Here is a 53950-nt window from a genome sequence, read left to right on the forward strand (position 1 = left end):
GGCATGATGAGCGACATGATGGGCTGCCCCATGATGGAAGGCGGAATGATGGGCGGCGGCATGGGCATGATGGGCGGTGGGACGGCCCCCGATGCCGCGACGAACCGGATGAACATGATGGAAAAACGCATGGATATGATGCAAATGATGATGGAGCAGATGACGAAATCGCAAGTCCAGCCTAAGCAAGAAAAATAGCTTAATAGCGCTTTTTCGGACTCGAAGGTTAGCTCCTTTGAATGGAAGGAGGCCATGAGGTGGACAGACTCAACCCTTGGGCGGCAGGGTCCGCCCTGGCGTTAACACTTGCCATTGTTTACACCCTCTGCGCCGCGGCCTTTGCCCTATGGCCGGTCGCCACGCTGGAATTTTTCAACGCCTGGTTTCACGGCGTGGACCTTCGCGTCCTGCAGCCCACCGCGAGGGTATTCACACTGGGCGTATTCCTCTACGGCTTATCCGGCATCGTGCTGACAGGTTTCGTGACAGGCGCTATTTACGCCGTCATGTACAACTTGGTCAGGCGATGCCCGGGCTGTCGATAACAAGACGCAAATCCATGAAAGCCGATGTGCCCTTTCCAACAGCAAGCCATCTTCCGATAAGTGATTTGCGGCGTCTCACCGATATTCTCCGCGTCGCGGCGGAAAAGGGATGGGGACATTATGTCGACCGCCTGCGCCTGAAAGGTTACCTCCCTAAAGAAACCGTGGAACAAGCCCCGGCGGCATTGGGCGATGCCCGGCGTTTGCGGGCGGCACTGGAAGAACTCGGCCCCACTTTCGTCAAATTCGGTCAAATGCTCAGCATGCGGCGGGACCTGTTCCCGCAAGACATCATCAGCGAACTGCAGAAGCTGCAGGATGCGGTGCCGCCTTTCCCCGGGGAGGAGGCCCGCCGGATCATCGAGGAGCAATTGGGCCAGCCCGTGGCGGAGCTCTTTGCCGCCTTTGACGAGTCGCCGCTCGCCGCAGCTTCCATCGCCCAAGTCCATACGGCAACCCTGCACGACGGCACGTCGGTCATCGTCAAAGTACAGCGCCCCGGCATCGAACAGGTGATCCAGGCCGACCTGGAAATTCTGTTTTGCTTTGCCAGATTGTTCAACAGCCATGTGCCGGAGAGCCTGCCCTATGATCCACTGGGCTTGGTGGACGAATTTGCGGAAACCATACTGCGCGAACTTGATTTTCACCGCGAAGGTCGCAACACGGACCGCTTTCGCGACAACTTCAAGGATGATCCATCGGTTTACGTGCCGCAGATATTCTGGGAGCTATCCGGCAAACGCGTCCTGACCATGGAGCGTAGCCAGGGACACAAGATCAGCGCGGACCACCCGGCGGACCCGGCGGAGCGGCGCCGCCTGGCGGAGGCTCTGGTGCGTCTCTATTTAACCCAACTGTTCGAACACGGCTTCTTCCACGGCGACCCCCACCCCGGGAATGTGTTCATCATGGGCGACGGCCGCCTGGGTTTTCACGATTTCGGCATCGTGGGCCGCCTCTCCCCGCGCGATCAAGACAATCTGAGACAGCTCTTTCTGGCTCTCATCGTGCGGGATGCGGAGTGGATGGCCGGCGTCTATCTGGACCTGTGCGGCGCGACAGCGGACGTGGATCTGGCCGTATTTACGCGGGATCTGGAGGATGCCCTGGAGGAGTATTATGCCGCGTCCACCCAGGGCTCTTCCTTTGCCGAAGTTCTGCACCAGTTCATCCACTTGGGACGGCGCCACCATATCCGGGTGCTGAGGGAGTTCCTGCTACTGAGCAAGGCGTTGATGACCATGGAAGCCGTAGTGCGCACGCTGGACCCTGCCTTTAATATGGACGTAGCCTTGCAAGGCTATGTCCCGCGCATGATAGGGCGGCAAATGGTGCCGGGTCTGAGCCCAACGGGCGGACTGGTCAGGGGATACCGCGCCGCAACCGCGCTGCGGATGGCCATGTTTGGCTTTCCCGATATGCTGACCAAAGGAATGCGCCAGCTGCAAAAAGGCGAAGCAACCCTGCGCGTCCGCCACGAGCAGTTGGAAGGCATGGAGCAGCACATCGACCGCGCCAGCAATCGGCTGAGCTTCAGCCTGATCATCGCCGCCGTGGTGGTCGGTTCTTCCATCGTGATGTCGTTTCATACCGGCCCCCATTACCAAGGCATCCCCATACTGGGATTATTGGGCTACCTGTTGGCGAGCTTTCTCGGCCTGTGGTGGGCGGTGGCGATCCTGCGGTCCGGAAAATTGTAGGGAGCGCCCCATGGAACTGGCACAACCCGGAATCATTACCGCTCCGCCGCAGGGGGAAAAGCGCTGCCATGTCTGCAGCGCTCCCATCGCCAGCCCGCCATTCATCCGGGAGGGCGAGGAATACTGCTGCGAAGGGTGTTTTCTGGGACGCAAGGAATACCGGGGCATCGAGGCGGAGCGGGATAGCGCCTATCTCGCCCTGGCGGAAGCGCTAGCGGCAGCCCTGGACGCGCGCGAGCACGAAACCGGACTGCATTCCAAGCGGGTGGCCTGCCATACCATGGTGTTGGCGCGGCATTTCACCAGCGACCCGCAGCGTCTGCACCAGGTCTATTGGGGCGCCCTGCTCCACGACTTGGGCAAGATCGGCATCCCTGACGCCATACTCCTCAAGTCGGGGCCACTGACCAAGGACGAATGGGCCGTCATGCGCACCCATCCGGAGATCGGCCAGCGCATCCTGGCAACCGTGCCCTTCATGGCCGAGGCGGCCGAGATCGTGCTGAGCCACGAGGAGCGCTTCGATGGATCAGGCTACCCGCGCGGGCTGGCGGGTGACGCCATCCCCCTCTGGGCGAGGCTGTTCGCGGTGATCGATACCCTGGACGCGATCACCTCCGATCGGCCTTACCGCAAAGGATTGCCCTTCGACGCGGCAATGGCGGAGATTCAGCGCTTAGCCAGGACGCAGTTCGATCCGCTGGCGGTGGAGGCGTTCAGCGCCGAGGAAAAAACCTTGCGTGAGATGGTGGCAATGAAATGCGGGATGGCACCTATCGCGATGGAGGCAGGCTAAAAGAAGCAGACTAAGGTTTGAACAGGAGAAAAACATGAAAACCGTCGGCCCCGGTTTCACCTTGGCCCAGGACACGCACAGAAATATTAAAGAGATCGATGTAAGCGTCCAGGGTGTGGCCTTGGATTACGCCGCCGCTCACATCCTCGCCTGCGCCCTTGCCGAGAAAGCCGCCGGGGAGACGATGCTGGTCGCTTGGCTCGACGGTAAAAACAACGTGGGATACCCAGAAGTGCAAGAGTGCACCGGCGACAAGCCCGGTTGGTTTGCTTATGCTGAAAATCACGGTGGTAACTTGGGAGTGAATATCAACGGTGGCGAATTTATTTTCGTCTTCGCGACAGGACTGGAAAATCAAGGAGGCTGAGATGGCGATCGACCCGGTGTGCGGCATGACAGTGGACGAAAAAAATGCGGTAGATACCGCCAGCTACGGCGGACAGACGTACCACTTCTGCTCCGCTCGCTGCCTCAGCCAGTTTCAGGCCGATCCTGCACAGTTCGCCGGCGGGACCAAGCGGGCCGCCACTGCGCATGCCCATGCCCACGGCCAAACGATGGCCGCGCCCGCGCAACCGGAAAAAGCCGGCAAGGAAATGGCCAAGGACCCGATCTGCGGCATGGTGGTGGACAAGACCACCGCGCTCAAAACCGAGCGCGCCGGAAGGGCTTATTACTTCTGCAGCGTGGGCTGTCAGCGCACCTTCGAGTCGCCTGAAGCCGAACTCAAGTCCATGCGCACGCGGGTCGCGATCGCCCTCACCGGCGTGCTGTTCCTGGCCATCCTGCGCGCCGCCGCCTTCATCGCCTTGGCGGCGGGCGCCACCATCGTCACCTGGGCGCCGATCCCCGCCCTTCCCTGGTTCACCTGGGGGATGTGGCTGTTCCTGCTGGTGACCCCGGTGCAGTTCATCGGCGGCTGGGGGTTCTACAAGGGCGCGTGGAACGCCGTCCGCACCCGCACCATCAACATGGATTTCCTGATCGCGCTGGGCACGTCGGTGGCGTATTTCTACAGCGTCGCCGTGATCTTTTTTCCCGAGGTTTTGCCGGTGAAAGTCGAGGAGCGCGATGTCTATTTCGAGGTTTCCGCCGTGATCATCGCCTTCGTGCTGCTGGGCAAGTACATGGAGGAGATGATCAAAAAACGCTCCTCCGCCGCGGTGCGCAAGCTGCTCGACCTGAAGCCCGCCAGCGCGCACGTGATGCGCGAGGGAAACGAGATGGAAGTACCGGCGGAATCCGTGATGGTGGACGAAACCGTGGTGGTGCGCCCCGGCGAGAAAATCCCCACCGACGGCGTGGTGCTGGAAGGCGCCTCCTCGGTGGACGAATCCATGCTTACCGGGGAATCGATGCCGGTGGAAAAGGCGCCGGGGGCGCAGGTGATTGGAGGCACCCTGAACCGCACCGGGCTGTTCCGCTTCAAGGCGACGCGGGTCGGCGCGGAAACGGCGCTGGCGCAGATCATCAAGATGGTGGAAGAGGCGCAGGCATCGAGTGCGCCGATCCAGCGCATCGCCGACCAGGTCACCGGTTATTTCGTTCCCGCCGTGGTGGGGATCGCCGTTCTTTCCTTCACCGGCTGGTGGCTGGCGGGCAACTTTCCGCAAGGGCTGCTCGCTTTCATTGCCGTGCTCATCATCGCCTGCCCGTGCGCGCTGGGCATCGCCACGCCGGCAGCGCTGATGGTGGGTGTCGGCAAGGGCGCGGAAAACGGCATCCTGATCCGTGGCGCGGAAATCCTGGAGCGCGCGCAAAAACTCACGGCGGTGGTGTTCGACAAAACCGGCACGCTCACCCGCGGCGAGCCCAACGTAACCGACGTGATTCCACTGGGCGCGCTCGACGAGGCAGAAGTGCTGCGCTTCGCCGCCGCCGTGGAAGCGGGCTCGGAGCACCCGCTGGGCGAGGCTGTCGTGCGCGCAGCCCGGCACCGCGGGCTGGATCTGCCCAAGGTGGCAGGATTCGAGGCTATTCCGGGGCATGGCATTCGCGGCGAAACCGAGGGGCATCCGGTGCTGCTCGGCAACCGCCGCCTGTTTCAGCGCGAAGGGATCAGCACCACCGCGGCCGAGGAACACATGACGCGGCTGGAAGCGGAAGGCAAGACCGCCATGCTGCTGGGGTGCGACGGCCAACTGGCTGGCGTGATCGCCGTCGCCGACACGCTCAAGCCGGAATCCAAGGAAGCCGTCGCCGCCTTGCTACGCGAGGGCGTGGAAGTGATTCTGCTCACCGGCGACAACCCGCGCACTGCCCAAGCTATCGCCAAGGAACTCGGGATAGAACGAGTCATCGCGGAAGTCTTGCCCGCCGACAAAGCCGCGGTAATCCAGGATATGCAAAAGCAGGGCCGGGTGGTGGCGATGGTGGGCGACGGCGTCAATGATGCGCCCGCGCTGGCGGCGGCGGATATCGGCATCGCCATCGGCTCCGGCTCCGACGTGGCCAAGGAAACCGGCGGCATCATCCTGGTCAGGAACGACGTGCGCGACGTGGTAGCCAGCATCCGGCTTTCCCGTGCCACCATGCGCAAGATCAAGCAGAACCTGTTCTGGGCCTTCTTCTACAACTCGGTGGCGATTCCGGTGGCGGCGCTGGGCTTTCTCAACCCGGTGATCGCCGCCGCCGCCATGGCGCTAAGCTCGCTTTCAGTGATCGTCAATTCGGCGCTGCTCAAGCAGCTCAAACTGTCTGTCGATTAGGTGCCTTTCCAAGGGAAGAAGCCCTCCCATGAACCTGTTTTCCCTCATGCTGTTGCGCGGCCTGCTCACCGTTTCCATGGCCCTGGCCGCACTCACGGCCGCGGCGGCAGCCGATACCGACCGCTATCAGGTCGTCGACGGCGTTGCCATCTACCTCGGCCTGATGCCGGCCGAGATGGTCCTGGGCCACCCCAGGCAGTTTCCGGAAAAAGAGATGCACGGCGGTATTCCCCAGGGCAAGGACCGCTACCACGTGGTGATCGCGCTATTCGACGATGCCACCGGCAAGCGCATTAGTAGCGCCCAGGTCATTGCCACCGTGTCGGAGGCCGGCTCGGCCGGCCAGCGGAAAGCGCTGGAGCGGATGAACATCCACAATACCAAGACCTACGGCAACTGGTTCATCCTGTCCGGCCACGGCCCCTACCGGGTCCACCTGGAGATTGCCGGTATCCGCGGCAAGGGCAGGATCGAAACCGAGTTCGAATACAAACCTTGAGCCGACGGGCGCAGGAGAGCAGGATCATGGACGACCCGCATCAACATCATTCCCACGATCAACCCGGCCGCCGGGCAAACTGGGCGTTGCTGGGGTTTATCGCCGTCATCAGCTTTTTCCTGTTTACCGAACACCGCGCTCACCTGTTCGGCATACTGCCCTACCTTTTGCTTCTCGCCTGTCCGCTGATGCACTTGTTTCACCACGGACACGGCGGAGGGCATGACCACGGCGAACAGTCGAAGGAGGACCGGCCATGACTTCCGCTGCGCCTGCCTACGGCTTGTGGTCCCTGGCTGTCATCAATTCGCTGGTGTTCATCGTCTTCGCCTTCAGTTTCAGCAAACCGAAAACCAGGCGTGAATGGCGCTCCTTCGGGGCCTTCTCCGCATTTATCGTGGCGCTTTTCGCGGAGATGTACGGCTTTCCGCTGACCATCTACCTGCTGTCGGGCTGGCTGCAAAGCCGCTATCCCGGTCTCGATCCTTTTTCCCACGATGCGGGCCATTTGCTGGAACTCCTGTTCGGCTGGCGCGCCAACCCCCATTTCGGCCCGTTTCATCTGCTCAGCACTATCCTGATCTTCGGCGGATTCATCCTGCTGGCGAACGCCTGGAAGGTGCTCTACAGGGCGCAGCAGACCTACACCCTGGCGGTGACCGGGCCTTATGCGCGCATACGCCATCCCCAGTACGCCGGGTTCGTGCTGATCATGCTGGGCTTCCTGTTGCAGTGGCCAACCGTGCTGACCGTGCCGATGTTTCCGGTGCTGGTGGCCATGTATATCCGTTTGGCGCGGGCCGAAGAGCGCGAGGTGTCGGCCGAGTTTGGCGACGCTTATGCGCGTTACGCCGCCGGCACCCCGGCGTTCTTTCCGCGCTTCGGCGCAGCCACGGGCCAAACCGGATGATTGGCGAATTTCTGATGAAACGACGGACGATGAGAAAACAATGCGATTTGGTTCAAGACCCGGTTTGCAGCTGAGCGGTTTCCATTGCCCCGCAATATGAGGAGAAGCAGATGGAACGGAACTTGACTGAAAGCACCGTCGCGAAACAGGCGTGGAGTATCGCGCGGCGGGTGTTCCGAGATTATCCGGGCAAGCTGGCGGTACGTTTGTGGGATGGGCAAACGCTGGCCATTGGCGAAGGCACGCCTGACTTCACGCTGGTTTTTCATCATTCGGCCCCCTTTCGCGACCTGATCCTGTTTCGTGATCCCCTGCGCTTGGCCGAGGCCTATTTCAAGGGTTCGCTGGATGTGGAGGGAGACCTTTATGCGGTTTTCGGCCTGAAGGATCATCTGCAATCCTTTACCTTATCCGTCCCCGAGAAGGCTGCCTTTCTGGCGGCGGCCCTGCTTTTGACGGATGGCCCCGGCACGGAAGCGAACGCCGGAACGCCGGTAAGGCGGTCGCAACCTTTGCGCTCTCGCTTTTTCCGCCCGCATTCCAGAAACACAAACCGGAAAGCCATCGCCTTCCATTACGACGTTTCCAACGAATTCTACCGGCTGTGGCTGGACCGGCAGATGGTCTATTCCTGTGCCTACTTCCAAACCCCTGAAGAAGATCTGGATCAAGCCCAGCAAAACAAACTGGAACATATTTGCCGGAAGCTGCGCCTCAAGCCGGGAGAGCGGCTGCTGGACATCGGCTGCGGCTGGGGCGCACTGGTCTGCTGGGCCGCCAGGCACTATGGGGTGCGCGCCCACGGTGTCACCCTCAGCCGCAACCAGTATGAATACGGGCTGCTCAAGGTGCGCGAGCACGGCCTGGAAGGCATGGTAACCCTGGAACTCAAGGACTACCGGGACCTGGAAGGCGAGGGGGTGTTCGACAAGATCGCCAGCGTGGGCATGTTCGAGCATGTGGGGCTAAAGAACCTGCCGGTCTATTTCGGAACCGCCCACCGGCTGCTCAAGCCCGACGGGCTGTTCCTCAACCACGGCATCACTTACGATGGCGAGGGCTGGCGCAGGACGGTGTCTACGGAGTTCATCAACCGTTACGTCTTCCCCGATGGGGAGCTCGACAGCGTGAGCAATGTGCAGCGTGCCATGGAGCAATCACGCTTCGAAATACTGGACGTGGAATCGTTGCGGCCCCACTACGCCCTCACCCTGCGGCATTGGGTGGATCGCCTCGAAGCACACAGGGAGGAAGCGCTACGGCATATCAGCGAAGCGGTGTACCGGGTTTGGCGCCTATACATGGCGGCCTGCGCACTTCAGTTCGAAGAAGGCGGAGCAGGCGTCTACCAAATACTTGCATCGAAGAAAGGGAAAGGGCTTGGCCCCGCTCCTCTGACACGCCGGGATCTTTATGCTGATTAGTCGACTCGGAACTTTGCCATTGGAAGAGATCGAAATGGACAGATGAAGGATTTTGCATAATGAACAAATGGTCATGGTGGTGTCCCTGGACTGCGCTGGGGCTTGCGGCAGGCGTTCTCATGCTTTGGGGTGTTTCCTTATGGACTGCCATTCTGGCTGCATTGCTGCTGGTCTGCCCGGCTCTGATCCTGTGGGGACTGTTCGAAACATCGAGCCTTCCGGATCCAGCCCAAGAGACTATCCCCAAAACCCGGGGAATGACGCTTAACTGGCTGGCGCCATTTTATGAAGCCGGCTGCCGCCTCTGCGGATTGGGCCAGGGCTTCAGGGATGAAACGCTGCGTCATGCTGCGCTGAAACCAGGCGAACGCTTCCTGGATGTGGGTTGCGGCACCGGCGTTCTGACGCGCCTGGCGGCGGAAATCGTCGGCGCTTCCGGGCTGGCGGTGGGCATCGACCCCGCGCCCCGCATGATCGCTGTTGCCCGGAAAAACGCCGTGGGCAGCAGTCAAGCCGAGTTCAGGCTCGCTGCCATTGAGCATTTGCCGTTCGAGAGCGGCAGCTTCGACGTCGCCGTGGCAAGCCTTATGCTTCACCATCTTCCGCCGGATCTCAAGCGGGAGGGACTGGGAGAGGTTTACCGCGTGCTCAAGCCCGGCGGGCGCCTGATCGTCGTGGATCTCGACCGCCCCGCCAATGTATTGTGGTGGCTGCTTGCATGGCCACTGCTGATGATGCCGATGACCGCCTCCAACCTGCGGGGGGAAATCCCAGGCTATCTGCGCGACGCCAAATTCGACCCGGTCCACACCCAAGGCCGGCGGATGCAGTTGCTGACTTTCTGGCAGGCAATCAAACCCATGAACCCAGGAGACCCATCATGAAGAACGGACTTTCGACAATCGCATGGCGCGGCATGCTGGCCGGCATTCTGGCGATGTCGGCCATGGCATCGCTGGCGGCCGACACCAGCCAACACAAGGTGGTGGACGGCGTGGCGATCTATATCGGCGTCTTGCCGGCGGAGATGGTCAAAGGCCACCCCAGGATACATTCGGAAGGGGTGATGCACGACGGCATACCCACCGGGAAAAACCGCTATCACCTGGTGGTCGCGCTGTTCGACGACGCCAGCGGGAAACGCATCAGCGGCGCCGGGGTTAAAGCCAGGGTCTCAGAATTCGGCCTCCCCGGCCAGGAAAAGAAACTCGACCCCATGGTGATCGCCGGCACCGTTACCTACGGCAACTATTTCACCATGCCCAATCCGGGTCCATACCGCATTCACCTCGAAATCGGACACGCCAGAATACATTCCGTCGGGACGATTGAGGCCGAGTTCGAATATCGGCGCCCATGAGATAGAAGATGGTTGCCATGGGCTGGCAAAACTGATTTGGGCGGGTGTGGCGGCAGAGTTCGGCGAGCGTGTAGAGAGCGTGCCCCTGTCACTCCAGTTTCTTAATAGTGTTTCGACTGAGCTGCGCCTGGCGAACAAAGTGAATGATAGGACGACCATGAGTAATGACCATCGAATAGACCCCGTATGTGGAATGGAAGTAGCTGCCCACCAGAACGAGAGCGTTTATTTGGGCATCCATTACGCTTTCTGTTCGCAACAATGCCTGGACAGCTTTATCGCGCATCCTCACCTGTACGTGGGGATGCCGGGCCACAAAGCACCGAAGCAGGAGGGGAAGGAAGTTCTGAAGCGGCGCAGCTTGCGCCTTGCCCCTGCGCTTTCCACCGACCAGGCTTTGCTTCTGAGCGACGCGTTGGCGGCCATGATGGGCGTGAAGAAAGTGCTGGCCGAGGCGTATCGGATAGAGCTGACGTATGATCTGTTACAGGTAACAGCCGAGCAAATCGAGGCGAAAATCGCCGAGATTGGTATCAGCCTGGGTGAAGGCTGGCCGGAACGACTCCGCCTCGCATTCGTCCATTACCAGGAAGAATGCGAGGTTGGGAACCTGGAAGTCCAGGAAAGGCATGTTCACGGCAGCGGGCACTAGCGCCTGGCCCGGTTATCTCGCCACCGGCCAGGTGACCTGCCACGACATCGCCAGCCATGAGATTCCCTGTGGCGGCAGCGGGCAGGACGCCGAATACCGGCGCGAGTTGCGCAGCCTTGTCAGCCACCAGACCCGCAAGACCGCCCTGCCTGTGGATCATCCATTCCTCAACATCGTCGAGCGCGACGCGCTGGCGGATGAAAACCGGCATTTGACCGGAATACAGAGGTTCAGGATAATTCGGGTCGTGCGGTTGAAATGACCATACTTAGGCGCACATCTCTTAACGCCCCGGACGGGGGATACTTACAGATTGAACCAAACCATTTCGATGTCCCCCATCACCCTCGTCACCCCTGAAGTCAAACAGATCATCAAGCACCCCGCAACCTTCGCGCTGCAGGTGATCAAGGCATTCCGCGCCAATCAGGGGTTGCTGCTGGCCGGTGCGGTGGCCTATTACACGCTGCTGTCCATCGTGCCACTGTTGATCCTGGTGGTGATCGGACTATCGCACGTGGTCGATCAGGCCGTATTGTTAAATACTTTGCGCCGCGCGCTGGAGTGGGTGGTGCCGGGGCAATCGACGGCGCTGGCGCAGGAACTGGCAGCATTTCTGGCGCACCGAACGGTAGTGGGCTGGGTGTTGCTGGGGACGATGCTGTTTTTCAGTTCGCTCGCATTCTCGGTGCTGGAGAACGCGATCTCGGTGATTTTTCTGCATCGTGTGAAGACGCACAAGCGCCATTTTCTGGTCTCGTTGGCGCTGCCCTTCGGCTACATTGCGTTCATTGCGCTGGCGCTGTTTGTCGGCACCTTCGTGCTCGCGAATCTGCTCGCCATCGGCCAGGAGAATCTGCTGGTCTTCGGCTCTAGCTGGTCGCTAGGCGGGCTGTCACGCGCCACGCTTTATATCATCGGCGTCGGGGCTGAAATCCTGCTGATCTCATCGATTTACTTCTTCATGCCGGTGGGGCGAATCTCGGCGCGCCACGCGCTTATCGGCGGCGCGACCGCTGGGCTCCTGTGGGAGATCATCCGCCACGGAATGGTGTGGTACTTCACCACGCTCTCGCAGGTGAACGTGGTGTACGGCTCGCTCACGACGGCGATCGTGGTGCTGTTGAGTTTCGAGATTGCCGCCACGCTGCTGCTGGTGGGGGCGCAGGTGATTGCCGAGTACGAGCGTATCGGCATGGCACATATCGATACGCTGCCGGCAGCGCTTCACACCGACGCGGTGAAAAACAACATCTCCCCGGCATCTAAAGATCGCCAACCACACTAAGGGTACCGGAGTTGAATTGTTTTCGGCGTATGAGCAAAGGAACATAAACCCGACCCTGCCGGCCTGGCAAGGCAAGCTGTCGGATCAGGAAATCGACGATGTGGTAACCTGAGTTACATTCTTGTGGTCGGATCAGGTCTACCTGTATTGGAAAACAAAAACCGAGCACCCCGCCCAATAATTTTGTAAAATTAGTATTTTCTAATTTACCAGGAGATTTCCATGTACGGATTCAGCACACAACTCAGCATCCCCTTCGACGCAGCCGTCGCAAAAACTATCGACGCTCTGAAAGTGGAAGGCTTCGGCGTCCTCACCGATATAGACGTGAAGGCCACCATGAAGGCCAAGCTCAACATCGACGGCCGCCCCTACCGCATTCTCGGTGCCTGCAACCCGCCACTGGCCCACCGCGCCATCGAGGCCGACCCTGATATCGGCCTGCTGCTGCCCTGCAACGTGGTAGTGCGCGAAGAAGCCGATGGTAAGATTACGGTCGCCTTCATGGATCCATCCGCAGTGCTGAAACTGGTAGACAAGCCCGGTATCGAGGAACTGGCGGCGGAAGTAAAAGGCCGACTCGAGCGGGTGCGCGATAGCCTCAAGGCGTGATCCCCTGGCTTAACCCTAACGACCCTTTCCCGCCGCTCGAATCCGCCCTGCGCGAGCCCAACGGCTTGCTGGCGGCGGGTGGCGACCTTTCCCCGCAGCGGCTGATCGCCGCCTACTCACGCGGCATTTTTCCCTGGTTCAACCCCGGCGAGCCGATCCTGTGGTGGAGTCCGGATCCCCGCATGGTGCTGTTTCCCGACGAACTCAAAGTGTCGCGCTCGCTGCGCAAGACCCTAAAGAAACAGGCCTACGAAATCCGCATCGACACCGCCTTCCGGCAAGTCATGGAAGCCTGCGCTGCGCCTCGCGATGGCCACAGCGGCACCTGGATCACCCCCGCCATGATCTCAGCTTACACCGAGCTTCACCGGCAAGGCCTGGCACACTCGGTCGAAACCTGGATGGAAGACAAGCTTGTCGGTGGACTCTATGGCGTCAGTCTGGGCAGGATGTTCTACGGCGAATCCATGTTCAGCCGCGCCACCGATGCCTCCAAGATCGCCTTCGTCTATCTGGTCAGGCAGCTCGAACGCTGGGGCTTCGGCATGATCGACTGCCAGATGAAAACCGCGCATCTCGCCTCGCTAGGGGCGCGCGAGATTCCACGCGCCGAATTCAGCCAAAAGTTGTCGGAACTGGTAAACTTTCCCGGAGATATCGGACACTGGCACCGACCATGAACTTGCTGAATGACTTTTCCACGCGCGAGCTGCAGTTCTACCTGACCTCCGCCTACCCGTGCAGCTATCTGCCGGGACAGATGGCGCGCTCGCTGGTGGCCACTCCCAACGAGCTGGTTGACAGCGCGGCTTACAGCGAATTGATCCGCCTCGGTTTCCGCCGCAGCGGAGCCTACAACTATCGGCCGCAATGCAGCCAGTGCCGGGCCTGCGTCCCGGTGCGGCTGGTGGTCGATGAATTCGAGCGCAACCGCACCCAGCGGCGCGCCTGGAAAGCCCATTCCGCAATGACCGCTGCGGTGCGAGAACTGGTCTACGACCCAGAGCATTACGAACTCTACCGGCGCTACCAGGCATCACGGCATGCCGGCGGCGGCATGGATCAGGATGACCGGGAACAGTACGAGCGTTTCCTACTGCAAAGCCACGCCACCACCTATCTGGTCGAGTTCCGCGAGGGCGACGCCCTGCGCATGGTCAGCCTGATCGACAGGGTGAATGACGGTCTCTCCTCGGTATATACTTTCTACGACCCCGACCTGCCCCGCGCCAGCTTCGGCACTTTCAACATCCTGTGGCAGGCTACGCTGTGCCGTGAACTTGAACTACCCTATCTGTACCTCGGCTACTGGATAGAGCACAGCCGCAAGATGACCTACAAGATCAACTACCAACCGCTGGAGGGGCTGATCGAAAGCCGCTGGCAACGCCTGCCTCCAAAATCGGAACTGTCCAAAACGGAATAAAAATGCGCCCATACCTCGATTTAATGCAGCACGTCCTCGACCACGGCCACCAGAAAAGCGATCGCACCGGCACCGGCACGGTCAGCGTGTTCGGCCACCAGATGCGCTTCGATCTTTCGCAAGGCTTTCCCCTGGTCACTACCAAGAAATGCCACCTCAAGTCCATCATCCACGAGCTGCTGTGGTTCCTGCAGGGCAGCACCAACATCAAGTACCTCATGGACAACGGCGTCAGCATCTGGAACGAATGGGCCGACGAGAACGGCGAGCTCGGCCCGGTGTACGGCTACCAGTGGCGTTCCTGGCCGACTCCGGACGGCCGCCACATCGACCAGATCAGCCAGGTGATCGACCAGATCAAGCGCACCCCGGACTCGCGCCGCCTGATCGTTTCCGCCTGGAACGTGGCCGACGTCGACAAGATGAAGCTGCCGCCCTGTCATGCCTTCTTCCAGTTCTATGTCGCCCCTTCGACAGGCTCAGGACAGGCTGGCAAGCTATCCTGCCAGCTTTATCAGCGCAGCGCCGACATCTTCCTCGGCGTGCCATTCAACATTGCTTCCTATGCCCTGCTCACCCTGATGGTGGCGCAAGTGTGTGGCCTCAAGCCGGGCGATTTCGTCCACACCCTGGGCGACGCCCACCTCTACCTCAACCACCTCGACCAGACCCGCGAACAGCTCGCGCGCGCGCCGCGCCCGTTGCCAACGATGAAGCTCAACCCGGCGGTACAGAACATTTTCGAGTTCAAGTACGAAGACTTCACCCTCGAAGGCTATGACCCCTACCCCGCTATCAAGGCGCCAGTGGCTGTATGAATCGACCCGGAGTGAATAACCAACGAATAATCCCAGATAATTGAATACGCTTAAGGCACCAACCATTGCCAACTCTAATTTCTCAAAACATGCGGTGCGATTACGGAGTAACATGTTCCGCATATGGTATAAATACCCGGCATAGACACTGAAAAAAGAATTCGCTCATCTGCGTAGAGGAAGAGAAATCATGGACTGGATCAAGCACAGCATCCGCAACAAACTGTTTCTGATATCGGGCACGGGAACGACCCTCCTCCTCGCCGCCTCCCTGCTCGGACTATGGCTTACCTGGGGTCAGATTCAAACGCTCGAGCAGGAAGTGGCCGCTTACCAGAATGCCGGGCAACAGACTCAGGCTGCTTCACAAGCCCCCAAAACCCAGATTAAGGAAGCCAGGGCAAGCGCCCAGAGCGGCATTATGATCAGCCTCGGGCTGATGGCAGCCGCCATAGTCATGGCATTCTTCGCCTTCTTGTGGCTGGTGCAGAAAAACATACTGAACCCCGCAAATCAGTTGGTTCAAGACCTGGACAGGCTCGCCAAAGGCGATTTTTTATCCGCCATCTCCTGCACCTCGGAAGACGAATTCGGCAAGATCGCGGCCAGCGCGGAGCAAATTCGCATTGACCTCGGCGGCATCATCGCCAAAGTTAACAATATTACGGCGGAAGTCTGCAGCACCGCATCCAGGCTTTCCGACACGGCAAACCAGGTTGCTTCCGGCTCCAACCAGCAGAGCGAAGCGGCTGAAGCCACGGCTGCGGCGGTTGAGGAGATGGCCGTCAGCATCAGCTCCGTCGCGGAAAATGCGGACAATGTAAACCGGATTTCCCGGAACGGGATGGAACACACCGTAAAAGGTAACGAAAGCCTGTCCGAATTGATCGGGGAAATCACCACGGTGGAGTCTTCCGTTGAGGGAATCGCCGCATCGGTGTCTGAATTCATCCGCAGCACGGAAGCCATTACCAATATGACGCGGCAGGTCAAGGACATCGCGGAACAGACCAATCTGCTGGCGCTCAATGCCGCGATTGAGGCCGCACGGGCAGGCGAGCAGGGGCGCGGGTTTGCCGTGGTGGCGGACGAAGTGCGTAAACTGGCTGAAAAATCGGCGCAATCCGCCAGCCAGATTGATCAGGTTACGATGACGCTCGGTTCGCAATCCGCCGCCGTGGCACACGCGATCCAGCATAGCCAGAAGTCATTGCAAACCAGCCAGGATTACCTGGAGAACGTCGCCATGGTATTGGCCGAGGCCAATCAGTCTGTGACCCAGTCAGCCGAGGGCGTGGACAATATCGCCCTGTCCGTGAACGAGCAAAAAACGGCCAGCCACGAAATCGCCCAGAATGTGGAAAGAATCGCGCAAATGGCTGAAGCGAACAGGTCGGCGATCCAGGAAAATACGGCTGCCACGCACCATATGGAACAACTGGCCGGCGATCTGCGCAAAATGGTAAGCCATTTCAAAATATAAGTTTCCACAAAAATATGGGCAAACCCCGTCTTTCCATCATCGCCGCGATGGCGAAAAACCGCGCCATCGGCATCGGCAACACCCTGCCCTGGCGTCTGCCGGAAGACCTCAAGCATTTCAAGGCGCTGACCTTGGGGCACCACATCCTGATGGGGCGCAAGACTTGGGAATCGCTGCCGGGAAAACTGCCGGGGCGCACTCCCGTGGTCATCACCCGCTCCAGGGATTTGCAGGCGCCGGGCTGCATCGTGGTGAATTCGATCGAGGACGCGATTGCCGCTTGCGGCGGCGACGACGAGGTTTTCTTCATTGGCGGCGCGGAGCTTTACCGCCAGGCGCTGGATATTGCCGACCGGTTATACCTCACTGAAATCCGGGCGGAATTCGAAGGCGACGCGTGGTTCCCCGAATTCGACACGAACCTGTGGCAGGAAACCGGGCGCAAGCCCTGCAAATCCGAAAACGGGCTGGAATGTGATTTTGTGGTCTATGATAAAAAATCCTCAGCCCCTCAAGGATAAAGCATGAAATTTTTCCGCCCATTGTTTCTGTTCCTGCTCCTGCAAATCCCCCTGCTCGCCATCGCCGCCGGGCAGGCTGAACTCACCTGGTACGGCCATGCCGCCTTCAAACTCACCACCCCTACCGGCAAGGTCTTGCTGATCGACCCTTGGCTCACCAACCCGGCCAACAAGAATGGCAAGGATGATCTGGCTAAGCTGGAAAAGGCCGACTTGATCCTGATCACTCACGGCCACTTCGACCACGTCGGCAACAGCGCAGAAATCGCCAGGAAGACCGGTGCCAGGCTGGTCAGCACCTTCGACCTGGGCAAGGCGATCGTCCAGTACGGCGGTTACCCGGAGAAGCAGATGGGTTTCGACACCCAGGGCAACTTCGGCGGCGAGCTTTCTCTGCTCGATGGCGAGGTAAAAATCGCTTTCATCCCCGCCATTCATAGCTCCACGGTAATGGCGCCCGAGGGCAGCGCCGACAAGGACATCCACGACGGTGGCAACCCCGGCGGCTTTCTCATCACGGTGAAAAATGGCCCGGCAATCTACCACACCGGCGACACCGACGTGTTCAGCGACATGGCCCTGATTCGCCAATTCGGCAAAGTGGACGTGATGCTCGCCTGCATCGGCGGCCATTTCACCATGGGACCGGAGCGCGCTGCAGAAGCCGTTCGACTGGTCAAACCCGGGATGGTAGTGCCGATGCACTTCGGCACCTTCCCGGTACTGGACGGAACGGTTGAGACCTTTGCCAAGGCGTTGAAGAAACAAGGTGGCAAGACCAGACTGCATGAAATGAAAGCGGGCGAGACCCTCAAGCTCTGAGGCGTCACCCCAAAAGCAAAACGGGCGCTGTAGGCGCCCGTTTTGCTTTGGTACAGACTGTGCGCTAGAGATGCCTCACGCAATCTACATAATACCGTGACTTCCCGTTCAGCTCTTCCTTCACCAGACCGTGTATGTCGGTTTCGAAGCCAGGAAATTTCTCGTTGAATTCACGGGCGAATTTCAAATAACGAACGATGGTCTCATTGAAGCGTTCGCCGGGAATCAGCAACGGAATACCGGGAGGATAGGGGGTCAGCAACACGCTGGTCACGCGCCCGGCCAGGTCGTCGATCTCGACCCGATCGATCTCCCGGTGTGCCATGCGGGCAAAGGCATCGGCCGGTTTCATCGCCGGCACCATGTCGGACAAATACATCTCGGTAGTCAAACGCGCCACGTCGTTGGCCTTGTAGATGCCGTGTATGCTATCGCTCAGTTCCCTCAGACCCATCCGCTCGTAGCGCGGATTCTTGGCGACGAATTCGGGTAGCACGCGCCACAGCGGCTGGTTGCGGTCGTAGTCGTCCTTGAACTGCTGCAACGCAGTCAGCATGGTGTTCCAGCGGCCCTTGGTAATGCCGATGGTGAACATGATGAAGAAGGAGTAAAGGCTGGTCTTTTCCACGATCACGCCGTGCTCTGCCAGGTACTTGGTGACGATGGCCGCGGGGATCCCCGAGTCGGCGAAATCCCCGTCCACATCCAGTCCCGGCGTGATGACGGTGGACTTGATCGGATCCAGCATATTGAATCCCGGTGCGAGGTTGCCGAAGCCGTGCCAGCGGTCACCCTGGCGCAGCATCCAGTCGTCGCGCTCGCCGATGCCCTCCTCGGCGAGATGCTCCGGCCCCCATACCTTGAACCACCAGGAAGCGCCGAATTCCTCGTCCACCTTGCGCATGGCGCGGCGGAAATCCAGGGCTTCGAGGATCGACTCCTCCACCAGCGCCGTACCACCGGGTGGTTCCATCATCGCCGCCGCCACATCGCAGGATGCGATGATGGCGTATTGCGGGCTGGTGGAGGTATGCATCAGGTAGGCCTCGTTGAATACGTCGCGATCCAGCTTGCGTGCCTCGGAATCCTGAATCAGGATCTGCGATGCCTGGGACAGGCCAGCCAGCATCTTGTGGGTGGACTGGGTGGCAAAAATCATCGAGTCCTTGCAGCGCGGGCGATCCTTGCCGATGGCGTGCATGCCCTGGTAGAAATCGTGAAAAGTGGCGTGGGGCAGCCATGCCTCGTCGAAATGCAGGGTATCGATCTCCCCGTCCAGCATTTCCTTGAGGGTTTCCACGTTGTAGAGAATACCGTCATAGGTGCTCTGAGTGAGGGTGAGCACCCGTGGCTTGGTCGTTACCCCGCGCGCGAAAGGATTGGCCTCGATTTTCTTGCGGATGTTCTCCGGCCTGAATTCTTCCAGCGGAATCGGCCCGATGATGCCGTAATGGTTGCGCGTTGGCGTCAGAAAAACCGGCACCGCGCCCGTCATGATAATCGCGTGCAATATCGATTTGTGGCAGTTGCGATCCACCACCACCACATCCCCCGGCGCAACCGTGGAATGCCATACCATCTTGTTGGAAGTGGAGGTGCCGTTGGTGACGAAAAACAGGTGGTCCGCATTGAAGATGCGCGCAGCGTTACGCTCGCTGGCCGCCACCGGGCCGGTATGGTCAAGCAGTTGGCCGAGCTCATCCACCGCATTGCACACGTCTGCGCGCAGCAAATTCTCGCCGAAGAACTGGTGGAACATCTGCCCTACCGGGCTCTTGAGAAAGGCAACACCGCCCGAATGGCCGGGGCAGTGCCAGGAATAGGAGCCGTCGGCGGCATAATGAGTTAGCGCCCGGAAGAAAGGCGGCGCCAGGGAGTCCAGATAGTCCTTCGCTTCCCGCACCACATAGCGCGCGATGAACTCCGGCGTATCCTCGAACATGTGAATGAAGCCGTGCAGCTCCTTCAGCACGTCGTTGGGGATATGGCGCGAAGTGCGGGTCTCGCCGTAAAGGAAAATGGGAATATCCGCATTTCGGCGGCGTATCTCCACCACGAAGGCACGAATCTGCCCAACCGCATGCTCCGCCAGTTCAGGCGTGGAGAACTCTTCATCGTCGATCGACAAAATAAACGTTGAGGCACGGCTCTGCTGTTGCGCAAATGAAGTCAGGTCGCCATAACTGGTGGCCCCCAACACCTCCAGACCCTCTTCCTCAATCGCCTTGACCAGCACGCGAATGCCAATGCCGCTCGCGTTCTCGGAGCGAAAATCTTCATCGATGATGACTACGGGGAAACGAAATCGCATTTGTTTTCCTGGTGATGAGTTAAGGGTTTGCTCGTGAGAGTTAAGAAGGTGAGGGCTGAGGAGGAAAAGCGGGATCGGCGCGGGTTTTGATTCTTCGCCTCACCCCTCACGCCTGTCAAATCTTCGGCAAGGTCACGCCGTGCTGGCCTTGATACTTGCCGCCACGGTCCTTGTATGAGGTTTCACAAACCTCGTCCGATTCAAAAAACAGCACCTGGGCCACACCCTCGTTGGCGTAGATTTTGGCGGGCAGCGGCGTGGTGTTGGAGAATTCCAGGGTCACGTAGCCCTCCCACTCCGGCTCGAACGGCGTCACGTTGACGATGATGCCGCAGCGCGCATAGGTGGACTTGCCCAGGCAGATCGTCAACACGCTGCGCGGGATGCGAAAATACTCCAGGGTGCGCGCCAGGACGAACGAATTGGGCGGGATGATGCAGACATCGCTTTTGACGTCGACGAACGAATTGGGGTCGAAATTCTTGGGATCGACGATAGTGGAATTGATGTTGGTGAACAGCTTGAATTCATCCGAGCAGCGGATATCGTAACCATAGCTTGAAGTGCCGTAAGAAACGATTTTTTTGCCGTCCACGCTCCGTACCTGCCCCGGCTCGTAGGGTTCGATCATGCCATGCTGTTCCGCCATGCGGCGAATCCACTTGTCCGATTTAATGCTCATCATGTACCCGTGTGATGCGTAATGGGTAATGAGTGATGGGTGGATCCGTTACACATTCCCCATCACCCATTCCCCATCACGTGTTTTGTATAACGATATTGGGGAAGCGTGCACTGAAATCCTGCGCCTGCTCGGCAACTTTAACCGCCACGCGGCGTGCGATTTCCTTGTAAATCTGGGAAACGCGCCCGTCAGGATCGGCCACTACCGGCGGCCTACCCTCGTCAGTCTGCTGGCGGATGTTGATGTCCAGCGGCAATGCACCAAGAAACTCGACATTGAAATCCTTGCACATCTTCTCACCGCCGCCGATACCGAAAAGACGCTCTTCATGGCCGCAGTTGGTGCAAATGTGCAGGCTCATGTTTTCCACGATACCGAGGATGGGGATACCCACTTTTTCGAACATTTTCAACCCCTTGCGCGCGTCGATCATAGCCACATCCTGAGGAGTGGTAACGATCACAGAGCCGGTCACCGGCACGGTTTGCGCCAGAGTGAGCTGGATGTCGCCGGTACCGGGCGGCAGATCCACCACCAGATAATCCACGTCCTTCCAGTTGGTGTCATTCAGGAGTTGCCCCAGCGCTTGGGTTACCATCGGGCCGCGCCATACCATCGGCTGATCCGGATCAATCAGAAAACCGATGGACATGGCTTGCAGGCCGTGGCCATTCAGCGGCTCAAGTTTTTTGCCATCTGCAGAAGGTTCGGGACGATCATCCTTAATGCCCAGCATAAGTGGCTGGGAAGGGCCGTAGATGTCAGCATCGAGAATACCCACTCGCGCACCTTCGGCAGCCAACGCCAGAGCCAGGTTCACCGCAGTGGTGGACTTGCCCACGCCGCCCTTGCCGGAAGCCACGGCGATGATATTCTTGATGCCCGGAATCAGCTTGACGCCGCGCTGCACGCTATGCGAAACAATCTGAGAGGATGTATTGACCGTCACGCTACCGACGCCGGGAATACTTTTGATCTTGTCGCCAACCAATGTACTGATGCTTTCGAACACACTCTTACCCGGGTAACCGAGGACGATGTCGAGCGTAACCTTGTCGCCGTCGATCTTGATGTTCTTGACCGACTTGGTGCTGACAAAATCCTTCTTGGTATTAGGATCGGTAATTTCCTTCAGTGCGTCTTGCACCTGTTGTTCTGACACGGACATGCTGACTCCTTGAGTGTAACCATTTTTGCCGAATACCCCAGAGGGCATGAGGCAGAAAACGAAAGTTTAACGAATAATTGGGCTTGCTACCACGGTTTGTTACAATTGGGGTCTTTCAAGTTCCTGACAAACCGCAATGAAACGCAAGATCCTGGTTACCAGCGCCCTACCCTACGCCAATGGCAGCATCCATCTTGGCCATCTGGTTGAATACATCCAGACCGATATCTGGGTACGATTCCAGAAAATGCAAGGGCACGAGTGCCATTACGTCTGCGCCGACGACACCCACGGCACCCCCATCATGCTGCGCGCCCAAGCCGAGGGCATCACCCCGGAGGCCCTGATCGAACGCGTCTGGCACGAGCACAAGGCGGATTTCGACGGCTTCCACGTCGAATTCGACAACTACTACTCGACCAATTCCGACGAAAACCGGGAACTGGCACAGAACATCTACCGCACCCTGCGCGACCAGGAAAAACTGATCGAAACCAAAACCATCGAGCAGTTCTACGACCCGGAAAAGGAAATGTTCCTGCCGGACCGCTTCATCAAGGGCGAATGCCCCAAGTGCCATGCTTTAGACCAGTACGGCGACTCTTGCGAGGCCTGCGGCGCCACCTATTCACCCACCGATCTGATCAACCCGGTTTCCGCCGTTTCCGGAGCCACGCCGGTGCGCAAGGAATCCGAGCACTACTTCTTCACGCTCGGCGCCTGCGCTGACTTCCTGAAAGAGTGGACCAACGCCGGTCACCTACAACCGGAAGCCGCCAACAAGATGCAGGAATGGATCGGCGGCGGCCTGCAGAACTGGGACATTTCCCGCGACGCGCCCTACTTCGGCTTCGAAATCCCGGATGCGCCGGGCAAATATTTCTACGTCTGGCTCGACGCCCCGGTCGGCTACATGGCCAGCTTCAAGAACCTGTGCGCCAAGAAGAGTCTGGATTTCAACGCCTACTGGGGGCAGGATTCCACCGCCGAGCTCTACCATTTCATCGGCAAGGACATCCTCTACTTCCACGCCCTGTTCTGGCCGGCGATGCTGAAATTCTCCGGTCACCGCACGCCTACCGGTGTCTTCGCCCACGGCTTCCTCACCGTCAACGGCCAGAAAATGTCCAAGTCGCGCGGCACCTTCATCACCGCCGCCAGCTACCGCAAGCACCTCAACCCGGAACAGCTGCGCTACTATTTCGCCGCCAAGCTCAACAGCAGCATCGAGGATATCGACCTCAGCCTGGAGGACTTCACGGCGCGGGTGAACAGCGACCTGATCGGCAAGTACGTCAACATCGCCTCGCGCTCGGCCGGCTTCATCACCAAGCGCTTCGGCGGCAATCTCGGCGACATGGCCGATCAGACCCTGCTGCAACAACTGCAAGGCACCGCCAAGGATATCGCCGCCCAGTATGAGGCTCGCGAATATGGCAAGGCCTTGCGCGACATCATGCGCCTGACCGATCTCGCCAACCAGTATGTGGACGACAACAAGCCTTGGGAACTGGCCAAGCAGGAAGGTACGGGAGCCCGCCTACACGAAGCCTGCAGCGTCAGCCTCAACCTGTTCCGCTTGCTTACCCTGTATCTCAAGCCGGTGCTGCCCAAGCTGGCCGCAGACGTGGAAGCCTTCCTCAACATTCCGCCGCTGCAATGGGCGGACGCAGCCACACTGCTGCCGGCAGGCCACACCATCAACCCCTACCAGCACCTGATGACCCGTATCGACCCAAAACAAGTGGAAGCCATGATCGAAGAAAACAAAGCCACCCTGACTCCGGCAGCGGAGCACTCCCCCGCGCGCCATGCCGAGAAGCAAACGCACGAAATCCAGCCGATCGCCGAAACCATCAGCATCGACGATTTCTCCAAGATCGATCTGCGCATCGCCAAAATCGTCAGCGCCGAGCATATCGAAGGTGCAGAAAAACTGCTCAGGCTCACCCTCGACATCGGCGAGGAGAATCCGCGCACCGTGTTCGCCGGCATCAAGTCGGCCTATGCGCCGGAGAAGCTGATCGGCCGCCACACCGTGATGGTCGCCAACCTCGCCCCGCGCAAGATGAAGTTCGGATTATCGGAAGGGATGGTGCTGGCCGCCAGCGGCGATGGCGGCCTGTACATTCTCAGCCCGGACGAGGGCGCCAAGCCGGGGATGCGAGTGAAATAAAAAAGGCGGCTCGAGCCGCCTTTTTTACGCCCGCCCTTGCCTCTCAGGGCTTCAGGTAGACATAGCCTTGCTGGGATTGCAGCTTGGAAATCTCCGCCACGCCGGAGGGCACAATTACGGCTTCAGGGATCACTTTTTTCGGGTCGATCTTGCGTCCGACCAATGTGTTGTTGCACACATCGAATGTCACGCCTTTTGCCTTCAACTCCTGGACTTTGACGTCATACGGATTGCCGTCCTTGTCGGTTGCGCCATCAAGCAAGAAGTCGATACCCTTGCCGTGGGTGACAAGCACGATTGTCGCCTGCGGGTTGGCGCTAAGGTGATTTTTGACATTGTTCATCGCCACCCCCGCCACTGCGGAGTCGTTCACATGATAAACGACCTTCTCCGGAAATCCGGCCGCAGCCGACTTGCCTCCGGTTGAGGCACAACCCGCAAGGCCAAACAAGCCAAATAATGCGCTCAGAAAAATCAAGTTACGCAAACGTACCATTTTTATCTCCTAAATATAATTATAATTTGGCAAAAGCCCATAACGATGGAACTTCCGCTAAGCACATTGGCGTTTTTTCTAACATTTGTAAATAGTCCAAATGCACTTACCCCATGATTTTACAGCCATATTCAGGATACATCCATCTTCTTAGTCGATATTAACCAGGCACAGCATCCATGAATACCCGCCACCATCTGAGAGTTTACGGTCATGTTCAGGGCGTTTTCTTCCGCGAGGCCATGTGCCGCAAGGCTCATCAGCTCGGCATCACCGGCTGGGTCAGAAATTGCCGCGACGGCACCGTGGAAGCAATGATTCAGGGAGCGCCGGAAGCGGTCAGCGCCATGATCGAATGGGCCAGGTCAGGGCCGGAACTGGCGCGGGTAGAAAGAGTGGAAATCAATGCGGGCAGTGGCGAGTATACCGATTTTGAAAAGCTGGATACCGCTTGAAGCGGTGGCATGCAACTGGGCTAGAACATCGCCCTGAGGAAATTCAGGTAAGCAGTCGCATCCGGCTCACCCTCGGCGGGCGCCCAGGGTGCTTTTTCTGCCGGCTCCAGCGCCTTATAGGGGCCGGCCTTGGCCTCGAAGAAGATACTGCCAGGCTCCAGGGCCACCACGGAATGAAACACGCCATGGGGAATATTCACCCCCACTGCTTCACCTCCCGGAGCCAGGCTTGCCGTCCCGGTAACATTTCCCTCATGGTCGAAGAAAACAGCCCCGAACCGACCCGAGAGCGCGATGATGGACTCATCCTTGCTCGCATCCAAGTGGCAGTGTGGCGGGATATATGAATCCGGCTCCATCGCATTGAGCAGTCGATGACTCGCATCCGCCTCGGCGGCATGGAAATTGAAATTCTTGCGTCGACGTGGCGCAGCCTGCGCTTCCGAAGAAACGCAGTCGAATAATTCACGGTTGATGATCTGGGGGTTATTCATGCGGACAATGATACCAATGTCTGAAAAAGGCAAAAAAAAACGCGGCTCACCTAAGTGACCGCGCTTAAAATCCACCAAAAAGGAGGATGGAGGAGACAACACCGGAACAACTCATAGTTGATGAGCAATTCAAGTTATTAGCATTATCTAATATTCTCATTTGCTTTGCAAGCATTTTTTGAAAAATGCTGACGAGTAGTGGGTGAACAGCTGTTCACCAGCATTGTGCAATGGGGAGTGCTGCGCCCTTTTGCCCGAGATGGTCGAGCGTCAATGTCCCGCAGCTGTCTGCTGCCATGGTGCCCGTAGGGGTTGCATTCAGCGTATAGGTACTTGCCCCCTGGTTGGTGATGCTCAGGATGTAATACGCGCTGGCATGCGCCTGGTCGCTGGGGGTGTGATCAGGGAAAATGGCGCCTGCGCCGTCTCCGAGTATTGCATTGAGATAGGTATTCTTCTCCGTGTAATAGCGCTCCAGTGCCTGGGCTGCATTCGAGAGCGCCGCCTTGGCGTCGGCACGGCGGGACTTTCTGACGCTTTCCATATAGGAAGGGTAGGCGATGGCGGCCAATATGCCTACTATTACAACGACGATCATGAGTTCAATCAGGGTAAAACCGGCAGCTTTTTTCATGGTAGTCGCTCAGTGCTGTGCCGCAGATATGAGCCATATTTCAATGATCCGTTCTGTGCCGGATTCGTTTAGCACTTTGAAGCGGATACGGTCGTTTTTTTTGAGTGCCAGCGGGCTGGCGCCGTGGACGGGGGTGGTGGCTGCAGAAAACAAATAGCGTACGCCACCCACAACCATGATTCTGCCGCCCAGATCGATTTTCTCGATGGCGCCTTCCCGCTCATTGCTCGCAGACTGGGAGGACGCTGCTGCGGCTTGGCTTTGTTCTCCCGTTACCTGAATCGCTGCGGCATTCTGCGCCATGACCAATGCCAAAAGCATGGCGATATGAGTTGAAATTTTCATCCGCGTTTCCTCGCCTTATTGAATCTGTTTCCAGGAGACACGCCCTGATCCGCTAGGGCCTGCGGACTCGAGAATTTTTTCGATCGTGCCAGAGGATAGATTCAGGTACTTGTTTTCCAGGTTGCTGGTGCTGCTGCCGCCCGCTCCACCCAAAATGCCCGGTGCGGAGGGAATGCCGCTCATTTTCTTTCCGCTGGGAGGGACGTTACTACCGCCAAAGGCGATCACATCCGCCAAATCAATTTTTCCATCGCCATTCACATCCAGTACCGGGTCGAGGGGGTGGCCGCCGCTCAATGCATCCATTTCCATCAGCCAGCCGCTTCCGCCGTAACTACAGGCAGTTGTCTCGGGAATCATGGTGGTGAAGATGATTTTACCGTTCCTTAGCTGTGATTCGGTCACTTGGCGCTCCCCACCGGTCGGCAGGTCGAGATACCAGCCTTTATGGGTACCCCAGTCGATGATGTTGTTGCTGGTCATTCTGTAATCGCCTGAAACACCGGTCACCGACTGCTGCAGGAGAGCGCCTCTGCCGCTGACCTGGACATCATCATCCCAGACGGCATAAAAAGCTTGGGGCGACGTGGTTGAGTTGTCCGTGGTTTCCAGGTATTTCCCGGTGCCAAAATAAACCATCACGCCGCTGACCGGATGTTTGCCGACTTCGAGACGCGTGGTGACCGGCTGGGGAGTGTTGGCCGCGTCTTTGGCCGTGAACAGTGGGGCGGGATTCGCGGCATTGCCAAATGCCACTTTCCACTGGCTGGGCGAGGTTCCGGTGACGTCGAATTTCCAGATGTTGCCCAGCAGGTCGCCGGCATAAATATAATCGGTCACCCCGTCGCCGTTGGTGTCCACAGGGATGGGCGTGGCGAGGCCATTGGGCGTGGTCGCCGATCCGCTCTTGGTATTGATTTTTGTCAGCACGGCGCCGGTTTCCACATCCAGGATATAGAGCACCGCATAACCGCTGGTGCTGGCGTGGCCATCCGCCTCGGTGTTGTTGTAGCCATTGCCGAATACCGCAGCCCATTTTCCATTGGCCATTTTGACCAGGGACGGCTGACTGAAGCTGTAGCCTAGCGCATAGCGCATGGTGGCGTCAGTATCGGCGTCAGAGCTATCGGTGAACTCCCAGCGCACGATACCGGCTGCATTGTTTTCAGAAAATGCAGCCGGATTGGTCACGTCAAGAGCGAAAAACCCCTGCCCTCCACCGCTCAGGCCGCCCAGCAGCACGCTATGCCAGGTGCCGGCGTAAAAAGCATCTCCCACCGTGGGCGAGCCATCGACGAAATAGCGGTGGCTGTAGCTGGGCGAAGTGAGCTGGCTCAGATTGTTGTAAACCGCTGCCGGCACGTAGGCGAGCTTTTCTTCGCCGCTGCCGGCATCGAAGCCATGAAGCATGCCGTCATTGCCGCCGATGTAAATCATCGGCGTGCGATTCATGTACGAGGATACGAAATTCGGATAAGACGCCGATTCAAAGCTGCTCGGGTAATTGAAGGGCGGTGCGGCGACATAATAAGGCGCAGAATGAATCAAATCTCCCAATTTGCTGTTGGGCCGAACGCGGTAGCCATTGCCGCTGCCCTCATTGCTGCTGCTGCCGCGCAGAAAGTCGAGACGCGCGCCTCCCTGACCATCCGTCACGCCGCTGGCATTCTTGTTCAGCGCAACGATCTGGACGCTATCCAGTTCAATGGAAGTCGGGCTGGCTGAATTGACGGGCCAGCGAAATGGAATGCCTGTGCTGCCGGAAGGTTTGTAAGTGATGATTTTGCGGCCGCTGTCATAATTCTGCGTATTGACCTTTTGCCCCGCATCCCAGGATGGAGCTCCAATGGTGCCATTCGACTGGATCGGAAGCGCGAGCAGTTGGCCGGACCAATCGCCACTGCTGAATTTTGCCTGGTAGATGAAGGCATTGGTGCTCCAGGTTCCAGTGTTGAGCGAAACAGTGGATGCGGCGCCAGTCTTGGAGATGATGTCGTTGGCCACATTCTGGATGGCAGCCTGGAAGCTGGTCTGGTCGGTAGCGAGATACGCAGTGCCGGTGCCGCCGGCATTTGCCAATGCATTCATCACCGCCATGGCTTCCGCATTGGCGACCGTGTCGCTCAACGCGACCATGTAGGTCTGCACGTCAAACGCGGTGCCGCCCTTGTTCGTGCTACGCAACGCGTTGACGGAATTGATGGCGTCCTGCGCGGCTGTTCCAAAGGCCCATGTCCCGGAGGCCGGATTAAAAGTATTGGTGCGCTGGGCAGACGTGTAAAGGGTGCCGCTACTGGTGCCCGTGGGCAGGCCATCGGTTACCATCATGACAAAATTCTTCTGGCAGGAATAGGCAATCGGGCTGAGCTGACTTTGGTAGGAAGATGAAAAATAGGTTCGCGCCGAATCCAGCGTTCCCTTGAGCGGGGTAAATACCGCACCATTCTTGATTTCGCTGCTGCTGGTGCCGGTTTCAGCCGCCAGCTTGGCGATCAGGCTATTGAAATGGGTGGTTGAGTCCGCTTGCACAGGCTCGTTTAGCGTGCCGGTTCCCGTGATGTTGGACAGATACCCCCAAGCGCGAGGCAAATAAAGTTGGCGGGTAATAGGTGGATTGGCGGGCAGGTATCCTGCATCGGTCGGGGTGAATGCCCAGGTACCCTGAGAACCGCTGAAGGCGCTGGTGGCCCAGCTATTGCCAGCGGCCGTGCTGTGGGTGGTGTAAACCTTGTAACTGGTTCCCGTGCCTGGCGTCAGACCCCATAAAGCGGTATAGGGACCGGAGTTGTCATACAGCACATCGTTGATATCGGGGTCGTCGCCGGTCTTGTCATAGGTAACGTAATTTCCACCGCTGAATGCTTGCGGGTTGGCAACGCAGCGCCGGCCACCATTGGTGGCGGAAATTCCGCTGACGCAGTCATTGGTAAACACCATGCCACTATCCGACCCGAGGTAGTAGGCATAGGTGTTGTACTTGGTGGGCGGATTGCTGGACATGCCATAACTCATCAGCCCCCAGTTGAATGTGGTGCGATAGTTGGAAATCGTGTCGCGAATGACCTGTCGGCCGATATTGCTGCGAGTCGCGGCATCGTTTCCAGCGATCAGCCTTCCCGCCATGGTGGAATCCATGGATTGCGAGTTGTCGTAGATGACCAGCACATTGGGCAATACGCCACTGGTCAGGAACAGGGGAACGGTTGCCAGCGCCAATTGTCCGCTGTTGGCTGCGGGATGAAGCAGTGGGCCAGCGCTAAACGCCAGCAGCAAGGCGGCGGCAAAGGGACGTTGCTTGCCGGGGAGAATTGATTTCATGATTTTCATGCTCCTTGCCGCGCCGTATCACTTCTTGATAAACAAACTTTGCAGGATGACACGGGATTCCGATCTTCCTCCAACGCCCAGGGCTGAAATACGGTAAACCACGCCGCTGGATGCCGGCTTGATCCCCGTGCCTATGCTTTGCCCAGGGCTCGCAGGCAGGGTAGACAGTAATTCGATAATGTATCTAGGCTGAGAGCCAACCAATGCCAGAGAGACAGCGCCGGTATAAGCACCATATTCGCGGGTGATCGAGGTGTCGCTCCAGTTGATGCTCTGTGCCAGGGGCGTGGAGGAAGAAGGCAGCAAACACAATCCTTTCGTGCAGGAAGCATCGAAACCAGACGCAGGGCTGATATTTTTAAGGATATCCAGCTCGGCATCGCGCAGGCCAGATTCCGCAGCCTGGAACGCGATATTCAAATCGCGACTGTTCCCCGCCATGCGTTCTTCCATTGCGTTGATGGACATGGCGGCGACTCCCAGCAAGGTCAGCACCACCAGAAAAATCAGCCCGGTGACCAGAACGGCACCCTGTTCATGCCGTACTTGATGATGGGGGAAAAAAGTCGGGACGGCCATCACATGGTCCGGTTGCGCAGAGTTACCACGGTGGAAAACACGCGGCGCAACTTGCGGTCAGCGGGCGTCACGATCGCGCCGTTGAAGGTGTATGGCTGGGGGTTGCTGGTGATTTTGTCCTCTAGCGTGGACATCAGGAATGAAAGTTTGAAACTCATAATCCGATTCATGTCCGTCACATTATCTGCTGTCACATAGCGATTCACGCTGCGATCGTTGTCGGTGTCCTCGCCATAAAGGATCTGCATGTTTTCCACGCCCTCGGCCAGTTCCTCCGGGGCTCCGCCGGCCACCTTGCGCCACAGGGAACGACTGCCAGCGACTGTTGTGCCGGGCGCAATGAAGTAGGAAACAGTGACGAGTTTCATGATTTCCGCATCGTCACGAAAGATTTTACCCAGATCGCTGGTGGCATTTCCGGGTGTGCCGACCCCCGTGTTGTGCGCAATCGTTCCGCTGGCGCCTGGATCCGCGCCGGAAACCTGCAGGATTGCCGCCGCGGAGCAATCGGTTACCAGGATGATGTCGTACTGGCTCAAACCATTGTCGGCATCAACATGCAATGCGGCAGAATTGTTGCTCATGAAAGGTGCGGTTACGCCTATCCCCGGTTCCTGGGCACGACGGAGGGTGATGACATCGCTCCCTGCCACAGGGGGCGGATTTGCCGATGAAAGGGCTGTGGGGAGTGCGGGAGACCAGGCCGAGCCGGCGTCCTCAAAGCCCTGTACTCCGACCGTGAAGTTGTAATTGAAATCCGTCCCGTTGTTTAGCGTGTTGACTGGCGTAATGGCGCTGCTGCTGCATCCCCGGAAACCTGCCATGCGTAAATCCTTGATCAGGAACTCCATGGCGAAGCGGCTATTGTCCTGGAGCTGCCACAATGAATCCTGCATGCGATAGGTTTGTTTGCTGCTGACAAAGACCATCCCTATCCCGCCCAGAATAAACAGGCCGATCGTGATCGCGACCATGAGCTCGACGAGCGTATAGCCTTGCTGTTGTGCAGGAATGGCCGGGGTGGTCATGGCTTGAAACTCATGGCAAATAGTTTGGGCGTGCCGCTCTTGTCGTCATTCCACCATACCTTGATGGCATACGCCGTTCCCGAACCATCGCATGCAATTGAAGCTGGCGTGCCGTCGTCCGGCGTGCTGTCGAGGCAGACCGCTCCGGCGCCCGAGGGCAGGTTTGTGGCGTTGGCCAAATTCCACTCGTGCAGATCGGCTTGCGCCATCAATGCAGGGGTGCAACTGGAAGAAACGCAGCCCGGATCACCGGGATCGCCGGAAAGGTTATTGTAGTTTCCACCATTGACGCCCTGGACATTGGCGCGCATCCGGTCAGCCATGTCATAAGCGAGATAAGTTGCCTGAGATCTCAGGGCTGAGCTGTGATTGGCGCGCAGCCCCGAGAGTTGCATGCCGGCGACACCCAGCAGGCCAATGGAAAGCACGACCATGGCAATGAGCACCTCTATGAGGGTAAACCCTGAAGTACGCGGCAAGCTCGAAGCGAACCTTTTGGCGGGAATCATTTTCTCATGCTCATGAACATATGAAATCACGGTTGATGTTGACGCGACCCGTTGCCGTAATGCGTATTTCACGGCCTTTTTCGCCGCTGCGGCTATCGCACAACCGAAATATCCTGGTGGTGCCCGCAGCGATGTCCATGAAACCAGAAGGCAAATAAACAATTGGCGCGGCGACGCCAGCGCTGGTCAAGGTATTGCCATGCAGGTCCTCATGAATGCGCAGCACCGCTTCGCTCGGGTCCAGCAAGGTGTTGCCGTTGCTGTCCGCCCAAATCCGCCAGCCGCTATCAAAACCGGATACGGCAGGGCTAACTACCACACGACTGCTTCTTTTGGTGGCTTCGCTGCGGGCCATGGCAAGTGCGCCCGTGAATTCGGCGGCCTGAGAGGCCAGGCGATTGTCGAGAATGAATGAGCGAAGGCTGGGCACGGCCAAGGCAAGCATGATGCCAACAATCGAAACCGTGACCATCAGTTCCGTCAGCGTGAAGCCCAGTGTTCTGTTCATTGTCGCGGGCATTGCCGAAACTCCTGCCAAATAGTTTCAGGCAAGGGCGCAAGCCATGGTGGGAGGGGATAGCAGGAAGCGGCTGGGGTGATGCAAGCGAACCCTTTGCGCTTGTCACCTCCGTCTGGCAATCCCGCTGTCCTAGAGAAATCAACCCCTTAGACCGGTAACTTTGCGCCCCCGCCTTTCGAACGGGTTTGCCTTTTTCAGAAGCTTTGTTTTTGAATTCTATCTTTTCTTTTTTACACCCAACAGCATGCCAATGTCAACAAAAATCACTGCCCGCGTCATTCATTGAAACTTTCAACGCTTAATATTGAATGGTGGAATTCTCGCTGCCGATGCAATCGGCCAGCGACACCAACAAATTGTCCTTGAGCTTCACCCGCCAGCCTTCACCCAGGTCCAGCTCGCAGCTCGCCGTGGAGGTACGGTAGCCGATCCGCACCCTGCACCCTGCTTCATCACGATAGCCGGAAAGAATTTCACGTAATTTGTCGGTGTTGGCGGGTGCCATGCACGACAGCCGCAACAGCTTGGCGAAACGCGTACGCGCCCCGGCCAGGTCAAGCAGGCTTTCCGCAACCACGCGAAATCCGCCGGAATAATCGTCCTTGCTGATCTTGGCCTCGATGATCAGCAATTGATCCTCCTTGAGGATATCCTTGTGCGCGTCGAACAATTCGCTGAACACCGAAACCTCGATGCGCGCAATGCCGTCCTCCAGGGAAATGAAGGCCATTTTGCCGCGCCGCGTCATCTGGGTACGAATGGCGTAGATCACCCCTGCCAGCCAGACCGGCTGTTGCTGCGGCGCAATGTCACTCAGGCGGGTCTTGATGAAGCTGGCGAGTTCCGCGCGGTAGGCATCATAAGGGTGGCCGCTGAAGTAAAAACCCAGCGCCTTTTTCTCGTTCGTCAACTGCTCGACCATCGGCCAGGGAGAAGCATCCACCATGGCATCGGGTCGGCTTTCCGCGCCGCCGTCATCCATGGCATCGAACAGGCTGTTCTGGTGAATGTCGCGGTTCTCCTGTTCCGCCGCTTCCATCGCCACGCCGACGCTCGCCAGCAGGCTCGCCCGGTTATCGTTGATGGTGTCGAACGCGCCGGCGCGGACCAGGGACTCGATCACGCGGCGGTTGACGGTGCGCTTGTCCACCCGGCGGCAAAAATCGAACAGGCTGGTGAAGGGCCCATCTTTTTCGCGCGCCGCGGCGATGACGTTGATCGCCGCCTCACCGGTGCCCTTGATGGCGCCAAGACCATAACGGATCTCAGTCCTGGAAACCGGCTCAAAACGGTAGCTGGAAACATTCACGTCCGGCGCCAGCACCTTCACCTTGTTGGCCAGGGTGTCCTCGTAGAACACCTTGAGCTGGTCGGTGTTGTCCAGCTCCGAGGACAGCGTCGCCGCCATGAAGGCCGAGGTGTGGTGGGCCTTGAGCCAGGCGGTCTGGTAGGAAATCACCGCGTAGGCGGCGGTGTGGGACTTGTTGAAGCCGTATTCGGCGAACTTCGCCATCAGGTCGAACAGGCTGTTGGCGAGTTTTTCCGGGTAATTTTTCTTGAGCGCGCCCTCGACGAACAGGCTGCGATGCTGGTCCATCTCCTCCTGCTTCTTCTTGCCCATCGCGCGCCGCAGCAAGTCCGCCCCGCCCAGGGTGTAGCCGCCGATGATCTGGGAGATCTGCATCACCTGTTCCTGGTAGACGATCACGCCGTAGGTCGGGGCTAGGCTGGCCTGCAAGTCGGGATGAAAATAGTCGATCGACTGCTTGCCCTTCTTGCGCAGGATGAAATCGTCTACCATGCCCGAACCCAATGGCCCCGGCCGGTAAAGCGCGAGCACGGCGATGATGTCCTCGAAGCGGTCGGGCTGAAGTTTAGCCAGCAGCTTTTTCATGCCCTCCGATTCGAGCTGGAACACCGCCGTGGTGTTGGCCTTCCTCAATACCTCGTAGGCTGCCGGGTCGTCGAAATGCTGTGTATCCAAGGACTGATCGAAGCTCGGGTCGAGCTTCTTGATGTACTTGAGGGCGAGGTCGATGATGGTCAGGTTGCGCAAGCCGAGAAAGTCGAACTTGACTAAGCCGGCCGCCTCCACGTCGTCCTTGTCGAACTGGCTGACCACGTTGTCCGCGCCGGAAGCGAGATACAGCGGGCAAAAATCGGTCAGCTTGCCGGGCGCGATGAGCACGCCGCCAGCATGCATGCCGACGTTGCGGGTCAAGCCTTCGAGCTTGCGCGCCAGAATGAACAGCTCGCGCACTTCCTCCTCGCCGTCGTAGCGCTCCTTGAGCTGGGGCTCCATCGTCAGCGCTTCGTCGAGCGAATACTGCTTGCCCGGTGCAGCCGGGATCAGCTTGGAAAGCTGGTCGCAGAAGTTGTAGGGCAGGTCCAGCACCCGCCCCACGTCGCGCACCACCGCCTTGGCCGCCATGGTGCCGAAGGTGGCGATCTGCGATACCGCATCGGCGCCATATTTCTCGCGCACGTATTCGATCACCCGCCAGCGGTTGTCCTGGCAGAAATCGACGTCGAAGTCAGGCATCGACACCCGCTCCGGGTTGAGGAAGCGCTCGAACAGCAGGGCATAGCGCAACGGATCGAGGTCGGTGATGCCGAGGCTGTAGGCGACCAGCGAACCCGCACCGGAGCCCCGCCCCGGGCCGACCGGCACGCCGTTGTGCTTGGCCCAGTTGATGAAGTCGGCCACGATCAGGAAGTAGCCGGGGAAACCCATCTGGATGATGGTCCCGGTCTCGAACTTGAGTCGATCGGTATAGGTGGGGTACTGCTCCGCCCGCTTCGCCTCTTCGGGATAGAGCTCCTTCATGCGCTCGGCCAGGCCCTCCTCCGCCCGCCGGCACAGGTAGTCATCCAGGCTCATCCCCTCCGGCACCGGGAACAGCGGCAGCTTGCTCTTGCCCAGTTCGACGCTGAGGTTGCAGCGCTTGGCGATCTCGACACTGTTGGCGAGCGCCTCGGGGATATCAGCGAACAGTTCCGCCATCTCCGCCTGGGTCTTGAAGTACTGCTGCTCGGTGAAGACGCGCGGACGGCGCTTGTCCGCCAGCATATAGCCCTCGGAAATGCACACCCGCGCCTCGTGAGCCTTGTAATCGTCAGGAGCCAGAAACTCGACCGGATGGGTCGCCACCACCGGCAGCCGCAATTCCGAAGCCAGGCTCAGCGCCAGTCGCACGTGAACATCGGCCTGGGGTAGCCCGGTGCGCTGCAGTTCGAGGTAGAACGCGCCGGGAAACAGGCGCTGCCAATCGGTCGCGAGTTCCTGCGCCTGCGCGCGTTTAGCCTGCAACAGCGCCTGGCCGACATCGCCGAAATGCGCACCGGACAGCGCGATCAGGCCGTCGCTGCCGCCGTCCGCGAACCATTCGCGGCGGACTTCCGCCCGCCCGCGGTGCTGGTTGCTGCGGTAGGCGCGAGTGAGCAGGTCGCACAGACGCAAATAGCCCAGGCGGTTGCGGCACAGCAGGAGCAAACGATGCGGCTGGTCGCGGTTGGCCTCGTTGCTGATCCACACGTCGCAGCCGATGATCGGCTTGATGCCCTTGCCGCGGGCGGCCTGGTAGAACTTCACCATGCCGAACAGGTTGCTCAGATCGGTCAGCGCCAGCGCCGGCATCCGGTCGGCGACGGCACTGGCAACGGCATCGTCGATACGCACGATGCCGTCGACAATCGAATACTCGCTGTGCAGGCGGAGGTGAATAAAGGAGGGATCAGACATAGCTCGTCATTTTACCACCATGGAATGCAGCGGACGTTTTATCGTGGAAAAAGGGGGCAATTGAAAATATTGGGAAATGGTAGAGCGCCCCGACTATCCTCGTCATTCCGGCAAAATCCGGAGTCCAGTGCAGTAGGGCGGATGAGCGTAGCGTTATCCGCCGTATGTATAGCTTGCACATTTTTTCATTCGGCGGATAACGGCCTGCGGCCTCATCCGCCCTACACTTGCTAAACGTTTGTTTCACCATATGATACAATGAATACATATATTCAATTGGAGCACCATCATGGCAACCTCTATCCGACTTGATCCCGCCATTGAACAACGGCTAGACCAACTGGCCGCACAAACTGGCCGCACCAAGGCGTATTACCTGCGTGAGCTGGTCACGAACGGCCTGGATGATCTGGAAGACTACTACCTGGCCGCCGCAACGATGGAACGCGTCCGCAAGGGCGAAGAGAAGGTTTATTCCGCCGAGCAAGTGAGGAATGACCTTGGTCTGGACGATTAATTACACCGAGTCCGCCAGAAGGCAGCTTCGCAAGCTCGACAAACAGACAGCGCGGCGCATCCTCGATTTCATGGATGAACGCATCGCCGCCCAGGAAGACCCGCGCAACACCGGCAAGGCATTGACCGGACCCATGCTCGGCGCGTACTGGCGCTACCGCATCGGTGACTATCGAATCATCTGCGACATTCAAGATGGTGCGCTCTGCGTCCTCGTAATCGAGATCGGCAATCGGCGCGAGGTCTACCGATGAGCGCGAAAATAAAAGCGGCGCGGCTGGTTAGGGTCGCGAATTTAATCCGACCCATTTAAATCGATGGGGTGCCCCACCCTACTGAATAGCCCCGCAAGCCAAGTAAATAGGCGATCTACAAGCACACACGATGGAGATGTCCGTGTTTATTGGCTTACGGACGAAGCGTTTATTTCAATCGAGTATGACCCCATTGATTTTCCCATTGATTTTCAAAAACAGCTTGACCGGGAAGACGGTATCTACGCGGGCTCGTTGGCGCAGTCACCCCTCGAAGAAAAACCTATCCGTTGCCTCAACTGACTCTCTAAGCTGTCTGATTGGGAACTTGGGCGAATAACAGTCAATATATTGGTTGCTGGCGCCTGTCATGCTGATAACGATTCGGTGAAAAATATTCTTGAGCAATTGAATATCTCGTATCAGTTCACAAGAATCGCCAGGCTTAGTCGTGTTGCCGTGCGCAGCGTCGTTTCGTCTTTGCCACGCGCTCTTTTCTTTGCCTTCCATATCAAGTGACAAACTTGCAAAGAATCGATCATTTAGTATGTCTTGCGATGGGCTATTCAAACCCGAAGCTTTCTTACGCAACACTTCCTTTTCCGGATCTTTAAGGGGCATGGCCTCGACGATTTTTAGAAACTCATCTCTCAAATGTTTTGCATTTGTCGCGTCTAAGAGTTTGGTCTCGTACTGAGGTTTGTCCAGTTTCCTATAAGCTGCCATGAGCGCCTCCATACCCGCGCCTAGCTGCACAGGCATCGTGTGCATCGGTGAGCACACGGCATGCCAATAAATCCAACTGACGTGTTGAAAGTTGAGTTCGTCGAAGTGCGCGAAGAGAGCGTTCACCGTTCGGGAAAACACGTTTGGATCGATAAGCTTCGCATGTGCGCTGCCTACTGGCGCTGGTGGCAGCGCAAGCAAGGAATAAGCACTTTCATCAATGATGTAGGGAGTTACCGCTTTAAACCCAATAAACTCAAACTCTTCTGAAAGAAGCGTGTACCCAAGGTAGACCAACGGCAAGCCGAAAGCGAACGACAGGCACTCGCGAATTTTCCTGCGGATATCTTCGCAAGGGAATTTCTTATACAGGATGAACCCAGGGCCGCTTGACCGTTCCCTTTTATGGTTCCGAAAAGGCGCTATGTAAATCTCATTGCCAGCGATGTTCAGCCTTAGGCAGCCCCTCATCGACGAAGGTGTGCTTTCCTTAGCGTGTTGTGTCAGCGTTTCGTCCCCACCGCTGAGTATTCTGGTTGCAGTTGTCACCAGATTCTCTTCCAGATTGTGTGGCCAGTGATACAAAGCTGTGTCCACATTATCGACCCACTCAATTAATTGATGTACTCGCTCAACATCATCCGGCACGGACTCAAGCGAATCAATCCATGCATTTTCTGTGGTTCCTCGGACATTGGTTAAGTGATGTGAAGTGTTTTGTGAAAATGGCATCACCCCCTTCGCAATCACGGTCATATCGGAACTAGATAGAGTGACGCAAGCAATGTTTGAGTGCACCGTCCCCGCTGGCAATTTAGGAGAATTGAGCGAGTCATTTTTGGAATTTTCGTCACAGCGCGTGGTTAGAAGCAACCTTTGTTTATCGTCACGCTTTATCTCAAAACTGTTTATAGGCGAACACAACGGCCCGCAATCGGTTATCTGAAACATTCCATTATTTAACAGAAGCTCAAAGGTTTCTTCTTCCCATATTTTTAGATTCATATGACATCCCAGCCAATGGTTGCGAAGTTTTTTGTATCCAATTTAGCCCCCAAATCCATCGCCCTAGGCATCGATAATTTTTTCAGTTTCTTACTCAACAGGAGGCGACAATAATTAACAAAACAATGGCCTCACTTAACTCGCCAAACCCAGCCGGGTAATGCTTCCAGTCGTGCTTTACGCTCCTGCGACAGATTATCTTTTTTTGTTCTTTGAGCATTTACCCAGCTTCCAACTCTATATCCATCTTCTGTTTTATATAACGCAGGAGGCAAACAATGCCCCTCACTTTCTACAAATTTCTCAAGATGGCGAAACCCTTTTTCCCACTTGTCTGCCCAAGGTTCCCAACTCCATCTGGGCAATGCTTCCAATCGCGCTTTGCGCTTTGGTGACAGGCTGTCTATTTTTGTTCGCTGAACACCAACCCACTGACCAAGGCGGTACCCATCTACCGTTTTGCAATCTTGAGGGACATTGGCATGCCCCTCTCGATCTGCAAACTCCTTGAGGAGATAAAATCCTTCTTCCCACATATTTGTACGAGCATCCCAACTCCAACCGGGCAAAGTCTCCAGCCGTACTTTGCGCTCCGGTGACAGGCTATCTTTTCTTGTCCGCTGCCTATTAACCCATGACCCAAGCCGATATCCACCTGCCGTTTTATAGCCTTGAGATACCTTAGCATTTCCCTCTCGATCTGCGAATTCCTTAAAATAGCGAAATCCTTCTTCCCACATATCTGCACGAGCATTCCAACACCAACCATGCAATGCTTCCAGCTGTGCTTTGCGCTCCGGTGTCAGGCTGTCTTTTTTTGTTCGTTGGATATTTACCCAGCTACCGACTCCATATCCATCTGCCGACTTATATAGTGCAGGAGGCAAACAATGCCCCTCTCGCTCCACAAATTCCTTGAGATAACGAAAACCTATTTCCCACTGCTCCACAATGGCATCCCAAATCCAACAAGACAATGCTTCCAATCGTGCTTTGCGTTCCGGGGACAGGTTTTCTTTTGTTGTTCGTTGGATATTTACCCACTGACCAAGGCGGTATCCATCTTCTGTTTTATATAGCGCAGAAATTTTGGCATGCCCATCTCTCTCGACAAATGCCTCCAACAACCCAAACCAGAAGTTCCAAGATGCAGTGACTTGCTCGACCAGATAGGTGCGCAGTGCGCTCCCAAAATTCGCATCTACCGTAGCAGGCAGGTCAAGACTGATTTTGCGCAGACCGTCGGCGCTGACACCTGCACCGGGTTTCCTGCCGAGTTCGGTTCTGATCTGATCCAGTTCATCCGCCAGCACATCGTCGTGCGCCTTCAACGCATTCAGTACATCCCAGATAGGCTTGAAGTAACTCGCCGCTATCGTGTCTTCGGCATTTTGTCCTGCTGCGATGAACACCGGCAAAACAATCGTGCCGGCCTTTTTGTCCGGACTCAGGCGTATGGCGCGACCCACGGCCTGGATGATGTCCACCTGGCTACTGCGCGGATCGATAAACGCCACGCCATCGAGGGAGGGCACGTCCACGCCTTCGGACAAACAGCGCGCATTGCTCAGCACGCCACGTTCGTCTGCGCTCAGGGCTTTGAGTTGATCGAGCTTGATCTTGCGTTTGTTGGCGGGCATGTTGCCGGAGACGAAGTCGGTGCGCAGGGTTCCGCTGGGACGGTGTTCGTCGCTGATCCATGCCATGATCTGCCGAATGTCGGTGGTGAAGGCTTCGGCGCGATTGACACGGCTGTGGAAGCTGATGATGCGCTTGAGGTCGTAGTCTTTGATGGCTTTGAGCAGGCCGATCTGGGCGGCGAGCGATTGGCTGTCGGTCTCAATACCCGTGCCGGTGGTGACCAGTTCGCGGTTGACGATCCACTGCGCGATGGTGGGGTCGTCCACGCCGATAATGACGACGCGATAATCGGTGAGCAGCTTTCTGGCGATGGCCTCGCCAAACGGCAAGGCATACAGCACTTTACCAAACAAGGTGGCGTTATCCATGCCGACCACTTCGACTCCGCGATCTTCGGCAGCTTTTTTGACGTTGCTGGAGTAGGTGCGCGGGGTGGCGGTGGCGAACAGCCGTTTATGGCCGCGTATCTGTGCGTTGTCGAGAACGGCGGTGAACTCGCTACCGACCTTGCCCGCGCAACGGTGGGCTTCGTCCGCCACGACCAAATCGAAGGCGGGAATGGTGCTATCTGCCTGCGCTGCGGCGATGACGGAGGAGGATTGGTAGGTGGAGAAAACCACCCGATTGCCTGCGCCGCTAAGAAAATTCCTGACTTCTTCCGCGTCCGAGGTAACGGGGAAGGCGAGGTCGGCAACGCTGTGGATGGCTTCGTCGCTGCCCTTGGTGCCGACGGTTTGATCTGAGCAGACGCACAGCACTTCAAACGGGGTGGCGGCAGCGAATGTCCATTCGCGCAGCAGTTGGGACAGCAGGCCTAATGAGGGAACCAGCACCAGGGTGCGTTGTGCGGCAAGCCGCTCTTTGATCCAGAGCGTGACGTAAGTTTTGCCCGTGCCGCAGGCCATGATGAGCTGGCCACGGTCGGCGGTTTGCAGCCCTTGTACAACGGCGGTTCTGGCTTCGTTCTGATGGTCGCGTGGTTCGGGGCGAGCTTTGCGTTTGGCTTGCGGGAGTACGGCGAGATTGGCGGGGTAATCCAGCGCGGCACGTTCAAAATCGGAGAGCAAAAAACGGATGACGGGTTTTTCTTGTGCATCGCAGACTTGCTTGGCATTGCCGCCGATGCGGTCGGTGGTGGCGATCAGCAGGCGGTGGTGTATGCCTTTGCGGTTGGATTCGCTGAGGAATTTGTCCACATCGTGTTTGGTGATGTCGTAGTCAGGCGAGTAGCACTTGGTTTGCACCGCCCAGTGTTCGCCGTTCTTGTGCCGGAACACGAGGTCAATCCCGCAATCCATGCCCCAACGTTCCGGGTATTCTTCCCATAGCCAAACTTGGTCAACTTGGGTAGCCCATTCAGGATCGGCTTTCAGAAACCATTTGACGAAGTGCTCGAACTGCTTGCCCCGCTTGGCTGGGTCAGCGTCGAGGCTGTTGTAGAAATCAGAAAATTGACCGGCCAAAATTTCAGCACCATGCCGTAAAGAGGATTGGGTTTGTTGGGTTACGGCGCAAAGAACCGCGCCTAACCCAACCTACATGACTGATCCACACGTCGCAGCCGACGATCCGGCTTGATGCCCTTGCCGCGGGCGGCCTGGTAGAACTTCACCATGCCGAACAGGTTGCTCAGATCGGTCAGCGCCAGCGCCGGCATCCGGTCGGCGACGGCGAGGCCGACGGCATCGTCGATGCGCACGATGCCGTCGACAATCGAATACTCGCTGTGCAGGCGGAGGTGGATAAAGGAAGGATCAACCATGATGGTATAATTTTACCATGATGACGAAGACCCCCGAACTTTTACTCCCCGCCGGCAGCCTGGAAAAAATGCGTTATGCCTTCGCCTATGGCGCGGATGCCGTGTATGCCGGCCAGCCCCGCTACTCCCTGCGCGCCCGCAACAACGAATTCGGCCTGGAGGAACTGGGAACGGGAATCGCCGAGGCGCATGCGCTGGGCAAGAAATTTTTCGTCGCCAGCAACCTGACGCCGCACAACGCCAAGCTCAAGACCTATATGGCGGATATGGCGCCGGTGATCGAAATGAAACCGGACGCCCTGATCATGGCCGACCCCGGCCTGATCATGATGGTGCGCGAGGCGTGGCCGGACATTCCGGTGCACTTGTCTGTGCAGGCCAACACCGTCAATTACGCCGCGGTGAAATTCTGGCAGGCGCTGGGCTTGACGCGGGTGATCCTGTCGCGCGAAATCTCCCTGGACGAAATCGCCGAGATCCGCCAGCAATGCCCCGACATGGAGCTCGAAGTATTCGTTCACGGCGCCCTGTGCATCGCCTATTCCGGCCGCTGCCTGCTATCCGGCTACTTCAATCACCGCGACGCCAACCAGGGCACCTGCACCAACTCCTGCCGCTGGGACTACAAGGTGCAGGAAGCAAATGAAGATGCGGCGGGCGTGATCCGTGAAACCGAATTCGATTTCAACAAGGCCATGGGCGAATCCGGCCTTACCGCCTGCGGTGACCAGCAGCGCCACCCACTCGCCGACCGGGTATGGATGATCGAGGAAGGCCAGCGCCCCGGCGAGTTGATGCCGGTACTGGAGGACGAGCACGGCACCTACATCATGAACTCCAAGGACCTGCGCGCGGTGGAGCATGTCGCCCGGCTGGCGGAAATCGGCGTGGACTCCCTGAAGATCGAAGGACGGACAAAATCGGCCTACTACGTGGTGCGCACCGCCCAGATTTACCGCCAGGCGATCGACGATGCCGCTGCGGGCCGCGCCTTCAACCCGGCGCATTTGAGCGCGCTGGAAAACCTCGCCAACCGCGGCTACACCGATGGCTTCTACCAGCGTCACCATACCGTGGAATATCAGAACTACCTCACCGGCCAGTCGGAAAGCGCGCGGCAGATGTATGTCGGCGACATCGTCGCCTATGACCCGGCCCGGAAAATGGCCGAAGTGGTGGTGAAAAACCGCTTCGCCGTGGGCGACCGGCTGGAACTCATCCACCCCGCCGGAAATCGCGAGATGGTGCTGGAACAAATCTTCAACCAGAAAGGCGCTTCCATCACGGAAGCACCGGGTAACGGCTGGGTGGTGCACATCCCGCTCAGTGACAATGTCGACAGGGCGATGCTGGCGAGGTTTTTGTAAGTTTAGGGTTTCACCTAGTTCAAACCCGACTGCCCACCGCTATTATTCCCACCTTGATCCTAATGGATTAATCGGGATGATCAAAAATATCAGCGTCCAGCGGTTGAATCCCGGCATCTTCATCCACAAAATGAACTGCGGTTGGATGGACCACCATTTTCTGACCGTAACCTCAAAATCAAGAGCGATGTAACGCTATACTTCGCCCTCAGGCGTGGCGTAGATCTTGTGTATGCTGATATCCGCACCGTTGAACTCCTCTTCCGGGTCCAGCCGTATTCCCACCAGCTTTTTCAATAATCCGTAAACCACTAAGCCGCCAACCAGGGCGATAGTTATACCCATCAGGGTGCCGATCAGTTGCGCGGCAAAACTCACATTGCCGATGCCGCCCAGCGCCTTGAGGCCGAATATCCCGGCTGCGATTCCGCCCCATGCGCCGCACAGGCCATGCAGCGGCCAGACACCGAGCACATCGTCAATTTTCCATTTGTTCTGGGTCAGGGTAAACGCCCACACGAACAGCGCACCCGCCACCCCACCGGTAATCAGCGCACCCAATGGGTGCATCAGGTCGGACCCGGCGCACACCGCCACCAAGCCGGCGAGCGGTCCGTTATGCACGAAGCCGGGGTCATTCCTGCCCACCACCAGTGCGGCCAGAATGCCGCCGACCATCGCCATCAGCGAATTCACCGCCACCAGGCCACTCACGGCATCTATGGTCTGCGCCGACATGACATTGAAGCCGAACCAGCCCACCGTCAATATCCACGCGCCCAATGCCAAAAACGGAATGCTTGAGGGGGGATGCGCGGCCACCATCCCATCCTTGGTATAGCGGCCGCGCCGTGCGCCGAGCAGCAGCACTGCCGGCAACGCAATCCAGCCGCCCATGGCATGCACCACCACGGAGCCGGCAAAGTCATGGAATTCCGCCCCGAAAGTCCCTTTCAGCCAGTCCTGCACGCCGAAGTGGTGATTCCAGGCGATGCCCTCGAAGAAGGGATAAACGAAGCCCACCAGAAGGAAAGTTGCCGCCAGTTGCGGATTGAATCTGGCACGCTCGGCGATGCCGCCGGAAACGATTGCCGGAATCGCCGCGGCAAAAGTCAGCAGGAAGAAGAATTTGACCAGATCGTAGCCGCTCTTCTGCGCCAGCACCTCGGCACCGGAAAAGAAATTCACCCCATAAGCGATGCTATAACCGATAAAGAAGTAAGCAATAGTCGATATGGCGAAATCCACCATGATTTTCACCAGTGCGTTGACCTGATTTTTCTTGCGCACCGTACCCAGTTCCAGAAAGGCGAAACCCGCGTGCATCGCCAATACCATGATCGCGCCCAGGAGTATGAACAATACGTCGCTACCGGCCTTGAGATTTTCCATCGTTGCTCCAGAGAAAGGTTTCATCCGATTTAGCAATAATTGGGCCAGAACTAAACGCACTGTTTTGAAAAGGAACTTCCCAAAACAGTGCATTCATGACGCACCAATTAAGTGCTATCGATCATTATCCGCCCTTAATTGGTGCCAGATGGCCGGAAGGTTGTAGAACATAGCATTGACTGCTAATTTAAAAGCATGACAATCAAATCACTTCCCCTTGGCGGCAGAATTCCGCCCCATGGCCTTGCCTCATCGGCGGCGCTGTTCGTTGTTGCCGCCCTGTTATGCCAGTCAGGCGCCCATGCGGGGACGGAATCTGACGAAAGCGGCAGCACATCTTCCGTGGTTTTCACCCAGGCCAAACGAAATGCGATTGCAACACTGGATATTCCGCCCGGTCAGGGGGAAAGCGGGGGAACGGCCGCGATCCCCGAAGAAGACAAGCACTTCCGAACGCAGGCACTAATTTGGGGCGGAGCCGGAACCGTTTTAGCCTACGGCGCCACCGTCTGGTGGAAGGATGGTTTTTCCGGCCACTTCCGCACCGCCAGCGAAGGCTGGTTCGGACAGGACACCTATGCCGGGGGCGCTGACAAATTGGGCCATGCCTACTCCACCTATGCGGGAACCCGCCTGCTTGCCCGCGCCTTCGAATGGGCTGGAAACGACCGGGATGACGCGGTTGTCCTGTCGGCAGCAACCGTATTCGGCACACTGCTGGCGGTGGAAACCCTCGACGGATTCTCGGAACGATACAAGTTCAGCAAGGAAGATTTGATCATGAACGCCGTCGGCACCGGGCTGGGCCTATTGTTCGAGAAAAACAAACGTCTCGATGACCTGCTCGATTTCCGCCTGCATTACTGGCCTTCCGGCGATGCGAAACGACTCAACCAGGTCGGCCCGATCGGCGACCATTCAGGCCAGACCTATCTGCTGGTCGCCAAGGCAACCGGCGTACCGCAGCTGAAGAACCATGACGTGCTGCGCTACTTCGAGCTGGCGGCAGGCTACGGTTCGCGCGGCTACGAACCCAACGATGGAGCGCCCGCGCCTGACCGCAGCCGGCACTTCTACTTCGGAATTTCGCTGAATATTTCGGAGATCCTGAGAAACACGGTGTTCCGCGGCTCCACGGAAAAAACCCGCAGCCAGCGGGTCACCGATACCGTCCTGGAGTATGTTCAGGTTCCCGGTACCGCCGTACTGGCTGATCACCGGCTTTAACCGTTACTTGGAATCGATGTCCAGTCCGAAGCGGTGGGTATGATTGATGACGTTGAGTAGCAGCTTGAACGGCACGCTCGGGCCGAACCTCTTGACGATCGCCATGAATGGCAGATCGGGGCCATTCGGGTCGAACTGGTAACGGCCGGAAATCATGTCGTCGAACATCTGGCGCAATTCCTTGTCCATCGCATCCACCCAGGGCAGGATCATGGTCTTGCGCTCTTCGTCGTCCTCGACGATGGCGCGCAATTCGTCCACTTCGTAAACCGCCTGGTGAACCAGGTCGATGTATTCGTCTAAAGTTTTCGGGTTTTTCATAACCACTCCTTGTGCTGCGAAAACAATTGGGGGCGACCCGCAGGCCGCCCCCCAAGTTGCTGCCGTAAAGGTTGTTATTCTCTACTTCTTGGCAATTTCCTCAAGCTTGGTCGCACGGACCAGTTGGCCGTCCAGCGCTGCTTCCTGAGCAGTGCCGCCGTAGGCGATGGTGATCAGCTGAGAATAATACATTACCGGGATGTTGAACTTGGTACCGAAGCGCTTGTTCACTTCACCCTGGTAAATCTCGACGTTGGCCTGGCACAGCGGGCAAGGCGTGACGATCATCTCGGCACCATGATCGTAGGCAGACTCGATAATGTCCTTGATCTGTTTCTGGCTTTTTTCCGGCTCGGAGAAGGCCAGTGCACCACCGCAGCAGGTCACCTTCTGGTCGTAGGAGGTTACAGCTTCTCCACCCATCGCCTCGACCAGGTTGTCGAGATACATGGGATTTTCGAATGATTCACCGGCCAGACCGAACGGGCGGTTGGTCTGGCAGCCGACGTAACCGGCAAACTTGATGCCTTGCAGCGGGTTCTTTACACCCTTCTTCAGTTCATCGAAACCGAAATCCTCGACCAGCACCTCCGCCATGTGGCGTGCCGCCTGATTGCCTTTATAGGTCAGACCAGCCTCATTCAGCGCCGTATTGGCTTCGGCCAGCGTCTGCGAACTGTGCGCAAGGCGCTCCTTGGATTCACGGGTGGAAAGCCAGCACGCCGCACAGGTCGCGACCAGGTCCATGCCAGGATTATGCTTTTCGGACAGCGCCATGTTGCGGGCAGACAGTGTGATGCGCGGCAGTTCGCCACCTTCGGCATAGCCGATGGACGCGCCGCAGCAGTTCCAGTCCGGGATTTCCTTCAGTTCGATATCAAGGTATTTGCACATCGAATTGGTCGATTTCAGGTAGTTGTCCGAGGACGCCTTGGTCTGTGACGAGCAACCGGGGTAAAACGAGTAAGTCTTTTTAGCCATCATTGACTCCTTAGGCGAAATTCTTGCGGCGGTCTTCGATTTCCCGCGCTTTCTTCAGCATGGCATGGAAGCCTGCCTTGTCCTTGACGCCGTGCCCGCCGAACAGTTCCATCGGGTTCAGGCGTTTCGCCTTCACCATGCCCAGACCGACACTCTGCATCGCCATGGCGTTCTTGACGCCCTGAGCGAAACCGTCCTTGAAATAAATGCCGAGAGAGAGCTTCAACTCGTTGACGCGACCGGTCTGCGCCAGGTTGTTCCAGAACATGGTGGCGAATTGCTGCGTCGGCTGATTCTTCGGCGCAAGTCCCAGGCGGTGGGCGTAATTAGCCAGGCCGTGCATGATGTGGGTGATCGGCAGCTTGCGCGGGCAGCGCACGACGCAGTTGTAGCAGGAAGTGCACATCCACATCGAATCTGATTTCAGGACTTCCTCGCGCTTGCCGGCGCGGATCATCATGAACAGCTTCTGCGGAGAATGCTCCCAATGCGGTCCAAACGGGCAGGAGCCGGCACACACGCCGCACTGCATGCACATCTTGACCCATTGGCCTTCCTCGACCATTTCCTCGACTTCCTTGAGGAAATTATTGTGATATTTTTCGCCCATTTGTCGTCTCCTAGAATCCCTTAAGCGGGCTCATGCCGATTTCCTGAATCTTCGCCGCGTAGTCGTTGATCAGTTGCGGCACGCGCTCGATGTCGGTAATCGCGACCTCGAATGTGGCAACCCGATCTTCTTCCAGCCCCATTTGCTTGAGCGTGTCGCCGATCTTGCTCATGCGGTAGCTGGCGAGTTCAGAACCCTTGACGAAGTGGCACTGGTAGTCGTCGCCGTGCTTGCAACCCATCATCATCACGCCGTCATAGCCGCTACTAAGCGCGTCGTTGATCCAGATGGTGTTGACCGAACCCAGGCAACGAACCGGGATGACACGCACGAACGCACTGTAGACATTGCGGTTCATCGCCGCCATGTCGAGCGCGGGGTAGGCGTCGTTTTCGCAGGCCAGAATCAGGATGCGTGGCTTCTCGGAAAACTCGTCGGGAACGTCCACCGCTTTCAGCTGCGAGCCGACGGTATCAATCGAGTAGTTCTCGAAGGAGATCACGCGCACCGGGCAGGCGCCCATACAGGTTCCGCAACGGCGGCAACGGGATTCGTTGAACACCGGGAAGCGTTTCTCGTCTTCATCGATGGCGCCGAATGGGCATTCCACCGTGCAGCGCTTGCACTGGGTGCACCCCTCGAGACGCACTTTCGGGAAGCTCAGATCGCCGGAACGCGGATGCGCGGCACGGCCCAGACCGGCATTCTCGACAGCCTGAATTGCCTTCATCGCAGCGCCAGTGGCGTCTTCCATCGCCTGCACCATATCCATCGGGCGGCGCACCGGGCCGGCGGAATAAATGCCGGTCCTGCGAGTTTCGTAAGGAAAGCAGATGAAGTGCGAATCGGTGAAACCATACTTCAGCTGCGGCACGTCCGGACCCTGACGATAGGTCAGATTCAGCACGGAAATCGGCTGGACCGCACCCTCCACCTGTGTAGCCTTGTAGGCTTCCAACAGGGAGTTATCGCCAGCTGCGGCGGCAATATCCGCTTTTAGCTTGGTGTCGATGTCGACGCCGGAATTCGGCACCTGACCGGTGGCCAAGACAACCAGGTCGGCATTATCGATGGCGGTCTGATCGTTGAGGATCAGGTCGTGGAAATTCACCTTGCACTGGTTGCCGGCGGCTTCAACGCTGGAAACCTTGCCCTTGGTGAAAGTTACGCCCTTGTTCTGGCCGCTGCGGTAAAAATCCTCGCCGTTGCCGGGCATGCGCAGATCGGTGTAGATCACTACCGTATCGATGTCAGGATTGGAATCCTTGAAATACATCGCCTGCTTGACCGAAGTCGTACAGCAGGAACCGGAGCAGTAAGGCAGATGTTTGCCGGTATCGTCGCGCTGACCGGCGCACTGGACGAACACCACGGTCTTCACTTCGCCGCCGTCGGAGGGGCGCTTGATCGCGCCTCCGTTGGCCGCCTTGGCAAGTGCTTCCAGACCGGCCTGATCGACCACGTTGGCGGACTTGCCATAGCCGAGTTCGGGCAGGTTGTTGGCATCGTACAGCGAGAAACCGGTGGCCTGAACAATGGCACCGACTTTCTCGGTCGTGGTAGAGCCAGACTCGGTACTAATCTCGATTTCGAATTGTCCAGGAGAGCCGGAGGTCTTGCTGGTGATGGCGTTGAGGTAGACCTTGATGTTGACGTCGGCCTCAATCGCTGCGGCCATATCAGCCACTGGCGTATCTTGCGGTTCAGCATAGGGCGACTTGCCCGGCGAACGCTTGTACAGCTTGGCTGCCCAACCGCCAAGGGCGCCGGTTTTCTCCACCAGCACGACCTTGTAGCCGGCCTTGGATGCCTCCAGCGCAGCGGTCATGCCTGACACGCCACCGCCCACCACCAGCACGCTACGCACGGTAACGGCTGCCGGATTGCCCTCAGGCAGGGTCATTTTCTTCACTTCGGCGCAGCCCATGCGGATATAGTCTTCCGCCATCTCCTGCGTGGTCTCGCGCGCCTCATCGGTCTCCGGTTGGCACCAGATTACACCTTCGCGCAGATTGGCACGTGATACGGCAACATCGGTAAAGCCGAACGCCTCAGTCTTGGCGCGACGCGAACAGGCGCCGATCATGACATGGGTGACGGCTTCGTTGGCGATGTCGTCGCGGATCATCTTGACGCCTTCAGCGTTGCACAGGAACGCATGTTCCCTGACCAGCGCGACCTTGCCTTCCTTTTTTGCCACACTGGCCAGTGCTGCCGTATCCAGGCGCTCGCCCAAACCACAACCCTGGCAAATGTAGGCTGCTACTTTCATATCTGCCATTTACACACCCTCCACTCTGGCAACACGGTTAATCACCTGAATTGCGCGCAAGGCGCTCGCAGTGGCGCTCTGCACCGCACGGTTCACATCCAGCGGATTGGATGCGCAACCCGCGCCGAAAAAGGCGTGGTTGGCCGGATCGGCTTCGATGAAGCCGCTCGAATCGGACACGATTTCCGCCGGGAGGTTGGCGCCCTTGACGGACGGCTCCATGCCTATGGCCAGAACAACCAAGTCGTGAGGGGTAGCATAGCGGTGGTAGCCTTCGGTATTCACGCCGTGCAGAATCACGTCACCGGTCTTCTCATCCTGGACAGCCTTGGCCACCTTGGATTTGATGAAGCTGACGGTTGGATCCTTCAGCACTTTCTGGTAAAAGTCCTCGAAGCGATCGATCGCCCGGATATCGATGTAATAGATCGTGGACTTGCCTGCGTCGCCGTAGGCTTCGCGCACGTAGTTGGTCTGTTTCAGCGAGGCCATGCAGCAGATGCGCGAGCAGTGACGCAGATGGTTCTCGTCACGGGAACCGGCGCACTGGATGAAGGCGATGTTCTTTGCTTCCCTGCCGTCGGAGGGACGCAGGATCTTGCCCTTGGTCGGGCCATGGATGTCGGCCAGGCGCTCGAACTCGACGCTGGTGATGACATTCGAGTAACGGCCATAGCCATAGGGCTGAATTTTCGCCGCATCGTAAGGCTTCCAACCGGTCGCCCAAATCACCGCACCCGCTTTGAACTGGACCGTCTCTTCCTTCATGTCGAGATCGATCGCACCATACTTGCAAGCGGCCTTGGCCTTGTCGGCATCGGCAGTGCCGATAATCGACGGGTCAAGCACGTAGCGCTGCGGAAAAGCCATTTTATGAGGCAGGTAAGCCGCCTTGGTCTTGCCAAGGTTGTAATTGAAGGCATCCGGCACTTCGGCGTCCACCGCCTTGGCGCACTCGCCGCAAGCGGTACAGTTCTCGTTGACATAGCGCGGAGCCAGCTTAACAGTGGCGGTATAGTCGCCCTCGCCGCCGGTGATTGCCGTTACTTCAGCCATGGTCAGCACACGGATACGCGGATTCTGCTTGAGACGGCGCAAGTTGATTTCCAGTCCGCAGGTCGGGTGGCACAGCTTGGGAAAATAGCGATACAGCTGGGAAACGCGACCGCCAAGAGCGGGGTTCTTTTCCACCAGCACGACATTCTTGCCGCATTCGGCCGCCTCCAGGGCTGCCGTCATGCCGCCAATTCCGCCACCGACGACCAAAATGGTCTGATTGGTTGCAATTACGTCCGTCATCAGGTTACCTCCATCACGGATACTTGGGCTTCGGCGTTGATTTGCGCCTAGCCCAGTTTAAGCACTAATTTGGATTTTCGACCGGGTGAATCTTACTCCCAATTGGAGACCCAATCCACAGCACCGTTCACAAAAATATAATTGAATTTTCTTATGTTTGAATAGATTAAATCAATGTCAGGCAGGAACGGGAAGAACTTCGAAAGTCATCAACTCCAGGTCGCCCAGCACATAGGTGGGTGGCTTCCCCACCCCGCCAACCGTGCCCGGATTCACCATCCAGGTCTTTCCACCGCGGATGTTGTCCACCTGCTCAACCAAGTAACGATGATCGTGGCCGCAGCAGACCATATCCCACTCACCGGTACAGGCCAGGGCGCGAGCGTAATGCGGGTAATGCACGATGAAAATCGTGCGGCCATGCAGGGTGATGCCGGCATCCTGACCGTAAAAATGGATCAGGTTGCCAGACTCGTGCGCCATCCGCGACAAGGTATAGAGATCGCCGGTGTTGTTGCCGTAGATGACGTGTGCCGGCATGTCCAGCTTCTTGAACACGCCCAGGGTATTGGCCGCGACAACGTCACCGCAATGCAGCGTGGCAACGGCACCGCGTGCCTTGGCGTCCTGCACGGCGGAAGCCAGCAGCGTGCGGTTGTCGTGACTATCGGAAAGAATGCAGATTTTCATGGTTGGCAATGGGTTATGAGTGATGGGTGATGAGGAGGGTTATACGGTTCGGATGCTGCGTCACATCGAACATCACCCATTGCTCATCACCGGCTTTGTTAGAACATCGGCTTAACAGCTGCTTCCTGATACCGCTTAACGCCGGCCATGATCTCGGCCTTGGTCTCTTCCGCACCGACCCAGCCCTCCACCTTGACCCACTTGCCTGCCTCCAGGTCTTTGTAGTGCTCGAAAAAGTGGCTGATCTGGGACAGCGTCAGTTCCGGCAAATCACGCGGCGACTCGATGTTGCGATATAGATTGCACAACTTGTCGACCGGCACCGCCAGCAGTTTGGCATCTTCGCCAGCTTCATCGGTCATCTTGAGCATGCCTATCGGACGGCAACGCACCACCACGCCAGTAATCAGCGGCACCGGCGTAATCACCAGCACGTCCACCGGATCACCGTCATCGGATAGGGTATGGGGAATGTAGCCGTAGTTGCAAGGATAGTGCATAGCCGTGGACATGAAACGATCCACGAACATGGCACCGGTTTCCTTGTCCACTTCGTACTTGATCGGGTCGCCGTGCATCGGAATTTCGATGATGACATTAAAATCGTTCGGAAGATCGCGTCCGGAGCTGACTCGGTCAAGATTCATCTGGCTAACCTCAAAAAATAAAGCCGGCATTATACCGGCTTTATTTACAGCTACCTAACGGGCCTAACGGCCCGCTTCAGGATTACAGCAGAGGCACAATCATCAGCGCAACGATGTTGATGATCTTGATCAGCGGGTTGACGGCAGGGCCGGCGGTATCCTTGTAGGGATCGCCGACGGTGTCACCGGTCACCGCTGCCTTGTGGGCGTCGGAGCCTTTGCCGCCGTAATTGCCTTCCTCGATGTACTTCTTGGCGTTATCCCATGCGCCGCCACCCGTGGTCATGGAGATTGCCACGAAGATGCCGGTCACGATGGTGCCGACCAGCACGCCGCCCAGCGCTTGCGCACCCAGGGTCAGGCCGACGATCACCGGAACAGCAACAGGCAGCAGCGAGGGAACAATCATTTCCTTGATCGCGGCCTTGGTCAGCATGTCGACGCAGGTGCCGTATTCCGGCTTGCCGGTGCCTTCCATGATGCCGGGAATTTCCTTGAACTGGCGACGTACTTCCACCACCACCGAACCGGCAGCGCGACCGACCGCCTCCATGCCCATGGCGGCGAACAGGTAGGGCACCATACCGCCGATGAACAGGCCGATGATCACCATATGATTGGACAAGTCGAAGGTCATGGCAGCCGCACTGGCGTCAAGAGCCAATGCCTTGACGTTCAAGGCGTGGGTGTAGTCTGCAAACAACACCAGTGCTGCCAACCCGGCGGAGCCGATGGCGTAGCCCTTGGTCACCGCTTTGGTGGTGTTACCCACAGCGTCGAGCGGATCGGTGATGTTGCGGATGCTATCCGGCAACCCGGCCATTTCGGCAATACCGCCGGCGTTGTCGGTGATCGGACCGTAAGCATCAAGTGCAACAATGATGCCGGCCATGGACAGCATCGAGGTCGCGGCGATAGCGATGCCGTACAGACCCGCCAGTTCGTAGGCACCCCAGATGGCCAGGCACACTGCGAGCACTGGTGCGGCGGTCGACTTCATCGAAACGCCCAGACCGGCGATCACGTTGGTGCCGTGACCGGTGGTGGAAGCCTCGGCAATGTGACGCACCGGGCTGAACTCGGTCGCGGTGTAATACTCGGTAATCCACACCATGGCAGCGGTCAGTCCCAGACCGATCAATGTAGCGAAGTACAGGTTCATCGACGAAACCAGCTTGCCGTCGATCATCACGCCATTACCCAT

Annotated in this window: 53 protein-coding genes, 1 pseudogene and 1 riboswitch (1 of these 55 cut by a window edge); of the genes and pseudogenes, 29 read left to right on the plus strand and 25 right to left on the minus strand. The window is 57.9% G+C overall.

Annotated elements, in window-relative coordinates; genetic code table 11:
• From VMV64_RS12145 to VMV64_RS12250, 22 genes are all read left to right on the plus strand, one after another.
• Positions 1 to 198 carry the final stretch of a hypothetical protein gene (locus VMV64_RS12145; protein ID WP_325330660.1) on the plus strand. The gene continues 294 nt to the left of window position 1, outside the view, so 198 of the gene's 492 nt are visible here — the last part of the coding sequence; its start codon lies off the left edge, out of view; the stop codon is at positions 196 to 198.
• Between the two features lie 59 nt (positions 199 to 257).
• On the plus strand, positions 258 to 545 hold the full coding sequence (locus tag VMV64_RS12150; RefSeq protein WP_325330662.1) for a DUF5676 family membrane protein: 288 nt from the start codon (positions 258 to 260) through the stop codon (positions 543 to 545).
• Positions 546 to 610: 65 nt separating this feature from the next.
• The gene (locus tag VMV64_RS12155) at positions 611 to 2248 is read left to right on the plus strand and encodes an AarF/ABC1/UbiB kinase family protein (RefSeq protein WP_325330664.1); all 1638 of its coding nucleotides are present in this window, start codon (positions 611 to 613) and stop codon (positions 2246 to 2248) included.
• A gap of 10 nt (positions 2249 to 2258) precedes the next feature.
• A complete protein-coding gene (locus tag VMV64_RS12160) occupies positions 2259 to 3044 on the plus strand; it encodes an HD-GYP domain-containing protein (RefSeq protein ID WP_325330666.1) in 786 nt (261 codons plus the stop codon).
• Between the two features lie 34 nt (positions 3045 to 3078).
• Positions 3079 to 3411 carry an AF1514 family protein gene (locus tag VMV64_RS12165; protein WP_325330668.1) on the plus strand — a complete coding sequence of 111 codons (333 nt, stop codon included), beginning with the start codon at positions 3079 to 3081 and terminating at the stop codon, positions 3409 to 3411.
• A 1-nt stretch (position 3412) separates the two neighbouring features.
• A complete protein-coding gene (locus VMV64_RS12170) occupies positions 3413 to 5752 on the plus strand; it encodes a heavy metal translocating P-type ATPase (RefSeq protein ID WP_325330670.1) in 2340 nt (779 codons plus the stop codon).
• 28 nt (positions 5753 to 5780) lie between these two features.
• Positions 5781 to 6251 carry a hypothetical protein gene (locus VMV64_RS12175; RefSeq protein ID WP_325330673.1) on the plus strand — a complete coding sequence of 157 codons (471 nt, stop codon included), beginning with the start codon at positions 5781 to 5783 and terminating at the stop codon, positions 6249 to 6251.
• 26 nt (positions 6252 to 6277) lie between these two features.
• Positions 6278 to 6511: a DUF2933 domain-containing protein gene (locus VMV64_RS12180; RefSeq protein WP_325330675.1), complete on the plus strand. Its 234-nt coding sequence runs from the start codon at positions 6278 to 6280 to the stop codon at positions 6509 to 6511.
• Positions 6508 to 7161, plus strand: coding sequence for an isoprenylcysteine carboxylmethyltransferase family protein (locus tag VMV64_RS12185; RefSeq protein WP_325330677.1), 654 nt, complete (start codon positions 6508 to 6510; stop codon positions 7159 to 7161). Before VMV64_RS12180 ends, VMV64_RS12185 begins: the two co-directional genes overlap by 4 nt.
• Positions 7162 to 7283: 122 nt before the next feature.
• Positions 7284 to 8585 carry a cyclopropane-fatty-acyl-phospholipid synthase family protein gene (locus VMV64_RS12190; RefSeq protein WP_325330679.1) on the plus strand — a complete coding sequence of 434 codons (1302 nt, stop codon included), beginning with the start codon at positions 7284 to 7286 and terminating at the stop codon, positions 8583 to 8585.
• Between the two features lie 59 nt (positions 8586 to 8644).
• Positions 8645 to 9469, plus strand: a complete 825-nt coding sequence (locus VMV64_RS12195; RefSeq protein WP_325330681.1) for a class I SAM-dependent methyltransferase — start codon at positions 8645 to 8647, stop codon at positions 9467 to 9469.
• Positions 9466 to 9945, plus strand: coding sequence for a hypothetical protein (locus tag VMV64_RS12200; protein ID WP_325330683.1), 480 nt, complete (start codon positions 9466 to 9468; stop codon positions 9943 to 9945). The genes VMV64_RS12195 and VMV64_RS12200 overlap by 4 nt, the downstream gene beginning before the upstream one ends.
• Before the next feature lie 157 nt (positions 9946 to 10102).
• Positions 10103 to 10597, plus strand: a complete 495-nt coding sequence (locus tag VMV64_RS12205; protein ID WP_325330685.1) for a YHS domain-containing protein — start codon at positions 10103 to 10105, stop codon at positions 10595 to 10597.
• A complete protein-coding gene (locus tag VMV64_RS12210) occupies positions 10575 to 10859 on the plus strand; it encodes a hypothetical protein (RefSeq protein WP_325330687.1) in 285 nt (94 codons plus the stop codon). Before VMV64_RS12205 ends, VMV64_RS12210 begins: the two co-directional genes overlap by 23 nt.
• Positions 10860 to 10928: 69 nt before the next feature.
• On the plus strand, positions 10929 to 11885 hold the full coding sequence (locus VMV64_RS12215) for a YihY/virulence factor BrkB family protein (RefSeq protein ID WP_325330689.1): 957 nt from the start codon (positions 10929 to 10931) through the stop codon (positions 11883 to 11885).
• 222 nt (positions 11886 to 12107) lie between these two features.
• On the plus strand, positions 12108 to 12497 hold the full coding sequence (locus VMV64_RS12220) for a DUF302 domain-containing protein (RefSeq protein ID WP_325330691.1): 390 nt from the start codon (positions 12108 to 12110) through the stop codon (positions 12495 to 12497).
• Entirely contained in the window at positions 12494 to 13177 is a 684-nt protein-coding gene (aat, locus tag VMV64_RS12225) for a leucyl/phenylalanyl-tRNA--protein transferase (protein ID WP_325330693.1), read from the plus strand. The genes VMV64_RS12220 and aat overlap by 4 nt, the downstream gene beginning before the upstream one ends.
• A complete protein-coding gene (locus VMV64_RS12230) occupies positions 13174 to 13923 on the plus strand; it encodes an arginyltransferase (protein ID WP_325330695.1) in 750 nt (249 codons plus the stop codon). Before aat ends, VMV64_RS12230 begins: the two co-directional genes overlap by 4 nt.
• A gap of 2 nt (positions 13924 to 13925) precedes the next feature.
• Positions 13926 to 14741 (plus strand): thymidylate synthase, encoded by an 816-nt coding sequence (locus tag VMV64_RS12235; protein WP_325330697.1) that lies wholly within the window; start codon positions 13926 to 13928, stop codon positions 14739 to 14741.
• 190 nt (positions 14742 to 14931) lie between these two features.
• Entirely contained in the window at positions 14932 to 16224 is a 1293-nt protein-coding gene (locus VMV64_RS12240) for a methyl-accepting chemotaxis protein (RefSeq protein ID WP_325330700.1), read from the plus strand.
• Positions 16225 to 16238: 14 nt separating this feature from the next.
• Positions 16239 to 16745, plus strand: coding sequence for a dihydrofolate reductase (locus tag VMV64_RS12245; RefSeq protein ID WP_325330702.1), 507 nt, complete (start codon positions 16239 to 16241; stop codon positions 16743 to 16745).
• A 3-nt stretch (positions 16746 to 16748) separates the two neighbouring features.
• Positions 16749 to 17567 (plus strand): metal-dependent hydrolase, encoded by an 819-nt coding sequence (locus tag VMV64_RS12250; RefSeq protein ID WP_325330704.1) that lies wholly within the window; start codon positions 16749 to 16751, stop codon positions 17565 to 17567.
• Between the two features lie 64 nt (positions 17568 to 17631).
• Here VMV64_RS12250 and VMV64_RS12255 read toward each other — a convergent pair whose 3' ends face one another.
• From VMV64_RS12255 to apbC, 3 genes are all read right to left on the minus strand, one after another.
• On the minus strand, positions 17632 to 19878 hold the full coding sequence (locus tag VMV64_RS12255) for an arginine/lysine/ornithine decarboxylase (RefSeq protein ID WP_325330706.1): 2247 nt from the start codon (positions 19876 to 19878) through the stop codon (positions 17632 to 17634).
• Positions 19879 to 19993: 115 nt separating this feature from the next.
• A complete protein-coding gene (gene dcd, locus VMV64_RS12260; RefSeq protein ID WP_009204872.1) occupies positions 19994 to 20560 on the minus strand; it encodes a dCTP deaminase in 567 nt (188 codons plus the stop codon).
• Positions 20561 to 20636: 76 nt separating this feature from the next.
• Positions 20637 to 21731 (minus strand): iron-sulfur cluster carrier protein ApbC, encoded by a 1095-nt coding sequence (gene apbC / locus VMV64_RS12265; protein WP_325330708.1) that lies wholly within the window; start codon positions 21729 to 21731, stop codon positions 20637 to 20639.
• 136 nt (positions 21732 to 21867) lie between these two features.
• Between apbC and metG the strand changes: the two genes are divergently transcribed.
• Positions 21868 to 23907, plus strand: a complete 2040-nt coding sequence (gene metG / locus VMV64_RS12270) for a methionine--tRNA ligase (RefSeq protein ID WP_325330710.1) — start codon at positions 21868 to 21870, stop codon at positions 23905 to 23907.
• Positions 23908 to 23950: 43 nt separating this feature from the next.
• On the opposite strand, the gene VMV64_RS12275 is transcribed toward metG, so the two are convergent.
• Positions 23951 to 24403, minus strand: a complete 453-nt coding sequence (locus tag VMV64_RS12275) for a DsrE family protein (protein ID WP_325330712.1) — start codon at positions 24401 to 24403, stop codon at positions 23951 to 23953.
• A 179-nt stretch (positions 24404 to 24582) separates the two neighbouring features.
• On the opposite strand from VMV64_RS12275, the gene VMV64_RS12280 reads away from it, so the two are divergent.
• The gene (locus tag VMV64_RS12280; protein ID WP_325330714.1) at positions 24583 to 24858 is read left to right on the plus strand and encodes an acylphosphatase; all 276 of its coding nucleotides are present in this window, start codon (positions 24583 to 24585) and stop codon (positions 24856 to 24858) included.
• Positions 24859 to 24878: 20 nt separating this feature from the next.
• Here the strand turns inward: VMV64_RS12280 and VMV64_RS12285 are convergent, their stop codons facing one another.
• From VMV64_RS12285 to dnaE, 9 genes are all read right to left on the minus strand, one after another.
• Complete coding sequence (locus VMV64_RS12285) at positions 24879 to 25352, minus strand: WbuC family cupin fold metalloprotein (protein ID WP_325330716.1); 474 nt, start codon at positions 25350 to 25352, stop codon at positions 24879 to 24881.
• 214 nt (positions 25353 to 25566) lie between these two features.
• A complete protein-coding gene (locus VMV64_RS12290) occupies positions 25567 to 25986 on the minus strand; it encodes a type IV pilin protein (protein WP_325330718.1) in 420 nt (139 codons plus the stop codon).
• 9 nt (positions 25987 to 25995) lie between these two features.
• Positions 25996 to 26331 (minus strand): hypothetical protein, encoded by a 336-nt coding sequence (locus tag VMV64_RS12295; RefSeq protein ID WP_325330720.1) that lies wholly within the window; start codon positions 26329 to 26331, stop codon positions 25996 to 25998.
• A gap of 15 nt (positions 26332 to 26346) precedes the next feature.
• Positions 26347 to 29649, minus strand: coding sequence for a pilus assembly protein (locus tag VMV64_RS12300; RefSeq protein ID WP_325330722.1), 3303 nt, complete (start codon positions 29647 to 29649; stop codon positions 26347 to 26349).
• Positions 29650 to 29676: 27 nt separating this feature from the next.
• Entirely contained in the window at positions 29677 to 30237 is a 561-nt protein-coding gene (locus VMV64_RS12305) for a pilus assembly PilX family protein (RefSeq protein WP_325330724.1), read from the minus strand.
• Complete coding sequence (locus VMV64_RS12310) at positions 30237 to 31265, minus strand: PilW family protein (protein ID WP_325330726.1); 1029 nt, start codon at positions 31263 to 31265, stop codon at positions 30237 to 30239. The genes VMV64_RS12305 and VMV64_RS12310 overlap by 1 nt, the downstream gene beginning before the upstream one ends.
• Positions 31262 to 31774 (minus strand): type IV pilus modification protein PilV, encoded by a 513-nt coding sequence (pilV, locus tag VMV64_RS12315; protein ID WP_325330728.1) that lies wholly within the window; start codon positions 31772 to 31774, stop codon positions 31262 to 31264. Before pilV ends, VMV64_RS12310 begins: the two co-directional genes overlap by 4 nt.
• Positions 31775 to 31784: 10 nt before the next feature.
• Positions 31785 to 32294 carry a GspH/FimT family pseudopilin gene (locus VMV64_RS12320; protein WP_325330730.1) on the minus strand — a complete coding sequence of 170 codons (510 nt, stop codon included), beginning with the start codon at positions 32292 to 32294 and terminating at the stop codon, positions 31785 to 31787.
• A gap of 111 nt (positions 32295 to 32405) precedes the next feature.
• A riboswitch (cyclic di-GMP riboswitch) is annotated at positions 32406 to 32494 on the minus strand.
• Positions 32495 to 32592: 98 nt separating this feature from the next.
• The gene (dnaE, locus tag VMV64_RS12325; RefSeq protein WP_325330732.1) at positions 32593 to 36036 is read right to left on the minus strand and encodes a DNA polymerase III subunit alpha; all 3444 of its coding nucleotides are present in this window, start codon (positions 36034 to 36036) and stop codon (positions 32593 to 32595) included.
• Between the two features lie 289 nt (positions 36037 to 36325).
• Here dnaE and relB point away from each other — a divergent pair, with 289 nt between their 5' ends.
• Complete coding sequence (gene relB / locus VMV64_RS12330) at positions 36326 to 36553, plus strand: type II toxin-antitoxin system RelB family antitoxin (protein WP_325330734.1); 228 nt, start codon at positions 36326 to 36328, stop codon at positions 36551 to 36553.
• Entirely contained in the window at positions 36537 to 36806 is a 270-nt protein-coding gene (locus VMV64_RS12335) for a type II toxin-antitoxin system RelE/ParE family toxin (RefSeq protein ID WP_325330736.1), read from the plus strand. The genes relB and VMV64_RS12335 overlap by 17 nt, the downstream gene beginning before the upstream one ends.
• Before the next feature lie 264 nt (positions 36807 to 37070).
• Here the strand turns inward: VMV64_RS12335 and VMV64_RS12340 are convergent, their stop codons facing one another.
• The 3 genes and pseudogenes from VMV64_RS12340 to VMV64_RS12350 all read right to left on the minus strand — a co-directional run.
• Positions 37071 to 38537 (minus strand): hypothetical protein, encoded by a 1467-nt coding sequence (locus VMV64_RS12340; RefSeq protein WP_325330738.1) that lies wholly within the window; start codon positions 38535 to 38537, stop codon positions 37071 to 37073.
• A 131-nt stretch (positions 38538 to 38668) separates the two neighbouring features.
• The gene (locus VMV64_RS12345) at positions 38669 to 41641 is read right to left on the minus strand and encodes a DEAD/DEAH box helicase (RefSeq protein ID WP_325330740.1); all 2973 of its coding nucleotides are present in this window, start codon (positions 41639 to 41641) and stop codon (positions 38669 to 38671) included.
• A 76-nt stretch (positions 41642 to 41717) separates the two neighbouring features.
• Positions 41718 to 41940, minus strand: a pseudogene (locus VMV64_RS12350) (PHP domain-containing protein); the annotation flags it as partial.
• A gap of 20 nt (positions 41941 to 41960) precedes the next feature.
• Between VMV64_RS12350 and yegQ the strand changes: the two are divergent.
• Complete coding sequence (gene yegQ / locus VMV64_RS12355; protein ID WP_325330764.1) at positions 41961 to 43307, plus strand: tRNA 5-hydroxyuridine modification protein YegQ; 1347 nt, start codon at positions 41961 to 41963, stop codon at positions 43305 to 43307.
• Positions 43308 to 43383: 76 nt separating this feature from the next.
• Positions 43384 to 43500, plus strand: a complete 117-nt coding sequence (locus VMV64_RS17425) for a DUF3391 domain-containing protein (protein WP_414718889.1) — start codon at positions 43384 to 43386, stop codon at positions 43498 to 43500.
• A 2-nt stretch (positions 43501 to 43502) separates the two neighbouring features.
• Here the strand turns inward: VMV64_RS17425 and VMV64_RS12360 are convergent, their stop codons facing one another.
• A complete protein-coding gene (locus VMV64_RS12360) occupies positions 43503 to 44699 on the minus strand; it encodes an ammonium transporter (RefSeq protein WP_325330742.1) in 1197 nt (398 codons plus the stop codon).
• Positions 44700 to 44894: 195 nt separating this feature from the next.
• Here VMV64_RS12360 and VMV64_RS12365 point away from each other — a divergent pair, with 195 nt between their 5' ends.
• Positions 44895 to 45926, plus strand: a complete 1032-nt coding sequence (locus VMV64_RS12365) for a DUF2279 domain-containing protein (protein ID WP_325330744.1) — start codon at positions 44895 to 44897, stop codon at positions 45924 to 45926.
• A gap of 3 nt (positions 45927 to 45929) precedes the next feature.
• On the opposite strand, the gene VMV64_RS12370 is transcribed toward VMV64_RS12365, so the two are convergent.
• The 8 genes from VMV64_RS12370 to VMV64_RS12405 all read right to left on the minus strand — a co-directional run.
• On the minus strand, positions 45930 to 46247 hold the full coding sequence (locus tag VMV64_RS12370) for a hypothetical protein (protein WP_325330746.1): 318 nt from the start codon (positions 46245 to 46247) through the stop codon (positions 45930 to 45932).
• A gap of 81 nt (positions 46248 to 46328) precedes the next feature.
• The gene (locus VMV64_RS12375) at positions 46329 to 47228 is read right to left on the minus strand and encodes a CoB--CoM heterodisulfide reductase iron-sulfur subunit B family protein (protein WP_325330748.1); all 900 of its coding nucleotides are present in this window, start codon (positions 47226 to 47228) and stop codon (positions 46329 to 46331) included.
• 10 nt (positions 47229 to 47238) lie between these two features.
• Complete coding sequence (locus tag VMV64_RS12380) at positions 47239 to 47838, minus strand: 4Fe-4S dicluster domain-containing protein (RefSeq protein ID WP_325330750.1); 600 nt, start codon at positions 47836 to 47838, stop codon at positions 47239 to 47241.
• Between the two features lie 10 nt (positions 47839 to 47848).
• On the minus strand, positions 47849 to 50119 hold the full coding sequence (locus VMV64_RS12385) for an FAD-dependent oxidoreductase (protein WP_325330752.1): 2271 nt from the start codon (positions 50117 to 50119) through the stop codon (positions 47849 to 47851).
• The gene (locus tag VMV64_RS12390; RefSeq protein ID WP_325330754.1) at positions 50120 to 51409 is read right to left on the minus strand and encodes an FAD-dependent oxidoreductase; all 1290 of its coding nucleotides are present in this window, start codon (positions 51407 to 51409) and stop codon (positions 50120 to 50122) included. It abuts the gene before it with no gap.
• A gap of 177 nt (positions 51410 to 51586) precedes the next feature.
• The gene (locus tag VMV64_RS12395) at positions 51587 to 52099 is read right to left on the minus strand and encodes a metallophosphoesterase family protein (RefSeq protein WP_325330756.1); all 513 of its coding nucleotides are present in this window, start codon (positions 52097 to 52099) and stop codon (positions 51587 to 51589) included.
• Between the two features lie 98 nt (positions 52100 to 52197).
• Complete coding sequence (gene ppa / locus VMV64_RS12400; RefSeq protein WP_325330758.1) at positions 52198 to 52746, minus strand: inorganic diphosphatase; 549 nt, start codon at positions 52744 to 52746, stop codon at positions 52198 to 52200.
• 82 nt (positions 52747 to 52828) lie between these two features.
• Positions 52829 to 53950: sodium/proton-translocating pyrophosphatase (locus VMV64_RS12405; protein WP_325330760.1), on the minus strand; the 1122-nt coding region annotated here is incomplete at its 5' end.

Origin of the sequence: Sulfuricella sp., assembly GCF_035531155.1 — a bacterium.
GTDB lineage: Bacteria > Pseudomonadota > Gammaproteobacteria > Burkholderiales > Sulfuricellaceae > Sulfuricella.

Bases quoted from the DNA above. Each gene is read 5' to 3' on its own strand.
- relB (WP_325330734.1), top strand. From the start codon at position 36,326: ATGGCAACCTCTATCCGACTTGATCCCGCCATTGAACAACGGCTAGAC.
- VMV64_RS12205 (WP_325330685.1), top strand. From the start codon at position 10,103: ATGAGTAATGACCATCGAATAGACCCCGTATGTGGAATGGAAGTAGCT.
- yegQ (WP_325330764.1), top strand. From the start codon at position 41,961: ATGACGAAGACCCCCGAACTTTTACTCCCCGCCGGCAGCCTGGAAAAA.
- VMV64_RS12365 (WP_325330744.1), top strand. From the start codon at position 44,895: ATGACAATCAAATCACTTCCCCTTGGCGGCAGAATTCCGCCCCATGGC.
- VMV64_RS12200 (WP_325330683.1), top strand. From the start codon at position 9,466: ATGAAGAACGGACTTTCGACAATCGCATGGCGCGGCATGCTGGCCGGC.
- dcd (WP_009204872.1), bottom strand. From the start codon at position 20,560: ATGAGCATTAAATCGGACAAGTGGATTCGCCGCATGGCGGAACAGCAT.
- ppa (WP_325330758.1), bottom strand. From the start codon at position 52,746: ATGAATCTTGACCGAGTCAGCTCCGGACGCGATCTTCCGAACGATTTT.
- VMV64_RS12255 (WP_325330706.1), bottom strand. From the start codon at position 19,878: ATGCGATTTCGTTTCCCCGTAGTCATCATCGATGAAGATTTTCGCTCC.
- VMV64_RS12375 (WP_325330748.1), bottom strand. From the start codon at position 47,228: ATGGCTAAAAAGACTTACTCGTTTTACCCCGGTTGCTCGTCACAGACC.
- VMV64_RS12300 (WP_325330722.1), bottom strand. From the start codon at position 29,649: ATGAAATCAATTCTCCCCGGCAAGCAACGTCCCTTTGCCGCCGCCTTG.
- VMV64_RS12295 (WP_325330720.1), bottom strand. From the start codon at position 26,331: ATGAAAATTTCAACTCATATCGCCATGCTTTTGGCATTGGTCATGGCG.
- VMV64_RS12185 (WP_325330677.1), top strand. From the start codon at position 6,508: ATGACTTCCGCTGCGCCTGCCTACGGCTTGTGGTCCCTGGCTGTCATC.
- VMV64_RS12395 (WP_325330756.1), bottom strand. From the start codon at position 52,099: ATGAAAATCTGCATTCTTTCCGATAGTCACGACAACCGCACGCTGCTG.
- VMV64_RS12215 (WP_325330689.1), top strand. From the start codon at position 10,929: ATGTCCCCCATCACCCTCGTCACCCCTGAAGTCAAACAGATCATCAAG.
- VMV64_RS12380 (WP_325330750.1), bottom strand. From the start codon at position 47,838: ATGGGCGAAAAATATCACAATAATTTCCTCAAGGAAGTCGAGGAAATG.
- VMV64_RS12305 (WP_325330724.1), bottom strand. From the start codon at position 30,237: ATGGCCGTCCCGACTTTTTTCCCCCATCATCAAGTACGGCATGAACAG.
- VMV64_RS12160 (WP_325330666.1), top strand. From the start codon at position 2,259: ATGGAACTGGCACAACCCGGAATCATTACCGCTCCGCCGCAGGGGGAA.
- VMV64_RS12220 (WP_325330691.1), top strand. From the start codon at position 12,108: ATGTACGGATTCAGCACACAACTCAGCATCCCCTTCGACGCAGCCGTC.
- VMV64_RS12320 (WP_325330730.1), bottom strand. From the start codon at position 32,294: ATGCCCGCGACAATGAACAGAACACTGGGCTTCACGCTGACGGAACTG.
- pilV (WP_325330728.1), bottom strand. From the start codon at position 31,774: ATGATTCCCGCCAAAAGGTTCGCTTCGAGCTTGCCGCGTACTTCAGGG.
- VMV64_RS12230 (WP_325330695.1), top strand. From the start codon at position 13,174: ATGAACTTGCTGAATGACTTTTCCACGCGCGAGCTGCAGTTCTACCTG.
- VMV64_RS12285 (WP_325330716.1), bottom strand. From the start codon at position 25,352: ATGAATAACCCCCAGATCATCAACCGTGAATTATTCGACTGCGTTTCT.
- VMV64_RS12250 (WP_325330704.1), top strand. From the start codon at position 16,749: ATGAAATTTTTCCGCCCATTGTTTCTGTTCCTGCTCCTGCAAATCCCC.
- metG (WP_325330710.1), top strand. From the start codon at position 21,868: ATGAAACGCAAGATCCTGGTTACCAGCGCCCTACCCTACGCCAATGGC.
- VMV64_RS12235 (WP_325330697.1), top strand. From the start codon at position 13,926: ATGCGCCCATACCTCGATTTAATGCAGCACGTCCTCGACCACGGCCAC.
- VMV64_RS12175 (WP_325330673.1), top strand. From the start codon at position 5,781: ATGAACCTGTTTTCCCTCATGCTGTTGCGCGGCCTGCTCACCGTTTCC.
- VMV64_RS12165 (WP_325330668.1), top strand. From the start codon at position 3,079: ATGAAAACCGTCGGCCCCGGTTTCACCTTGGCCCAGGACACGCACAGA.
- VMV64_RS12340 (WP_325330738.1), bottom strand. From the start codon at position 38,537: ATGAATCTAAAAATATGGGAAGAAGAAACCTTTGAGCTTCTGTTAAAT.
- VMV64_RS12310 (WP_325330726.1), bottom strand. From the start codon at position 31,265: ATGACCACCCCGGCCATTCCTGCACAACAGCAAGGCTATACGCTCGTC.
- apbC (WP_325330708.1), bottom strand. From the start codon at position 21,731: ATGTCCGTGTCAGAACAACAGGTGCAAGACGCACTGAAGGAAATTACC.
- VMV64_RS12210 (WP_325330687.1), top strand. From the start codon at position 10,575: ATGTTCACGGCAGCGGGCACTAGCGCCTGGCCCGGTTATCTCGCCACC.
- VMV64_RS12240 (WP_325330700.1), top strand. From the start codon at position 14,932: ATGGACTGGATCAAGCACAGCATCCGCAACAAACTGTTTCTGATATCG.
- dnaE (WP_325330732.1), bottom strand. From the start codon at position 36,036: ATGTCTGATCCCTCCTTTATTCACCTCCGCCTGCACAGCGAGTATTCG.
- VMV64_RS12180 (WP_325330675.1), top strand. From the start codon at position 6,278: ATGGACGACCCGCATCAACATCATTCCCACGATCAACCCGGCCGCCGG.
- VMV64_RS12275 (WP_325330712.1), bottom strand. From the start codon at position 24,403: ATGGTACGTTTGCGTAACTTGATTTTTCTGAGCGCATTATTTGGCTTG.
- VMV64_RS12385 (WP_325330752.1), bottom strand. From the start codon at position 50,119: ATGGCAGATATGAAAGTAGCAGCCTACATTTGCCAGGGTTGTGGTTTG.
- VMV64_RS17425 (WP_414718889.1), top strand. From the start codon at position 43,384: ATGATCAAAAATATCAGCGTCCAGCGGTTGAATCCCGGCATCTTCATC.
- VMV64_RS12360 (WP_325330742.1), bottom strand. From the start codon at position 44,699: ATGGAAAATCTCAAGGCCGGTAGCGACGTATTGTTCATACTCCTGGGC.
- VMV64_RS12195 (WP_325330681.1), top strand. From the start codon at position 8,645: ATGAACAAATGGTCATGGTGGTGTCCCTGGACTGCGCTGGGGCTTGCG.
- VMV64_RS12390 (WP_325330754.1), bottom strand. From the start codon at position 51,409: ATGACGGACGTAATTGCAACCAATCAGACCATTTTGGTCGTCGGTGGC.
- VMV64_RS12170 (WP_325330670.1), top strand. From the start codon at position 3,413: ATGGCGATCGACCCGGTGTGCGGCATGACAGTGGACGAAAAAAATGCG.
- VMV64_RS12245 (WP_325330702.1), top strand. From the start codon at position 16,239: ATGGGCAAACCCCGTCTTTCCATCATCGCCGCGATGGCGAAAAACCGC.
- VMV64_RS12290 (WP_325330718.1), bottom strand. From the start codon at position 25,986: ATGAAAAAAGCTGCCGGTTTTACCCTGATTGAACTCATGATCGTCGTT.
- VMV64_RS12370 (WP_325330746.1), bottom strand. From the start codon at position 46,247: ATGAAAAACCCGAAAACTTTAGACGAATACATCGACCTGGTTCACCAG.
- VMV64_RS12280 (WP_325330714.1), top strand. From the start codon at position 24,583: ATGAATACCCGCCACCATCTGAGAGTTTACGGTCATGTTCAGGGCGTT.